Consider the following 40,483-nt stretch of genomic DNA (forward strand, 5'->3'; position numbering starts at 1 on the left):
GCCGCAGCTTCGACCGGGACGACCGCGCTCCGCGTCGCGACTCCGACGACCGTCCGCGCCGCAGCTTCGACCGCGACGACCGCGCCCCGCGCCGCTTCGACCGCGACGACCGCGCCCCCCGTCGCGACTCCGACGACCGCCCGCGCCGCACTTTCGATCGCGACGACCGCGCTCCGCGCCGCTTCGACCGCGACGACCGCGCCCCGCGGCGCGACTCCGACGACCGCCCGCGTCGCAGCTTCGACCGTGACGACCGCGCCCCGCGCCGCGACTCCTCCTTCTACCCGTCGCGCGACGAGAAGCAGTCGTTCGCCCCGCAGGACGACGTCGTGCTCGAGCGTCTGGAGGCCGAGGCCATCCAGGCTGCGGACGTCGAGGGCGTGACCTTCGCCGACCTGGGCTTCGGCGGCAACGTCGTCCGCGCCCTGGCCGAGCTCGGCGCCGAGACGCCGTTCCCCATCCAGGCCGCCACCGCCCCCGACGTGCTCGCGGGCAAGGACGTCCTCGGCCGTGGCCGCACCGGCTCCGGCAAGACGATCGCGTTCGGCGCCCCGATGGTCGAGCGGCTCATGCAGCTCTGGGCCGAGTCCGGCAAATCCGGCGGCAAGCGCCAGCTCGGCCGCGCCCCGCGCGCGCTGATCCTCGCGCCGACGCGTGAGCTCGCCCTCCAGATCGACCGCACCGTGCAGCCCATCGCGCGCAGCGTCGGCCTGTTCACCACGCAGATCTACGGCGGCGTGCCGCAGGGCCGCCAGGTCGGCGCCCTCCAGCGCGGCGTCGACATCGTGATCGGCACCCCCGGCCGCATCGAGGACCTCGTGGAGCAGGGCCGCCTCGACCTCAGCGAGGTCGTCATCAGCGTCCTGGACGAGGCCGACCACATGTGCGACCTCGGCTTCCTGGAGCCGGTGCAGCGCATCCTCCGCCGGACCGCGGAGGGCGGCCAGAAGCTGCTGTTCTCGGCGACCCTCGACACCGGTGTGGCCCAGCTCGTGGACGAGTTCCTCGTCGAGCCGGCCGTGCACGAGGTCGCGGGCGAGGACCAGGCGTCCTCGACGATCGACCACCGCGTGCTGGTCATCGAGCACCGCGACAAGGCCGCCATCATCGAGCAGCTCGCCGACCGCGAGGGCAAGACGCTGATCTTCTCGCGCACCCGCGCGTTCGCCGAGATGCTCGCCGACCAGCTGGACGACGCCGGCATCCCGGCCGTCAGCCTGCACGGCGACCTCAACCAGTCGCGCCGCACGCGCAACCTGCACCAGCTCACCAGCGGCCGGGTGAACGTGCTCGTCGCGACCGACGTCGCCGCCCGCGGCATCCACGTGGACGACATCGACCTGGTCATCCAGGCCGACGCGCCGGACGAGTACAAGACCTACCTGCACCGCTCCGGCCGCACCGGCCGCGCCGGCAAGCAGGGCACGGTCGTGACGCTCATCCCCCGCCACCGCCAGCGCCGGATGAACGAGCTCCTGGAGCGCGCCGAGATCGAGGCCGACTTCGTGCCGGCCATCCCGGGCGACCAGCTGATCACCGACCTCGCGGTCACCTCCACCGAGGCCTGACCCACCCCCGAAGCCCCCGACCCGCAGCTCACGCCGCGGGTCGGGGGCTTCGTCGTCCTGCGAGACGGCGGATAGTGCGCCGTCTCGCCGGATTCGGGCGCACTTTGCGCCGTCTCGCGCTCGTGAGCGGGGGGTTAGGCGCGGTGGGCGGCGATCAGGGACTCGGCGAGGGCGATGAGACGGGGCTGCTGGCTGGGCTGGATGCCGTCCGCGTAGCCCAACTGCATCCAGGCGCCGTCGGTGAGGACGTCGAGCCGGCAGCCGGGGGCCTCGGTCGAGCCGCAGGTCATGGCTGCGGCGTCGGCGCCGCTGACCGCGACGGGCGTCGCACTGGCGGTCGCCGCCGGGAACGCCCAGCCGGCGCCCGGGGCGAGGGTGACGTGCAGGTTCGTGATGATGGCCGGGTCCTGGGAGATGCCGTCAGCGGAGTACCAGTAGCAGTCGAAGGCGTGCGACTCCGCCGACCACATCGGGTCCGCGCCCTGGTATCGGTTCGGATACGGCCCAGTGAGCCACTTGGCGCCCAGGACGTCGGTGATCGGCCGGTCCGTCTTGAGTGCCGCACAGTCTCCGCCCGGCGCCCACGACGACGCAGGAGCCTGCCAGGGTGCGTGGGGCGTCGGATGCTGTGCCAGTAGACCGGCAACCGCGTCGGCCGCCGACCGGGCGAGCGTGGCGGACGCGTTCTCGGAATCCGTTGACGTCGTGATCGCCGCCCAATAGGAGCCGCTGAGGAACGAAAGGGTGCACTGGCCGGCGCAGCTCAGGGCTCCGCCGTCGCCGACCTCCACCGTGCTGCCGCCACTCCCGCGTCGGCCGTCGATGTCCTGCCGGCCCGCGGCGGGATCCGCCACGACGGAGATCGACAGGTAGGAGTTCGGCGTGGTCGAGTACCAGCGGCACGTCGTCAGCCCGGACTGGACGACGCCGGCCGCCGGGGGCGTCGCCACCGTGACATCGGAGTCCGCCTTCTGGTCGGCCGAGCCCGGCATGAGCGTGGTCACCGAGACGCCGTCGCCGATGGCGGGGCAGTCCAGTGGGAACGACGCGTGCGGGACGGAGGCGTCCACCGTCGGCACCGGCGCGGTGCTGCCGGTGGCTGAGGGTGTGGGCGACGGCGTGTTGCTCGGCGTCGGAGACCCGCTGGGGACAACGGGCGCGGGAATGGCCGTGAACGGTGCGAATCCGTTCACCGCCCAGGCTGTGCTGCCTCCCGCGAGCACGACGGCACCCGTGATGAGCGCCACCAGCAGCCAGGTGCGACGAGGCCGCGCCGCCGGAGCGTTCTGTTCGACCGCGGACCGGAGCATGCTCTTGATCTGGGTGCTGCGAGCGGGGTCGAGAATCGGTCGGTCGGTCATCGTGCACCTCCCAGGGCGCTCGCGGAGTCGGATGGCTCGGGAAAGGAGTCGGCGAGCCGGCGCTTGGCCCGAGAGAGCCGGGACTTGACGGTGCCGGCCGGTACGCCGAGCGCGACCGCCGCCTCCGCGACCGTGTACTCCTCGATGATGCAGAGGGTGACGACGGCCTGGTCCTTGAGGGAGAGGCGGGCGAAGCTCTCGCGTGCGCTTGTCGCCCGTGCGGAGCCGTCCAGACGCTCGTCGACGTCCGGAGCGAAGTCCGGAGATGGGGAGGGGGTGGGCAGCGAGGCCATCGCCACGCTATGACGCCGACGCGAGCGGGCGCTGTTCTTCGCGACGTAGTTCGTCGTCACCAGCAGCCACGGCAGGATGGTGCCGTCCACGACCCGGACGTCCTCCCGCCTCCGCCACGCCTCCAGGAAGACGAGGGCCGTCACGTCTTCGGCGTCGTGCGAAGACCGGGTGAGCCGGAGCGCCTGTCCGTAGACACGATCCTTGTGCCGCTCGAAGAGGTCCCCGAACGCGTCGGGGTCGCCACCGGTGGCTCGTCGCCAAACGGATGGTTCGTCATCCATCGGTTCTCCCATATCCTCTTCTGTCCGCAGGCCCCGAAACGGTTCCATCCACGATTACTGGGCGGAGGGTCAGTCCTGGCCCAGCTGGTCGAGGGCGTGGTAGGCCAGGGAGGCCATGCGCGGGTTGTCGTCGGACGACGTGGCCAGCGCGCTGGCCATCGTGACGGCCCAGCCGCGCGCTCGCAGCCAGGTCGCGCGATCGGGGGCGACCGGGAGCGCCGCGCGGAAGCGCTCGCGCGCCTCCCCGTCGAACGTGAGCCACGCCGTCGCGAGGTCGGTGGCCGGGTCGCCAGAGGTGACGTCGCCGAAGTCGATGACCGCGGCGAGGCCGCCTTCCGGGGTGAGCAGAAGATTCCCGGGGTGGAGGTCGCCGTGCAGCAGCAGCGGAGGCCCGGCCCACGCCGGCGCCGCGAGCGCCTCGCGCCACGCCTGCTCCAGCCCCGCGACCTCCATACGGCCGGACAGCGATCGCAGCCGGGTGGCCACGACCTCGCGCCGCGACGCGAGCGGGACTCCGCGCACCGGGTTGTGCGGAGCCTCCGGCGCGGGCACGGCGAGCTCGCCGACGAACTCGGCCAGCGCCTCCGCGACGCCCGAGCGCTCGCCGGCTGCGACCGACGCGCCGTCGACGCCGTCGATCCACGCGACGATGCTCCACGGCCAGGGGAAGGCGTCCGACGGGACGCCGACCCGGACGGGCGCGGGCACAGTCGTATGCACCCGCGCCGCGATCCCGGGGAGCATCTGCTGCTCGTGCTCGATCAGGTGCGCGGCCACCTCCCGCCGCGGGATGCGCACGGCGTAGGCGTCGCCCAGACGGTACAGCTGGTTGTCCCACCCGTCGGACACCAGCCAGAGCGGCGCGGCCAGGTCGGGATGCTGCGCCGCAACCAGAGCGGCGACGAGCTCGGCGTCGGTGGGGATGTCTACGGGCGGAGTCAGCGGCACCGGACGAACCTAGCAGGCTACCCGCCGGCCCGCGTTCCGCGCACGGCCCAGGCGCGCGCCACGAGTGCGATCGACCCGTCCGGCTCCCGCGGCAGCGTCGCGTCCAGCCTCGCGCGCAGGGCCTCCCGTGCAGCGGCGTCGAGCGACATCGCGTACGCGGGGGCGGGCCCCTGGCCGCCCAGGAACGGCTCCCAGTAGTCGTCGAAGCCGGTGAACACCGTCGGGATGTCGATCGCCGTCGTCGTCACCGCGGCGCAGCCGGCGCCGGTGAGCAGGGCCGCGAGAGCGTGGGGGTGGGCGAGCGGGAAGCGCGGGCCCTCGTCGAGCCGGGAGGCCTCCGGGTCGAGGGCGGCCGCCGCGTCCCAGAACCGGCGCATCAGGTCCATCCGCCCGGCGTAGTCCCAGACGTACGCGGCGATCGTCCCGCCGGGGCGCGCGACCCGGACGGCCTCGTCGGCGGCCGCGTGCGGGTCGGGGACGAAGTTCAGCACCAGCCCGGAGACGACCGCGTCGACGGAGCCGTCCGCAAGCGGCAGCGCTCCGGCGTCCGCCACGATGAAGGATGCGCGGTCGCCCAGGTGCTCGCGCGCGGACGCGACGAAGCCGGGAGCCGGGTCCACGCCGACGACCGAGGCGGGCGAGCGGCCGTCGAGGATCGCAGCCGTGAGCGCGCCGGTGCCGCAGCCGACGTCCAGCCAGGCGAGCCCGGGCGCGGCGCCCAGCCAGTCGAGGAACAGCGGCGCGACCCGACGGCTCCAACGGCCGACGTACTGCTCGTACGGGTCCCCGCGCCCCCACATCCCGGCCACACGCACACCCTAGCGCCGGGCCCGCCTCGCGGGGCAGGAGTTGCGTCGAGGCCTCCCGCGGTGCGGCATCTCGCCCGTCTCATCGTCCTGCGGCGTGGATTTGCTGCGCAACGACGACAATATACGCACCGATCCTGCGTACCGCCGCAAAATCGTGCTGAACTCGTGTGCCAGCATTGGTGCGGAGGCCTCATGACTACCGACCCCGCCCGCATGCACAGTGTCACCGGCGACACCACCGAACTCGTCGACCTCGTGCTCGACTACTCGCGCCGGCGCATCCTCGCGACCGACACCCCGCTCGACAAGCCGTTGCCGGAGTCGGAGTTGCGCCGGCTGGCCGGCCGCACCGTCTCCGAGAACGGGATCGGCGCCGAGCGCGCGCTCGCCGTCTTCGAGCACGTTCTCGCCCCCGCGTGCATCACCACCGACCATCCGCGCTACCTCTCCTTCATCCCGACCGCGCCGACCAAGGCGGCCACCGCGTTCGACCTCGTCGTCTCCGCGAGCGCCGTCTACGGCGGGTCCTGGCTGGAGGGGTCCGGCGCCGTCTACGCCGAGAACCAGGTGCTGGCCTGGCTCGCCGCCGAGTTCGGCCTCCCGGCGAGCGCGGGCGGAGTCTTCGTGCAGGGCGGCACGCTCGGCAACCTCTCGGCACTCGTCGCCGCGCGCGAGCACGCGCGGAGCGAGCGCGGGAACCCGCCCGGGAGCTGGATCATCGTCTGCAGCGCCGAGGCGCACTCCTCGGTCGCCTCGGCCGCCCGTGTGATGGACGTGGAGGTCGTGACCGTCTCACCCGGCGAGTCCGGCGTGCTCACGGGCGACGCTGTCCGCCCCGCCCTGGCCGAGCACGGCGACGCCGTGTTCGCGGTGATCGCGACCGCCGGCTCCACCAACTTCGGCATCGTGGACGACATCGCCTCCATCGCGGCGCTGAAGGACGAGTACGACTTCTGGCTGCACGTCGACGGCGCCTACGGCCTGGCCGGGATGCTGTCGCCGCTCGCCCGGCCGCGGTTCGCCGGCGTCGAGCGCGCCGACTCCCTCATCGTCGATCCGCACAAGTGGCTCTTCGCCCCGTTCGACGCCTGCGCGCTGCTCTACCGGGACCCGGAGATGGGCCGCCGCGCGCACACGCAGCACGCCGAGTACCTGGACACGCTCACCGAGGCCACCGAGTGGAGCCCGTCGGACTACGCCGCGCACCTGACCCGGCGCGCCCGGGGGCTGCCGTTCTGGTTCTCGCTCGCCTCCCACGGCGCGGCCGCCTACCGGGACGCCGTCACGGCCTCCCTGCAGCTCGCCCGCCGCATCGCCGACGAGATCGACCGGCGCGAGCGCCTGCACCTGGTGCGCCAGCCGCAGCTCTCGGTCGTCGTGTTCGAGCGCGAGGGCTGGACCAGGGAGGACTACGCGCTCTGGTCGGCGCGGCTCCTGGACGAGCAGCGCGCCTTCGTGACGCCGAGCTCGCACGCCGGGCGCACCAACACGCGCTTCGCGATCCTCAACCCGCTCACGACCTTCGAGGACCTCGTCGAGATCCTGGACTCCATGGAGGACTGAGCCTCCCGTCATCCGGACATGGCGAAGGCCCCCGCCGCTCGGCGGGGGCCTTCGTCGTTCCGGGGGTTCGACTCAGATCACGTCGTCGTCGACGCCCCGCCGGGTGACGCGGTCGCCGGTCACCGGGTCCACGGCGGTGCGCGTGGTCGCGACGGAACGGCGGCGGCGGGTCAGCAGTATGATCCCGATGATGATGCCGACGACGCCGGCGACCATCAGGATGTAGCCGACCAGTTGGAGGTTGATCCAGTCCACCTGGATGTTGAGGGCGAACGCGAGGATCGCTCCGATCACGAACAGGACGATTCCGGTGCCCAGACTCATTGAGACCTCCCTTATACGCGTCGGCTGCCGGTCAGCAGCCGCACAAGCCAGACGATCACCGCGAGCACGAGCAGGATGATGCCGACCCAGAGCAGGAAGTTCAACGACGACACGAAGCCGCCGGTCAGCAGCAGGATGATCGCGATGATTGCGACGATGATGAGCAGGATGTTCATGGAGGGGTTGTCCTTTCCTTGACGACCACCACGCAACAACTGTTTCGGTTGTCGAACAATCCCCTTGACGTCAGCGTCTTTCAGGCCTATTCGCGTGTCGTTCCGCGGCGATCCCGTCCACGGTGCGCCGCATCTTCGTGAGGAACCGGGTCACGGTCCGCGCCTCCTCCTCGCTCAGCTCGGCGGCTTCGGCGGCGATCTGCTCCTGAGCGACGACCAGGGGACCGGTGTCGCCGAGGGCGGCGCGCGTCGGCACGAGGTCCACCGACCGGCGGTCGGCGTCGTTCGTCCTGCGCTCGATGAACCCGCCGGCCACGAGCCGGTCGATCAGGGCGGTGGTGGAGGCGCTCGAGACGCCGACGTAGGCGCTGACGTCCTTCGCGGACGTCCTGCGGCCGTCGGCGGCGTTGTCGAGGATGAGCCGCAGTGCGAGGAAATCGTTCTCGCCGATCCCCATCGCCGCGCCGGTGCGCCGCCGCATCGCGGTCTCGGCGGCGCGATAGACCTGGAGCGCCTCGAGCACGCCGGTGTCCGGCGGTGGCTCCTCGGATCGTTCGGTCACCCTTGCCACTCACCCCCTCCCCTCGGCCGATTGCAACGGGATACCGCCGGATTTTGGGCGGATTCACGGCATGCCCGAGTGCGCGTATGCTCGTGCGGTGCATCCCGACACGCTCCTGCTCGACCGCTACGAACTCCGTGGCCGGCTCGGGCGCGGCGGCATGGGAACCGTGTACCGCGCGTACGACCGTCAGCTGGAGCGCCTGGTCGCGGTCAAGGTGTTCGCGGCAGGGGATGCCGGCGACGACGCCCGCCGCCGCGCGGAGGCGACAGCGCTCGCCAGGGTCTCGCACCCGAACCTCGTCACGCTACTGGACGCGCACCTGACGCTCGAAGGGGACCCGGGCCCGAGCTTCCTGGTCATGGAGCTGGTCGACGGCGAGGACCTGCGCTCACGACTCGACCACGGACCGCTGCCGGCCGACGAGGTCGCGGCGATAGCGGCAGGGATCGCCGAGGCCCTGGTCGCCGTGCACGGGGCCGGGATGGTGCACCGCGACCTCAAGCCGGCGAACATCCTGCTCGGCGACACCAGCGTGCCCGGCGGGATGCCGCACGCGAAGCTCGCCGACTTCGGGATCGCCCACCTGATCGGCGCTGAACGGCTGACCACGGCCGGGATGATCATCGGCACCGCCGGCTACCTCAGCCCGGAACAGGCGGACATCGACGAGCCCGGACCGTCGGCGGACATCTACGCCCTCGGTCTGGTCACGCTGGAGGCCCTCACCGGGCGGACCGAATACCCGGGCACGCCGTTGGAGGCCGTGACCGCGCGGCTCGCCCGCGACCCGCGCATCCCCGCCTCGCTGCCCGAGGACTGGCGCGGGCTGCTCGGCGCGATGACCGCCAGGGACCCGGGCATCCGGCCCACGGCGCTGGAGGCGGCGGTGATGGCGAGGGAGCTCGCGCCGCAGCTCTCGGGGTGGTCGGTGCCGAAATTCACCGTGCCGCGGGAGCTCGCGCCGACGACGGCGATGTCGGTGGCCGAGCTGGGCGGCGGGATGCCGGCGGGTGCCGCGAGGACGGGAGGTGCGAGTGCGGGTGGCGTGCCCGCCGGTGGCATGCCTTCGGATGGCGCAACCTCCGGGGCCGCAGACGCGCCTCGGCGCGCGACGAGGGCCGCCGAGCGCACGACCCGCCGCCGTCGCGTCGTAATGGGCGCGGTCGCTGTGGGGAGCGTGGCCGTCGTCGCCATCGCGTTGGGACTCGGCAGCGCCCTGGCGCCCGCATTCACCGAACCGACGCCGGCCGGGACAGGCGGCAGCACACCCCGGCCGAGCCCGACCGTCGTGGTGCCCGCGCAGAACGTCCCGACGGTCGCACCCGTCGCGACGAAGAACCCGGAGCCGCAGGCCCCCGCGCCGGCTCCCGCTCCCGCGCCCGTGCAGAAGGCGCCGACCGGTCCGGGTCAGGGCCCGGGGACAGGCAACGGAAACGGGCACGGCCCGGGACACGGCAAGGGCGGCGGCTGAGCCCTGCCGACAGCCGACCTGCGCCTAGCGTCGGCCGAGCCCGCGGTACTCCCAGCCGGCGCGGACCCACTCGTCCGGTTCGAGGACGTTCCGTGCGTCGACGATCCGGCGGCCGGAGGTGAGTGCGCCGATCTGAGCGGGGTCGAGCGACGCGTATTCCCGCCATTCGGTGAGCAGGATGACCAGCTCGGCGCCGGCCAGCGCCTCGCCCGCGGAGTCGACGGCGACGAGCTCCGGGTCCCGCGCGCGTGCGTTCGCCGCGGCGTGCGGGTCGGCCGCCACGACCACGGCGCCCGCCGAGCGGAGCGCGCTCGCGATCTCCAGTGCGGGGGAGTCGCGCACATCGTCCGAGTCCGGCTTGAACGCCAGGCCGAGCACCGCGATCCGGCGTCCGGCGGGGGCGCCGCCGAGCAGTTCCTCGGCCAGTTCGATCACGCGCGCGCGCCGGCGGAGGTTGATTGTGTCGACTTCGCCCAGGAAGGCAACGGTTCCGGCCAGTCCGAGCTCGGCGGCGCGGGCCTGGAACGCGCGGATGTCCTTCGGCAGGCAGCCGCCGCCGAAGCCGACGCCCGCGTTCAGGAAGCGCCGCCCGATCCGGGCGTCGTGACCGATCGCGTCCGCGAGCTGCGTCACATCCGCGCCCGTCACCTCCGCGATCTCCGCCATCGCGTTGATGAACGAGATCTTCGTGGCCAGGAACGCGTTCGCCGCGACCTTCACCAGCTCCGCAGTGGCCCAATCCGTGACGATGACCGGCGTCCCGTCGCGTAGCGGGCGCTCGTACACGCGATCGAGCGCCGCGGCCGCGGGGTCGGCCGCCGATCCGCCCGCCACCCCGAAGACCAGCCGGTCGGGTGTCAGCGAGTCGGCCACGGCGTGGCCCTCGCGCAGGAACTCCGGATTCCAGGCCAGCGTCATCCGCGGGCCGGCCGGGGACATGCTCGCGGCCAGCCGCTCGACGGTGCCGACCGGCACCGTCGACTTGCCCACCACGATGTCGCCGTCTTTGCCGTGCGCGAGCACCTGCGCGAATGCCGCCTCCACATACGAGAGGTCGGCGCCCGCGGCGCCCGCGACCTGCGGGGTGCCCACGGCGATGAAGTGCAGATCTGCGGCGCCGAGAGCGGCAGGGTCGGTGCTGAACCGCAGGCGTCCGCTCCGGAGGCCGGAGAGCAGGAGCTCCTGGAGCCCCGGCTCGAAGAACGGGGCCTCGCCGCGGGAGAGCCGCTCGACCTTGCGCGGGTCGACGTCGACGCCGACGACGTCGTGCCCGAGGTCGGCCATCGCGGCCGCGTGCACCGCTCCGAGGTAGCCGCAGCCGACGACAGAGAGCTTCATCGGGTCCTACTCCTGTCTGTGCTGGTGTGGCGTCGCCGCGCGCTGGGGCGTCGGGTGGGGCCGGTGCGGGTGCCGATCGATGTCAGGGGGATGGACGGCACCCGCACACCTCGTCACCGGAGGGGAGCGGCGACGGGCCAACCGCGGCGACTCCCGAAATGCTCGTCGCGATGTGTGAAATTGTGTGCTTTACCTCCGCCGATAGCAAGCGATTCGGCCGGATTTCATCCGGTTCTCGCTGGTAACTCACCCGAGCGCTGCGGCCCCGGGTCGGCAGTTCACCCGGTCCGTCAACCGGGTGAAAATCGCGCACGCGAGGTATGACCTCTGCAATTTTACCTGCTGAAATCGGGTGATTGATGGGATGAATGGCCTGATGACTCCGGTGCGATCCTCCGGGATTACGCCTTCCGCTCAGCGGTATTCGCCGTCTACGCGCTGCCAGCATCGCCTATGCGACCCGCGAGGGGCGCACCGAAGGGGAACGAGGGGATTGCATGACGTACACCGGGGGAACGGATGGGCGACGCGAGGGTGATTTCGAGCAGTTCGCGCGTCACGTTTCGACGGGCAACCAGGTCGCTCGCAATAACACCGAGCCGAAGGAGTCCCGCATGAGGTCGACGAACATGTCCGATGCTCCATCCGGAGCCAGCCGCGACGACACCGGGCGCAGCCGCCTGCCGAGGCTCTCGCGCTACACGATCGAGCGGCCGGCGCTGGCCGCCCGGCTCGATCATGCGCTGCGGGAGCAGGCCACCGTCGTGCGAGCGCCGGCCGGCTACGGCAAGACCTCGCTCGTCCGCAGATGGCTGGAGGACCTGCTCGACCGCCCCGACGCCGCGACGCGGACGGCGGGCTGGATCGACCTCGACCTCGTGACCGGCGAGCTCCGGGGCTTCTGGGACGCCGTGCGCGCCGAGCTCGACCCGGATCAGGTCGACGACCGCTGGGACACCGATCCGGTGACTGCGATGCAGGAGGGCGTCGCCGGCCGCCCCGCCACCGTCGTCCTGGTCCTCGACGGGTACACCCGCCGGTGGGACGGAGTCCTGTCCGCCGACCTCGTCCAGGTGATCCGCCGGACGCCGAACCTGCACGTGATGATCCTCACCCGCTCCCTGACCTCGTTCGAAGCCCCCGCGCTGGCCGCGGTGCTCGACCTGGTTGTGCTGCAGAACGACGACCTGGCGTTCGAACGTGCGGAGCTGGACGAGGTCGTCCGCGTCCTCGGGCTCGACGTCGAACCGCGCATCCTGGACCACGTGCTCCGCCAGAGTCGCGGCTGGCCGCTGGCTGCGCGGGCCATGGTCCGCATCTTCGACGACCCGCGCTCTGCGCTCGCCGAACCCGTCGCGGCGCGCGCGCTCGACGCGATCACGGAGACCGTCGTCGCCGAGCTGCTGGCGCCGGTCGCCGACGAGAGCCGGCCGGGCCTCCAGCGCGCCGCCGTCGCCCCGTACCTCTCGCCGCACATCGTCGAGCGGATCGGCGCGGGCGACGCGGAGGGCGACCTCCTCGGCACGGCCGAAGCGGCGGGTCTCGGCGTCTGGACGTACGCCCGCGGCCGCGGCCAGCTGGTCTACGAACTCCTCGACCCGGTGCGCGCGGTGCTGCGCGCGCAGCTCGACGCGGCGTCGCCCGGGGAGGGCGAGCGGCTGTCCGGCGACCTCTTGGACGTCCTGGAGGCGGCCGGCGACTCCGTCGCGGCGCTGCGCCAGGCGCTCCGGGCGAGCGATATCGGCGCGGCGGAGACGATCATCGCGCGCAACTGGACGTCGGCCTTCACCGACGACGCGGCGGACTACCTGGACGAGCTCGGCAGGGTCGAGCTCGGCGCGCTCCGCTCGTCGGCGATCCTGCTGACGGTGACCGGGCTGCTCCGTGAGAACGCGGGAGGCGACGCAGCGGCCGCGCTGGACTTCTACCACGCTGCGGCCGAGCCGCAGGCGCTGCGTGGCCGGCGGCTGGAGCCCCTCCGGCAGTACTGGACGGACCTCGCGAGCATGATCGCCCTCCGCAAAGTGGGCCGGCTCGCGAACGCGGACGACTTCCTCGGCCCGCTCGCGGCGCCGGACGCTTCGGTCCCGGTCCCGCCGATCGCCTGGCTGGAGATGGGCGTCACCCAGCTCCGTCTCGGACGGGACCTGGAGGCGATCGCCTCGTTCGAGCGTGCCGCGCTCAGCGCCTCGGACGATCCGGAGCTGTATGTGTTCGCGTCCGGTGCGGCCGCGCTCGCGCACGCCCTCCACGGCGAGGTCGACCGGGCGAGAGCCGTGGCCGATCGCGTCGGGGGGCGTCGTCACGACGACCGGCCGCTCGCCCCGCGCGCGTTCGCCCCGCTCGCGATCGCAGAGCGGCTCATCGCGACCGAACTGCGCGCCTGTTGCGCCGACGTGGGCGACGCGGCCGAGACGGCGGACGCTCGCGAGGCCTGCCCCGTCCGGGAGCCGTTCGAGGTCGGCGAGCTGCAGAGCTACGCCGCGTACGCGGCCGCCCTGCACGCGCTCGCGAGCGGGGAGCCGGACGACGCGCAGCACATCATCGACACCGAGCTGCTCAGCAAGGGACCGCACACCCCGAGCAACACCGAGAGCGCCCGCTTCGTGGCCCTGAGCGCGGATCTGCTGATGTCGCAGGGGAACCTGGTCGCCGCCCAGAAGCTCATCAAGGCCTTCCCCGACGGCACGAACGCGCTGCGACCGGTCTCCGCGCGCCTGCTGCTGATGTTCCGCGAGTACCGCAGCGCTCAGCTCCTCGCGGAGGCCGTGCTGGCGGAGAGCCCGGGGCCCCGGACCCGCGTGGAGATGCTGCTCGTGCAGGCGGAGGCGCTGCACCGGCTGAAGAGCGCGCGGGCGGCGACGATCCGCTTGAACGCGCGGCAGCTCGCCGAGGCCAACGAGCTCCTCACGCCGTTCGTCCTCACCATGGAAGGACAGGTTGCAGCGCAACCGCCGGCCTCCACCGGCGAGCACGGAGAGTTCGACGCGGCGCTGGCGCGGATCACGCCGCTGTTCTCGGAGGCGGCGATGGCGGCTCAGCTCACGCAGCGCGAGCGGATCGTGCTCGACCGGCTCCAGTCGACGGCGAGTCTGGAGTACATCGCGCGCTCGCTGGTCGTCTCGATCAACACGGTCAAGACGCAGACCCGCAGCATCTACCGCAAGCTGGGCGCCAACTCGCGGGAGGAGGCGGTCCGCATCGCCTACGACCTCGGGCTGCTGCGGCCGCGGCTCCCCATCGGCCGGAACCGCTACGAGGGGGACGACCGGATCGCCTGACCGGGCGAGGGAGGCGTCAGCGAGGCTGACGTGCGGGGGCCGCGCTGACGATCTGGATCAGCGCGGCCCTCAGCGCGTCCGGGTCGTCGACCGCCGGGAAGACCTCGTCTTCGAGGCCGCGCACGGCCTCGAAGGCGGCGTGCCCGCGCTCGGTGATGGACACGATGTGCCGCCGCCGGTCGGCGGGATCGGGGAGCCGGATGACGAGCCCTTCGCGCTCCAGCCGGTCGACCGTGCGGGACATGGTCTGCGCCTCCACCTGTGCGAAGCGGGCGAGGTCGGTTTGCGAGTCGAACCCGAGCTCCAGGAAGTGCAGCACGATGAGGCCCGCGTGGGTGAGTCCGCGGGCCTCCAGCGCCTCGTACCAGGCGCGTTCGACGGCCCGGGAGGCCGCGCCGAGCAGGCGGCCGAGCGGCCACTTGTCCGGCTCGTGCTCGCCCTGCTCGTAGTTCGGGTGCGCGCGCGGCCCAGCGGGCTCGGGCGTCACCTCGGGCGGCATGGCGGCCTCAGTCGGTCCCGGCGTCGAACGCGGCGCCCTCGGACGACGCGTCGATCTCGCGCGACAGCGCGTCGTCGGATCCGCTCACGTCGAGCTCCAGGATCGACCGGGCGCTGCCCTCCTCCAGCTCGCCGACGAGCTCGCCGGTCGGGCCGCCGATGAGGCCGGAGGCCGCGTACTGCTCGAGGCGCGAGCGCGAGTCGGCGATGTCGAGGTTGCGCATGGTGAGCTGGCCGATGCGGTCGGACGGCCCGAAGGCGGCGTTGCCGACGCGCTCCATCGACAGCTTGTCCGGGTGGTAGCTGAGCGACGGCCCGGTCGTGTCGAGGATCGTGTAGTCGTCGCCGCGGCGCAGGCGCAGGGTCACCTCGCCGGTGATCGCCGAGCCGACCCACCGCTGCAGGGACTCGCGCAGCATGAGCGACTGCGGGTCGAGCCAGCGGCCCTCGTACATGAGCCGGCCGAGGCGGCGGCCCTCGTTGTGGTAGTTGGCGACCGTGTCCTCGTTGTGGATCGCGTTGAGCAGGCGCTCGTAGGCGATGTAGAGGAGCGCCATGCCCGGGGCCTCGTAGATGCCGCGGCTCTTGGCCTCGATGATGCGGTTCTCGATCTGGTCGGACGCGCCGAGCCCGTGGCGGCCTCCGATCGCGTTGGCCTCCAGCACGAGCGCCACCGGGTCGTCGAACTCGACGCCGTTGAGCGCCACCGGGCGGCCCGCCTCGAAGCGGACCGTGACGGTCTCGGGGACGACGTCGACGTCCTCCCGCCAGGCCGCGACGCCCATGATCGGGTCGACGATGTCCAGCCCGGCGTTCAGCTCCTCCAGGCGCTTGGCCTCGTGGGTGGCGCCCCAGATGTTGGCGTCGGTCGAGTAGGCCTTCTCGCTCGGGTCGCGGTAGGGGAAGCCGCGTGCGATGAGCCACTCGCTCATCTCGGTGCGGCCGCCGAGCTCCTCCACGAACGCGGTGTCGAGCCACGGCTTGTAGATGCGCAGCCGCGGGTTGGCGATGAGGCCGTAGCGGTAGAACCGCTCGATGTCGTTACCCTTGTAGGTGGAGCCGTCGCCCCAGATCTCGACGCCGTCGTCCATCATCGCGCGCACGAGCATGACGCCGGTGACCGCGCGGCCGAGCGGCGTGGTGTTGAAGTAGGTCTTGCCGCCGGAGCGGATGTGGAACGCGCCGCACTGCAGGGCGATCAGGCCCTCCTCGACCAGCGCGCGCTTGGCGTCGACCAGTCGGGCGATCTCCGCGCCGTATTCGGCGGCGCGCCCGGGCACCTCGTCGATGTTCGGCTCGTCGTACTGGCCGATGTCCGCGGTGTAGGTGCAGGGGATGGCGCCCTTTTCGCGCATCCATGCCACCGCGCAGGAGGTGTCGAGACCTCCCGAGAACGCGATGCCGACTCGCTCACCGACCGGAAGACTGCTCAAGACTTTGGACACGGCCTCCAGCTTAGTGCGGGCGTGGGGTGAGGAATCCCTGCCCAGTGCGGTCGGTCAGTGCCGTCGGTCGGTGCCGTCGGTCGGTGCCGTCCTTCAGTGCCCCTCGCTCATGCCGGGGTGCACCCCCGCCCGGTAGCCCGCCGCCGCCACCAGTCGGGTGAGCGTTGCCACCAGGTCGGCCCGCTCCTGGGCGGTGAGAGGCTCGAGTGTGGTCTCCTCCAGGTTGTCGGCGATCCGGCCGCCCTCCGCGAGGACGTCACGGGCCGCGGGGGTGAGATGGATCGCGTACGCGCGGCGGTCGTCCGGGTGGCGGCGGCGCTCGACCAGGCCGCGGGACTCGAGGTCGTCGATCAGGCCGACCATCGAGTTGCGGTGCAGGCCGAGCGCGGTGGCCAGCTCCTGCTGGGTGCGGCCCTCCTGGCGGGCGAGCTGCGCGAGCACACCGAACCGGTTGGGGGTGATCCCGAGCGGTGCGAGCGCGGCCGTGAAACGCTGGGCGCTCTGGAGGCCGAGCTGGGAGAGGAGGAAGCTCGCGCGGTTCTCGAGCGGTGTGAACCCGCGCTGGTCTGCTGGTGCCGGCATCCCGATATCGTACCAATCGGTGATTGCACGCAACTGTGATTATCACTTACGATGGCGATATGAAGCTCACGATCTTCGGCGCCAGCGGGCGCACCGGCGCACACCTCGTCCAGCAGGCGCTCGAACGCGGGGACGAGGTGACGGCCGTGCTCCGGCGGCCGGCCGAGCTCGACCCCCGCGTCACCGTGCGCGTCGCGCCGGACCTCGCCGACACGGCGGCCCTCCGGGAGGCGATGGCCGGCTCGGACGCGGTGCTCTCCGCCATCGGGCCGCGGTCGAGCAAGGACGCGCCCGTCGCGGCTCCCGCCACGCGGGCCATCCTGGCCGCCCATCCGGCGCGCATCGTCGTCATCAGCGCGGCGCCGGTTGCGCCGCCGCCGCCCGACGACAGCTTCATCAGCAGGCGGATCGCGATCCCGCTCGTCGAGAGGGTGCTGCGGCCGGTCTACGACGACCTGCGTGAGATGGAGGCGGCGCTCGCCGCGTCCGACAGCGTGTGGACGGCGTTCCGGCCTCCGCGGCTCACCGAGGGCAAGGCGACGGGGCGCTACCGCACCCGGGTCGGCGCGAGCGTGCCCCGCGGGTTCGTGGTGTCGCGGGCCGACCTCGCGGCGGCGATGCTCGCCAGCCTCGGGCGGCCGGAGACGGAGCGTGCAGCGGTCGGGGTCGCGGGCTGAGCTATCCCCGGCCGTCCGCCAGCGGCGCCGGGCAGTCGCCTCCCGGCTGAGTCGACCGTTCGAAGTGCCAGGCCTCGTTCGCATAGGTCTGGCAGAGGCCCCACTCCGAGCCGAACCGGCTGAGGAAGTCCATGGCGTCGGCGGTGCGGATGTCGACCGCCTTGCCCGAGACGTGCTCGGAGTCGGCGCCGCGCTTGACCCAGCGGGAGGCCTCCTCCTCGCTGCCGTACTCGCGCACGGCCTGCGCGAACAGGTACTCCTGGTAGCGCTCGGAACGCCAGCCGTCCGCGATCGTGATCGCCGTGCCGCGGTCGGAGGCAGCGGCGGCGGCCTCGCGGAGAGCGTCCAGCAGCGCGGGGTCGAGCCGCCGCACGGCCGGGAGGTCGCTGTCGAGCGTGAGGGACGAGCCGTCGGGGATGTAGCCGTCGGCGTCGGTGAGCTGCGCGGCGTCGGTGACGGGCGCGGCCTTCTGGACGGGCGGCGCGAGCGCCGCGGCGCCCGAGCAGCCGGACAGGGCGGCGAGGGTGGCGAGTGCGGAGAGGGTGAGGGCGAGGTGGAGAAGCGGGCGACGGCGGGTGTGCATCCCTCCACCGTTTCAACGATGGCGCGCCCGGTCGTCCATCCCGGGAGGTATGCGGGTCGGTCGTGCGGTTGATCAAGTGCGAGGTCGCTTTTGCGGGACCCCCGATGCTTGCGGTCGGCGGGCGCGGACCGACAGAGTGTCCTCATGGGGAATCGGGGCCGTCGGGCGACGCTGCTCGCCGCCTGCCCGGCGACGCTGCTCGCGACGCTTCTGCTGGTGACGGGATGCGCCGCGACGCCGGCGCCGCACGCTGTGCCGCACGGCGCCAAGACGGTGGTCGCAGCGGGTCACCCGACCTCCGCCGCGGCCTCCCCCTCGGCCGCGTCGGAGCTGGCCGACGCGTTCCTCTATCTGCCGCCCGCGGGGACCGTCATGGGGACGGGGACGCTCGCGCCCGTCGACGGGCAGGCGTCGGGCGAGGTCGCCGTCAGCGTCGCGACCGACCTCCGCTTCCAGGTCTCGATCACGGGGTTCGCGACGAGCGCCGGGCCGGGCCTGACCGTGGCCCTGAGTGTCGACCGCTTCGGAGCGACGGCCGGAGAGCCCACCGTCCCCGCCGTCGACGACCCCGTGGGCACGCTGGAGACGACCTCCGGAGACGCGGTGCTGCCGTTCGACTCCAGCGGTCGGCGCGACCGCGGCAACCTGTCGTACTTCAACAGCATCGAGCTGGTGAGCGACGGGACGGTGATCGCAGCGGCGCCGATCGCGTGGAGCATACCGGACTTCTACCCGGGTCTCACCCTGACGGACTCCGGCCCGGCGCCGTACGCGCGCGGCACGGTCACCTCCTACGCCGGCCAGCCCGCAAGCTACGCGGTGTGGGGGAACGACAACTCGCAGGCCGTCGCCACCCGGTTCGGGATCACCCAGGATCAGCTCTTCTACCTCAACCCCCAGCTGCGGCGCGGCGACACGACCCTGCTCCGCGACACCCGCCTCAATCTGAGCGTCGCCTACCGCTGAGGACGCGCCGCGTCAGTCCAGCCGCGGCGTGCGCGGCGGCTCGGTGCGCCTCCGGCCGGTCGCCTCGAACGCCGCCGCCAGCCTCAGCAGCGCCGCGTCGTCGTAGGCGCGGCCGGCGAAGGTCAGGCCGACGGGCATCCCGGTGTCGGTCATCGTCCCCATCGGGACCGTGACGGTGGGGATGCCGAGGTGCCGGGGCACCAGGTTCCCGTTGGCGACCCAGACGCCGTTGCGCCAGCCGAGGTCGGCGGAGGCGGGGTTCACGTCCATGTCGGCCGGGGCCACGTCGGCGACCGCGGGGAAGACCACGGCGTCCACGCCGAGGCCGGACATCCACTCCTCCAGGTCGATGCGGCGGGTCTCCTCGAGTCCGCGGAGGCCGTCCGCCAGCCCGGGGATGCCCTCCAGCGTGGCGCCGGGGTGGGCGCGCACCCAGGCGGGGTACTCCGCGATGTCGTCGTCGAAGCCGGTGTAGCGGTCGGGCAGTGCGCCCTCGGGCTGCGGGAAGATCCGGGCGCCGTCCACGTCGGCGAGCGTGTTCAGCGCGGGGTCGCCGTTGGCGGCCAGGAAGTCATCCCAGCCCCAGGCCGAGAGGTCGACGATCTCGTGCCGCAGGTACGCGGCCGAGACGAGCCCGCGGGTCGCGATGGTGGGGGCGCCCGGCCGGTCGCCCTCGTAGTTGGAGACCACCGGGAAGTCGGTCTCGACCACCGCGGCGCCCGCGGCCTCCAGGTCGCGGCGGGCGGCCTCCCACAGCGCGATCACCGAGTCGCGGGTGCGGATGCGCTGCCCGGTCGGGCCGCCGATGCCGACGTGCTCGCCGGTGCCGGCCTCCTCGTCGCGGTTGATGTACATGCGCGGCACGGCGACGCGGCGGCCGGCGAGGCTCGCGCCGTCGGCCAGCGCGGGATACGACGCGGGCCGCAGCTCGGACGCGGGCGGGATCGGCACCCACGGCTGGGCGCGCCAGAAGTCGCCGCGGGTCTCGGCGTCGTCCGCCACGATGACGTCCAGCACCTCCAGGAGGTCGGCCATCGTGCGCGTGTGCGGGACGACCACGTCCATGGTCGGCACGAGCGGCCAGTTGCCGCGCACCGAGATGACGCCGCGCGACGGCGTGTAGGCGCACAGCGCGTTGTTGGAGGCCGGGGCCCGGCCGGACGACCAGGTCTCCTCCCCGAGGCCGAAGGCGGCGAAGCTCGCGGCCGTCGCGGTGCCGGAGCCGTTGGACGACCCGGAGCCGAACGCCGCCGTGAGGTAGTCGGCGCTGTACGGGCTCTCGGCGCGGCCGTAGACGCCGCGCTGCATCCCGCCGTTGGCCATCGGCGGCATGTTGGTGAGGCCGAGCAGGATGGCGCCGCCGGCGCGCAGTCGCTCGATAGTGAAGGCGTCGCGCTGGGCGACGAGGTGCTCGAACGCGGGCGAGCCGGCGGCGGCGGTCAGGCCGCGGGCGAGGTAACTGTCCTTGGCGGTGTACGGGATGCCGTCGAGCGGGCCGAGCGTCTCGCCGCGGGCGCGGCGCTCGTCGGCGGCGCGGGCCTCGGCGCGGGCGTCGGGGTTGCGGACGATCACGGCGTTCAGGCGCGGGCCGGCGGTGTCGTAGGCGTCGATCCGGGCGAGGTAGGCGTCGACCAGGTCGGCACTGGTGGTCTGGCCGGACTCCAGGGCGTGGCGGAGGTCGGCGATGCCGGCCTCGACGACGTCGAAGGGGGTCATCGGCGGGATCCTCGGGTGGTGGGGGTGTGTCGGGTCATCCGGAGAGTGCGGGCGGCACGCCGGGCGGGTGTCCGTTCGAACGGTGATGCGGGGCCGGTGGGGGCGGGAGTTCCGGAGTTGCGAGCGGTCATGGCTGCACCGCGGGCTGCTGCTGGGTGATGCAGTGGATGCCCCCGCCGCGGGCGAAGATCGGGCGCGAGTCCACCATGCTCACCCGGCGGCCGGGGTAGGCGGCCTCCAGGATCGCCGTCGCCTCGGCGTCGGCGGCCTCCTCTCGGAAGCCGCACGCGATGACACCGTCGTTGACGACGAGGTGGTTGACGTAGCTCCAGTCGACGAAGCCCTCCTCGTCGCGGAGGGTCGCGGGAGCGGGGAGGTCCACGATGTCCCAGGCGCGTCCGGCGGCGTCGGTCGTGCCGGACAGGAAGGCGCGCAGCTCACGCGACACCTCGAAGTCGGGGTGCTCCGGGTTGCGCTGCGTGTGCAGCAGCAGGCGGCCGGGCGAGGGGATGGTCGCGACGATGTCGACGTGGCCGTTCGTGCCGAAGTCGTCGTAGTCGCGGGTCAGGCCGCGGGGGAGCCAGACGGCGTGCGTCGCGCCGATCGTGCGGGCGAGCTCGGCCTCCACTCTGGCCCGGTCGGCGTACGGGTTGCGGCGCGGGTCGAGCTGCACGGTCTCCGTGAGCAGCACGGTGCCGTCGCCGTCGACGTGGATGCCGCCGCCTTCGTTGACGAGGACCGAGCTGACCAGCTCGGCGCCGGTGCGCTCGGCGACGAAGCGGGCGATCTCGGCCGACTTGCGCCACTCCGACCAGGCGGGGTCGCCCCAGCCGTTGAAGGTCCAGTCCACGGCGCCGAGCACACCGGGGCGCTCGTCGTCGACCACGAAGGTGGGGCCGAAGTCGCGCATCCAGAACTCGTCCAGCGGCGCCTCGACCTGCTCGACGTGCGAGCCGAGCATGCGGGCGGCCCGCTCGCGCTCGGACGGGTCGACCACCATCGTGACGGGCTCGAACTCGGCGACGGCGTGGGCGACGGCGGTCCAGGCGGCGTAGGCCTCCTCGGCGGACGCGGTGTCGTCGCCGAGGGTGATGCCGGCGCGCGGGAAGGCCATCCAGGTGCGCTCGTGCGGGGCGGTCTCGGCGGGCATGCGCCAGGTCATCAGGAACCTCCGGGCTTTATTGATCGGCTGATCAATATCTACCTATACTGGACCCACGATGTCAAGAGCAGCCCGCAGACCGCCCGCCGAGCGCCGCGCCGAACTGGCCGCCTCCGCCCGCGCCATCGCCCTCGACGAGGGCCTCGCCGCGGTGACGCTGCGCGCCGTCGCCGCCCGCGCGGGCGTGACGCCTGCGCTTGTCGCGCACTACCACGAGTCGATGGACGCGCTGGTCGCGGAGACGTTCACGAGCATCGTCTCCGCCGAGATCGCGGAGCTGCGCGGCCTGCTCGCGTCGGCGCCCTCCCCCGCCGCGGGCCTGGCCACGCTGCTGCGCACCCTCCTCGACGGCACGCGCGACGACGTCACGGTGGTGTGGGTCGAGGCGTGGGCGCTCGGGCGGCGCAACCCCGCACTGGGCGCGGCGGTGCGCGACCAGATGGACGCGTGGAGCGGCGTGATCGAGGGCGTGATCGCCGACGGCGTCGCGACAGAGGACTTCCGGGTCGAAGACCCGCGCGCGGTCGCGTGGCAGCTCCTCGGGATGCTCGACGGGCTCAACGCGCAGGCGCTCGTCCGCTGGGGAGGCGCGGCCGACCGAGGGTCGCTGCTGGCGCACGCGGTGGAGGGGATGCTGGGGGTGCGACGCGGGGTGCTGGTGGGATGACGGTCTAGCCGACCCAGGCCATCAGCTCCGCCAGGAACTCCTCCGGCTTCTCGATGTGGGGCGAGTGGCCGCAGTCCTCGAACACCACCTCGCGGGTCACCCCGCCCTCCGCCTGGTAGCTCTCGAGCACGGCCCGGATCTGCTGGAGCATCGGCTGCGGCGGCGCCACGTCGGCGCCGGGCCAGCCGGGGATGATTCCCGCGGCGCCGAGCTGGTTGAGGTCGAAGAACGAGGCGTCGTTGACGATGGCGTCCAGCGCGCCGTGGATCCACAGGATCGGCGGCTTGTCGGCGAGGTCGATGATGTCGGAGGTGTCGAAGTAGGTCGGCGCCATCGTGTTGAGGACGCCGTGCGGGCCCGGCGCGAAGCCCGGCCAGTCCTCGGTCGCCGTCGCGTCGCCGGGATAGTTGTCCACACCGGTCGCCGTGGAGAGCATGGACTCCACCCAGAGGTCTTCGTACTCGGTCGTGAAGCCCGGCGCGACGTACGCCCCGCGGTAGACCGCGCGGGGGGACGTGGGCGACTCCTCGCCGGTGTCGCCCGCGGCCAGGCGCGCCACGAAGTCCGGGTTCGCGCCGCCGCCGCCGCTGCCCGACGCCGTGGCGTTGAGGAGGCTGCCGTCGGCCGCCGTGCCGCCGAAACCGTACGGGGAGACGGTCGACACCAGCGTGAGGCTGCGCACCAGGTCGGGACGGTCGAGCAGGAGCTGCATCACCACGCCGCCGCCCATGCTCCAGCCGACGAAGTGCGCGGCTCCGGCGCCGAGCTCGTCGAGCACCGCGGCGACATCCTCGGAGAAATCGCCCACCCCGCGGGTGGCGTCGACCGGGAGGGTCTCGCTGTCGCCGAACCCGCGGAGGTCGATCGCGAGCGCGCGCACGCCCTCCGGGAGCGCCAGCATCAGCGGCTGCCAGAACAGCGACGACGACACGTTGCCGTGCACGAACACGATCGTCGTCGACGCGTCGCCGGCGGCATCGGCTGCGCGCTCCAGGACGTTCGCGGTGTAGCGGGAGGTCGGGATGCTGCGGGCGGTGATGCCCGGGAGCAGGGTTCCGGTCACTTACGTCTCCTTCGGGTGAGGGGTAGTGCCAGGTCGGGAGTGGTAGTGCGGGTGAGCGGGGTAGGCGCCGGGCAGGTGCGGGGTGAGCTGCCGGACGCCGGCCTCCGTCATCACGATGGTGTAGTGGTTCACGTCGTCGGCCTCGAACGCCTCGAACCACGGCAGCCGTTCCCGCCACACGGCAGGCTCCTCCGGCGGGTAGAGCGGGTCGGCGTCCAGCAGCCCGCGCGGGGCGCGCACGAACGCGATGGGCAGGGTCAGCCCGGCGAGCGCCGCCTCGTAGCCGCCGCTGCCGTCCAGCTCGCCCGCGTTGACCGACATGGCCGCCTCGGACACGCTCGACCGCAGCTCGGGAGCCGTGCCGACGAGGTCGTAGAGCGCGTACGCCTGCACCGCGTCGTTCCACCACGGCCCGAGCGCGGGATGGGGGCGCCAGAACGCGAGGTAGTCCTCCTCGCTCGCGAAGGTCATCCGCAGCCGGTCGCGCGCGGGACCGAGGTCGGCCGCGGCGCGCACGGGCAGACCGCCGTCGATCAGCACCAGCCGCGCCACCCGGTCGGGATGCCGCTCGGCCAGCCGGACCGCGACGAAGCCGCCCATCGAGTGCCCGGCGACGGTCGCACGCTCGACACCGAGGGCGTCCAGCATCCGGGCGACGTCGTCGGCGTGGTCGACCAGGCCGTACGGCCCGGGGAGGTCGCCGCTGCGCCCGCGCCCGCGGAGGTCGGGGGCGATCAGCCGCACGCCGGGGACCGCCGCGGCGATGGTGGCCCAGGCGAGGTGGTTGGCGGTGATGCCGTGGATGCCGACCAGTGGCATCCCCTCGGCGTCGGCGTGCCACTGGCCGCCCGCGAGCTCGCCCCCGGCGACCGGCACGCGGAACGGCGCCGCCGGCGCGAAGGACGTCACTTCGCGCTCCAGCCGCCGTCGATCGTGTAGCTCGCGCCGGTGACCATGCGCGACCCCTCGCCCGCCAGCCAGAGCGCCAGCCCGGCGACCTCCTCGGGCTCGACCAAGCTCTTGATCGCCGGTTCGGTGAGCATGATCTTCTCGACCACCTCGTCCTCCGGGATGCCGTGCAGCCGCGCCTGGTCGGCGATCTGCTTCTCGACGAGCGGGGTGCGCACGTAGCTGGGCTCGATGCAGTTGGAGGTGACGCCGTGCGCGGCGCCCTCCAGCGCGGTCACCTTGGACAGGCCCTCCAGGCCGTGCTTGGCGGCGACGTAGGCCGACTTGAACTCGGACGCGCGCAGGCCGTGGACGCTGGAGATGTTGATGACGCGCCCGAAGCCGCGCTCGTACATCCCGGGCAGCGCCGCGCGGATGAGGAGGAACGGAGCCTCGAGCATGATCCGGAGCAGGAGCGCGAAGCTCTCCGGCTCGAACTCCGGGATCGCGCGCACGTGCTGGAGGCCGGCGTTGTTGACGAGGATGTCGGTGTCGAGCCGGAGGTCGCCGAGCGCGCCGGTGTCCGAGAGGTCGACCTCCCAGGCCTCACCGCCGAGCCGGGCGGCGGCGGCACGGGCCGCGTCCCCGTTCAGGTCGGCGATGGTGACGTGCGCCCCCGCCGCGGCGAACGCCTCCGCGCAGGCCAGGCCGATGCCGCTCGCGCCGCCGGTGATGAGCGCCCTGCGCCCCGAGAGGTCCGCCATCGCTGCTCCCTTCCCGGGCTCGCGCCGCCCACACCCGCACCCTACCCGCGGGCCGCGGCCCAGCGGAAGGAGCTCTCGCCGAGGGGCACGTCGTTGTCACTTTTCGGCGCGAGAAGTGACAACGACGTGCCCTTCGGGACGGGGTATGACGGGGTGGGTCAGGTCGGCATGGCGGCGATGACGTTGGTGCCGTCGGAGAGGATCGGCGAGATGAGGCCGAAGATGTTCCCCTCGGGGTCGCGCAGGTACGCGATCCGGCCGATCGAGGGCATGTCGTCGGGAGGCAGCGCCTCCGTGCCGCCGAGCTCCAGACCGCGCCGGTAGAGCTCGTCGATGCTGCCGTCGATCCCGACCACGATGTCAGCACCGGAGACCGGGGCGTCCAGAGCGGGAGCGGGGCCCAGGCGCTGGGTGAGGCCGCCGTTGATGCCGTTGCCGGGGCCGGTCATCCCGATCGCTCCCTCGCCGGTGTCGATCGCCCAGTAGGGCATCTCGCCGAACCGGGTGAAGGTCCAGCCGAACAGGCCGGTGTAGTAGTCGATCAGCCGCGGCGGATCGGCGGCGTGGATTTCGAAATGGACGACGAGATTGGACATGACGGGGCCTCCCGGGCGCGAGCTTAGCCCCGGGGGCGGGCGTTGGGAACGGAGGAGATCGGCCGGGAAAGGCGGCCGGAATGCAGCGAACGGAGGAGATCGCGGCCGGGTGGGGCCGGATCTCCTCCGTTCGGGGAGGTGGGATGGGGTGGAGCGGGTTAGCGGAGGGGGGCCGGGGCCGGGGTGGTGAGGGTGGTGCGGACGAGGCGGCCGTCGGCGGGGGTGACGGCGTGCTTCGGGCCGGTCAGCTCGATGCGGGTCTCCGTCTCGCGCTCGGCGCACGACGGGCCCACCCAGAGCTCGACGTCGCCGGGCTCCACGGCGCGGACGCCGTCGAGGCCGGTGAACGCCAGACGCGCGGTCGGCACCTGGAAGGACACCACGGCCTCCTCGCCCGGCTCCAGCGCCACCCGGGCGTAGCCGAGGAGCTGCGCGACCGGGCGCGTGACGCTCGCGAACACGTCGCGGGCGTAGAGCTGCACCAGGTCGGTGCCCGCGCGCTCGCCGCTGTTGCGGACCGTCACGCTCACCTCGAACTCGCCGCCGGCGGCGACGGAGGCGTTGGCCTGCAGCCCGGTGCGCTCGAAGGTGGTGTAGCTCAAGCCGTGACCGAACGGGAGGATCGGCGTGCTGTCGGCGCTCGTCACGTCCGACGGGCCGCCGAGCAGCGGGTGCAGGTACGAGTACGGCTGGGCGCCTGCCGAGCGCGGCAGCGACACCGGCAGGTGGCCGCTGGGCGACACGCGGCCGGAGAGCGTGGCGGCGATGGCGCGGCCGCCCTCCTCGCCCGGGAAGAACGCCTGCAGCACGGCGGCGGGCGCGTCCGGGCCGCTGATCGCCCAGTCGATCGCGTACGGGCGGCCCGACAGCACGATCACGACGGTGGGGGTGCCGGTGCGGACGACGGCCTCCACCAGCTCGCGCTGCACTCCGGGCAGCTCCAGGCTCTCGGTGTCGTTGCCCTCGCCGACGGTGCCGCGGCCGAACAGCCCGGCGCGGTCGCCGACCACGACCAGGGCGACGTCGGCGTCCGCCGCGGCGCTGACCGCGGTGACGATGCCGGAGCGGTCGTCGCCCTCCACGTCGCAGCCGCGGGCGTGCACGAGCTCGGCCGCCGGGAACTCCTCGCGCAGCGCCTCCAGCACCGAGGGGAGCTCGAAGCCGAGCGGCACCTCGGGGTGGTGGGCGAGCACGTGGTTGGCGAACGAGTAGCAGCCCATCAGCGCCTCGGCGGCGTCGGAGTTGGGGCCGACGACCGCGATCCGGGCGGCGGCGCGGTCGCCCTCGAGCGGGAGGACGCCCTCGTTGGTGAGCAGCACCAGTGACTCCTCCGCGAGTCGCAGCGCGAGCGCGCGGTGCTCGGGCGAGTCGAGGTCCACGTCGGCCGGCGGCTCGTCGAACGTCTCGTCGAGCAGGCCGAGTTCTTCCTTCTGGGCGAGCAGGCGCAGCACGGCGCGGTCGACCAGCGCCTCGTCGGCGAGCCCGGCGCGGATGCGCTCGGCCAGCGGAGCGAGGAAGGCGTCCCCGGTCGGCAGCTCGACGTCGATGCCGGCAGCCAGGGCCAACGCGGCCGCCTCGCCGCGGTCGGCGGCGACGCGGTGCATCGTGTGCAGGAACGCGACCGCGAAGTAGTCGGCGACGACGGTGCCGTCGAAGCCCCACTCGTCCCGGAGGACGCCGGTGAGGTAGGCCGGGTTGGCCGCGACGGGGACGCCGTCGATCTCCGCGTAGGAGTTCATCACCGAGCGCACCCCGCCGTCGCGGATCGCCATCTCGAACGGAGGCAGCAGCGTGTCGCGCACCTCGCGCGTCCCGGCGTGCACGGGCGCATGGTTGCGCCCGGCCTGCGAGGCCGAGTAGCCGACGAAGTGCTTGAGCGTCGCGTGCACCCCCGACGACTGCAGCCCGCGCACGTACGCGGTGCCGATCGTGCCGACCACATACGGGTCCTCCGCGATGCACTCGTCCACCCGGCCCCAGCGCGGGTCCCGGATGACGTCGAGCACAGGCGCGAGGCCCTGGTGGATGCCGAGCTCGCGCATCGAGGCGCCGATCGCGGCTCCCATCTCCTCCACCAGCTCGGGGTCGAAGGCCGCACCCCAGGCGAGCGGGGTCGGGAAGGTCGCCGCCTTCCAGGCCGCCAGCCCGGTCAGGCACTCCTCGTGCACGAGCGCGGGGATGCCGAGCCGGGTCTGCTCGCGCAGCCGGCGCTGCTCCGACCAGAGCCACGAGGCGCGCTCGACCGGGTCGACCGGGCGCGTGCCGTAGACGCGGGTGAGGTGGCCGATGCCGAACTCGGTGGCCTCGGCGTAGGACCGGCCGGTGGTCATCTCCCCGTCGAGCGGGGCGACGTTGTCGTCCCCCTTGTCGACCCAGTAGCCGACGATCTGCGCGAGCTTCTCGTCGAGCGTCATCCGGGCGTGCAGGTCGCGCACGCGCTCGGACACGGTGGGGAGGTTGTCAGTCGTAGTCATGCTTCTTTCCTACGTACGGGTACGGGTACGGGATCGTGTCGGGACGCGAGCGGACGGCTCAGCCCTTGACCGCGCCGGTGAGACCGCCGACGATGCGGCGCTCGAACAGGCTGAAGAAGATCAGCGCGGGGATCATCGACAGCGACGTGAACGCCAGCACCTTGGAGGTGTCGGTGGCGTACTGCGACGAGAACGCCTGCACGCCCAGCGGCAGGGTGAACGACGCCTGATCGTTGAGGATGAACAGCGGCAGCAGGTAGCTGTTCCAGCTCGCGATGAACGCCAGGATGCCGACCGTGATCACACCGGGGAGCGACAGCCGGAGCACCATCCGGAAGAAGAACCCGATGCGGCTGCAGCCGTCGATGAAGGCGGCCTCCTGGATCTCGTCCGGGATCGCGCGCAGGAACGGCACCAGGATGATGATCGTCGTCGGCAGCGCGAACGCGATCTGCGGGATGATGACGCCCGCGAGCGAGTTCATCAGGCCGAGGTTGCGCACCACGATGTAGAGCGGCGTGATCGCGACGGTGATCGGGAACATCAGCCCGGCGGCGAACAGCGCGTAGAGGAAGCCGCTGGCGCGGAAGGTGTACCGGGCGAGCACGTAGCTGGCCATCAGGCCCAGCCCGACGGCGCCGATGGTGGTGACCAGGGCGGTGACCGTCGAGTTGAGCACCTGGCCCCAGAACACGCCGCCGGTGAGCACATCCAGGTAGTTCGCCGGGTTCCACGGGTTCGGGAAGCCCGACGGGTCGACGGTGATCTGCGAGTTGGTGCGGAAGCCGCCGATGATGATGTACGCGATCGGCACGATCATCAGCGCGATCACGATCAGCGAGATGAAGTAGACGGCCGGCGAGCCCCAGGGGAGGCTCTTCCGCTCGGCGCGCCGGGCGGCGCGGGTGGAGACGGTGAGGGTGGTCATCACGCCGTCCTTTCTTTCGCGGCCGCGTTACGGCGGCGGTTCTTGCGCTCGGCATTCTTGGCGGTGGTCACGGCGCCCGCGGTGTCGCGGCGGAGGACGAAGCGCTGGTAGATGAGGGCGACGATCAGGGAGATGAGGAAGATCACCACGGCGACTGCGTTGCCGTAGCCGTAGTTGCCGGCGTTGCGGCCGTTGGCGACCATGTAGGTCGCCATCGTCGAGGTGCCGGCGGTGGAGGCGACGTACTGACCCCAGATGATGTAGACGAGGTCGAACAGCTGCAGCGCGCCGATGATCGAGAGGAACGCCCAGATCCGGAGCGTCGGGCCGAGCAGCGGGAGGGTGATCCTGCGCTGGATCTGCCAGTACGACGCGCCGTCGAGCGCGGCGGCCTCGTACAGCTCCTCCGGGATGCCCTGCAGACCGGCCAGGAAGAGGATGACGGCGAAGCCGACGTACTTCCAGGTCAGGATGCCCATCAGCGTCCAGATGGCGATGCTCGGGTCGGACAGCCAGTCGTGCACCAGCCAGTCCATGCCGACGTTCTTCAGGAAGCCGTTCAGCGCGCCGTTCGTGGCGAGCATGAGGCTCCAGCCGGTGCCGACCACGACCTCCGAGATCACGTAGGGCACGAAGATCAGCACGCGGATGAGCGACTGGCCCTTCATGCGCCGGTTGAGGAGGAGGGCCAGCAGGATGGCGACGGGGCCCTGGATGACGATGGACATCACCACGATGAAGGCGTTGTGTCCGAGCGCCGCGAGGAACGCGGGGTCGGTGAGGATGACGGCGTAGTTCTGCAGGCCGACGAAGTCGGTGGGCGTGCCGTAGCCCGCCCAGCGGAAGAAGCCGTAGTAGGCGGCCATCACGACCGGGAAGATCACGAAGGCCAGGAAGACGATGACGGCGGGGCCGGCCAGGAGGGCGATCTCGGCGCGGAGGCCCCAGCCTGCGCCACGGCGGCGGCGCGGCTGCGACGGGAGCGACGCGGCTGCGCCGCTCCCGTCGTGCTGCGCGAGATCCGCCTTCGACACGCGGTCGGTCGAGGTTTTCTCGCGGGTGTTGCTCACTGTGAGGCCTCTCAGCCCTTCTTAGCGGCGTCGTTCGCGGCCTGGATCATGCCCTTGGCGTCGGTCTTGCCCGCCAGCATGTCCACCACGGCGACGTTCAGCGCGTTGCCGATGTTCTGACCGAGGACGGTGTCGAGCCACTGCGAGACGTACGGCGCCTTGTTGTAGGCGGCGAGGACGTCCTTCAGGTAGGGCTCGGTGACCTCCTTCTGCGCGTCGGTGTTGACCGGCGGCGAGTTGAAGGCCTTGTAGTAGTTGATCTGCTGCGGAGTGGTCGCGATGAAGTTCAGGAAGTCCGCGCACTCCTTCGGGGCCTTGACCGAGCAGGAGTAGCCGTCCACGCCGCCCATGATCGAGCCGGGCTCACCCTTGCCGGCTTTGGAGAGCTCCGGGAACGGGTAGAAGCCGAGGTCCGGCAGGGGCTTCTGGTCGGGGGTGAGGGAGGCGATCACGCCCGGGTCCCACGCGCCCATCAGCTCCATGGCTGCCTTGTGGTTGGCCACCAGACCGGCGGAAGAGCCGGCGCCCTGCTGGGCGGAGGTGGTCAGGAAGCCGTCGTTGAACGGCTTCTCGGCGGCGAAGTTCTGCAGGTCCTCTGCGGCCTTCAGCCAGCAGCCGTCGCTGAAGCTCTTCGAGTCGGCGGTCTTCTCCATGGTGGCGCCGGAGCACTCGCGGAGCGCGAACCAGTAGAACCAGTGCGCGGCGGGCCAGGCGTCCTTGGCGCCGAGGGCGATCGGGGAGACCCCGGTGGCCTTCAGCTTCTGCACGTCGGCGCTGAGGTCGTCGATGGTCTTGGGAGCCTCGGTGATCCCAGCCGCCTTGAAGAGGTCCTGGCTGTAGAACAGGCCACCGGGGAGCACCGCGAGCGGCATGGCCCAGACCTTGTCCTGGTAGGTCTCCGCCTTGAACGAACCGGAGGAGATGACCTTCTTGGTGTCGGCCGAGACCTTGTCGGTGATGTCCATGAGCTGACCGGCCTGAACCATCGCGGCCATCTTGCCGCCGCCGCGCTGCAGGAAGATGTCGGGCGCGTCACCGGAGTTGAGCGCCGTCTGCAGCTTGCCGTCGAGGTCCTCGTTCTGGATCGACTGCATCTTGATGGTGACGTTCGGGTTGGCCTTCTCGAAGGCCGCGATCGCGTCCTTCCAGTACTGCTGGCCGGGGCCGGTCGTCGAGTTCTGCCAGAGCGTCATGTTGACTTTGCTGTTGCTCGAGCTGTCGGAGGTGCCGCTGCACGCGGTGAGCGCGAGCGAGCCGGCTGCCAGGACAGCTGCTCCGATGAGGAGCTTCTTGGCTTTCATGTGATTCCAACCTGTTCTCTTCGTTGAGCGGCATCTGCGTTTTCGCGGTGCCAGGTGACGATGTCCGCGCCGAGGCAGCCGACCGGGCGAAGCCTCTCGCCTGGGTCGGATCTCGGACACACGTCGGGTCCGGGAGGCTGACCGGACAGGGCCAGTGTCGCAATCCCGCCTGGGAGTGTCAAACGTTTTCGAAATCCTTTTCGAAATCCTTTTCGACGTTGATATCATGCTCATTCATGGGACGACGTCCAACCATCAACGATGTGGCCGAGGCGGCCGGAGTGTCCGCCGCGACCGTCTCCAAAGCGGTCAACGGCCGCTACGGCGTCGCCTCGCACACGGCCGAGCGCGTCCTCCAGATCGTGGAGGAGCTGGGCTACGAGTCGAGCCTCGTCGCCTCGAGCATGCGGAACCGCCAGACCGGGGTGATCGGCGTCCTCGTGGCCGACTTCGAGCCGTTCAGCGCCGAGGTTCTCAAGGGCGTCGGCGCCGCGCTCTCGGACTCCCGGTACGACCTCCTCGCGTACAGCGGCTCGCGGCAGCTCTCGCCGGAGGGCTGGGAGCGCCGCTCGCTCAGCCGGCTCAGCGGCACGCTCATCGACGGCGTCATCATGGTGACGCCGACCGTGGTAAACGTGAACGCGGACGTCCCCATCGTCGCGGTCGACCCGCACACCGGCCGCGCCGACCTCCCCACGGTGGAGTCGGACAGTTTCGGCGGCGCGCGCAGCGCCGTGGACTTCCTGATCGGGCTGGGGCATCGCCGGATCGGCTTCGTCGCCGGCCGCCCGGATCTGCGCTCGTCGGCCGCGCGCGACGCGGGCTACCGGCGGGCGCTGGCCGAGGCCGGCATCCCGTTCGACCCGGCGATCGTGGGCGTGGGCAACTACGAGCAGGACAGCGCGCGGGAGGCCGCCAGGCGCCTGCTCGCCGCGCCGGAGCGGCCCAGTGCGATCTTCGCCGCCAACGACCTGTCCGCCATCGTGGTCATCGAGGTGGCGCTCGAGCTCGGGCTCGAGGTGCCGCGCGACCTCTCGGTGATCGGCTTCGACGACATCCCGGAGGCCTCCCGGTTCTCCACACCGCTGACGACCATCCGGCAGCCGATGGGCCGCCTCGGCGCGGCCGCGGCCGAGCTCGTGGTCGCCCTGATGTCGGGCGAGGAGCCGGACCCGACCCACGTCCGGCTGCCGACGCGGCTCATCCGGCGCGCGAGCACGGCGCCGCCGGCGTAGCGCGCGGCCCTGGCGTCAGTAGCGCAGGCCGATGCGGTCGCGGATCGCGTCGAGCGTGCCCATGATGGCGACGGACTGCGTGAGCGGCATCCGGGGGTCCTCGCCGCCGCCCGCCGCGATGAGCCGCTCCATCGCCTCGGCCTGGTACTGCATCCCGCGCCCGGTGATGCTCGCCTCGAAGCGCTCGAGCTCGCGGTCCTCGTGGTCGAGGACGCGGAGCACGGTCGGCGTGAAGAAGAACGAGCCCAGCTCGATGCGCGCCTCGGTGCCGACCACCACGGCGTCGTTGCTGCCGCGGGCGTCGAGCCCGCAGGTCAGCACGGACTGCGCTCCTCCCGCGTGGCCCAGCAGGATCGACGTCTGCCGGTCGACCCCCGTCGCCGTCGGAGTGGAGAGCGCTTCGACCGCGGTCGGCTCGCCGAGCACGTCCCAGGCGAACGAGACCGGGTAGATGCCCATGTCGAGCAGCGCGCCGCCGCCGAGAGCCGGATCCAGGAGCCTCCAGGCCGGGTCGGGGTTCGCCCGCTGCGCGTGGTGCGCGACCACGGTGCGGACCTCGCCGATGGTGCCGTCCGCGATGATCTCGTGCAGGCGGCGCATGTGCGGCAGCCAGCGTGTCCACATCGCCTCCAGGGCGACCAGCCCGGTGGCGTGCACGGCGGCCGCGATCCTCTCGGCCTCCGCGCGGTCCATGGTGAAGGGCTTCTCGACCAGGACGTGCTTGCCCGCGGCCAGCGCCAGCAGTGCGTTCGGGGCGTGCTGCGGGTGCGGGGTGGCGACGTAGACGACATCCACCTCGGGATCCGCGACGAGCGCCTCGTAGCTGCCGTGCGACCGCGGGATGCCGTGCGCGGCGGCGAACCGCGCGGCCGAGTCGTCCGTGCGCGAGCCGACCGCCGTCACCGCGTGTCCGTGCAGCTGGAGGTCGGCGGTCATCGCCCCCGCGATCCAGCCGGTGCCCAGGATGCCCCATCGAGTCATGCGGTCAGCCTAGGGGAGCGGCGTGGCCGGAGCCGCCGCCGCCGGCGCGGGAGCGCCGCGATGAGGAGCCCGGCGACCGCCAGGCCGGCGCTCAGGTAGAGCCCGGGCCGGTAGTGCGCGAGCTGCTCGGCGAGGCCGGCCGCGCCGTGCCCCGCTCCCCCGGCTGCCGGGCCTCCCGCGATCAACGCCGTCGTGACCGCCAGCGCGAGCGCGCCGCCGACCTGGGCGCTGGTCTGCACGAGCCCGGCCGCCAGGCCCTGCTCGTCGTCGTGGACGCCCGTCGTCGCCAGCACCTGGATGGACGGGAAGCCGATGCCGAAGCCGATGCCGAGCAGCACCACGGGCGGGAGGACGTCCAGCCAGTAGACCGGAGCCGTGCCGAGCCGGAGGAACAGCAGGTAGCCCGCGGAGAGCGAGCCGAGCCCGATAACGATCAGGATGGTCGCGCCGAAGCGGTCGATCAGCCGGTCGGTGAACGGCGCGCTCGCCACGACGACCAGGCCGGTGGGCAGCAGCGCGAGCGCCATCCCGAGCGGCGACCAGCCGAGGACATCCTGCAGGTAGAGCGTGAGGACGAACTGGAAGGACACGTACGAGCCGAACAGCGTGATCGCGGTGAGGTTGGCCCGCAGCACCGAGGCGACCCGGAAGATCCCGAACCGGATGAGCGGATGCCGCACCCGCAGCTCCAGGATCACGAAAGCGGTGAGCAGCACGGCGGCGACGACGAAGCCGAGGATGGTCGGCAGAGCGCCCCAGCCGACGCCCGGAGCGGAGACCACGGTGTAGACGAGCAGCAGCATCCCGGCCGCCAGCAGCACGGCGCCGGGGATGTCGTGCCCCGCGCCGCGCTCGCGGGCGTCCTTCGGCACGAAGAGGAAGCCGAGCACGAGGGCCAGGACCGCCAGGGGCACTGAGAAGAGGAAGGTCCAGCGCCAGCTCAGCGAGGTCATCAGCCCGCTCATGATCAGGCCGAGCGAGAAGCCGCTCGCCGCGAACGTGGTGAAGATCGAGATCGCCTTGTTGCGCTGCGGGCCCTCCTCGAAGTTCGTCGTGATCAGCGAGAACGCCGCGGGCGCGGTGAAGGCGGCCGCCACGCCCTTGACGAACCGGCTCGCGATGAGGAGGCCGGCGTCCATCGAGAGGCCGCCGGCGAGGGAGGCGATGGTGAAGACGCTCAGCGCCACGAGGAGCACCGTGCGGCGGCCGAGGAGGTCGGCCAGCCGGCCGCCGAGCAGCAGCAGGCTGCCGTAGCCGAGGACGTAGCCGGACACGATCCACTGCAGCGCGCCGGTCTGGAGGCCGAGCTCCTTGCCGATCGACGGGAGGGCGACGCCCACCATCGAGACGTCGAGTCCGTCCAGGGCGATCACGATGCAGGTGGCGAAGAGCAGCAGCCAGCGGGCCCGGCTCCAGCGGCCGGCCGGGGCGGACCCGGCGGGCGGAGCGGTGGGCCGGACGGCGGGACGGGAGGCGGTGTCGGAGTTCAGCACCGTCGAAGTCTATGACACGGAATAGATTGTGTCAGCAAACTATGCACATTCATGTAGATCGCAAGAAAGCGAGCGTATCATTGCAGCCGTGAACGAACCGGTCGACGTGTCGGCCCGCTGGCGGGAGCTGCAGGTCCTCTACCTGAGCACCGCAGCGGAGCTCGAGCGCTCCCTGCAGCAGAGCCACCAGCTGGGCCTGAGCGAGTACGAAGTGCTCGACCTGGTCGCCGGCTACGCGAACGAGTCGTGCACCATGCGCAACCTCGTCGATCTGACCCCGATGACCCAGAGCGCGCTCTCGCGCATCGTCGACCGCCTGGTGAAGGCCGGCCTGGTGGAGCGCAGCACCTGCGACTACGACCGCCGCGCCCTGTTCGTCGGCATCACCGCCGACGGCGCCCGCCTGCACGACGACGCCAAGCGCGAGTACGACGGACTGCTCGAGAAGGCCTTCGCAGGGGTGCCCGCGGCGACCTAGCATGGAACCCATGCGCGCGATCGTCCAGGACGAGTTCGGCGACCCGGGTCGGGTCCTCAAGATCGGGGAGCGTCCCCTTCCCGAACCGGGGCCGGGACAGGTGCGCGTGCGCACCGTGCTCTCGCCCATCCACAACCACGACCTGTGGACGATCCGGGGCACGTACGGCTTCAAGCCGACGCTGCCGGCCGGCGCCGGAACCGAGGCCGTCGGCGTCGTGGACGCGCTCGGCGAGGGCGTCACGGCGCTCGCCCTCGGACAGCGCGTTGTCACGGGCGGCACCTTCGGGGTGCGGGCGGAGGCCTTCGTAGCGTCCGCCGGAGCCCTCGTCCCCGTGCCGGACGGGATCGGCGACGAGGTCGCCTCCCAGCTCGTCGCCATGCCGTTCAGCGCGCTCAGCCTGCTCGACTACCTCGACGTGAAGCCGGGGGAGGTCATCCTGCAGAACGCCGCGAACGGCGCGGTCGGCCGGCTGCTCGCCCAGTTCGCCCTCGCCAGGGGCGAGAAGGTCATCGGGCTGGTGCGGCGCCAGCGCGACGCCGACGCTCTCGCGGCCCAGGGCATCCCGAACCTGGTCGCGACCGGCGCCGGCGACTGGCGCGGCCGGGTGCACGCGCTCTCGGACGGCGCGCCGATCGCCGTCGCGGTCGACTCGATCGGCGGCGAGTCGAGCGGCGACCTGCTCGAGCTCGTCGCCGAGGGCGGCACCCTGGTGTCGTTCGGCTCCACCGGCGGCGAGGACATGCGGCTGTCGTCCGGCGACCTCATCTTCAAGCAGGCCGTGGTCAAGGGCTTCTGGGGCAGCAAGGTGAGCGCCGCGATGGAGCCCGGCAAGCGGGCCGAACTCTTCGGCGAACTGATCCGCGCCGCCTCGACCGGAGCGATCACGCTGCCGGTGGAGGCCGTGTTCGCGTTCGACCAGGTGCACGAGGCCGTCGACGTCGCCACCCGCCAGGGCCGTGCGGGCAAGGTGCTGCTGCGGCCGTAGCCCTTCGACACGCCGTCGTCGTGTCGCCCGATTTGGGGGACTTTTTTCTGTCCTCCAAATGACCCACAGAACGTTCATTCTGGCTATGCTCGGCCTGACGCACCGAAGCGTTGCAGTTCCACCGCCTTTTGCCCCGACCCGAACCAAGCGGAAGGACGTCATTGTGAACCCCTCATACGGAAACCCCGTCGATCCCGAGAAGGCCGCCGAGCGCGCACACGTGCTCCTCGAGTCCGAGATCACCGCCCGTCTCGACACGGTGCGCGACCTCGCGAAGCGACTCAACGACCTGGACACCGCCATCGCCGACTACCTCTCCGCCTGGCAGGTCGCCAAGCTCGCAGGCTGGACGGACGGCACCCTCGCCGACATCGGCCTGCGCGCCCCGGAGTCCCTCCCGGCGCCGAGCGGGCGTCGCGCCGCGGACACCGTCGACGTCGCCACCGCACCCGCGGCGCCGGCCTCGCCCTCCACGCCGTCCACGCCCGCTCTCGCACCGGTCGTCGCGCTGACGCCGCCGCCCGCTCCCGTGTCGGCTCCCGTGGTCTCCGCGCCCGCGTTCGGCCCGGCTCCGACGCTCGGCTCAGCTCCGACGCTCGGCTCGGTGTCGTCGTTCCCTTCGACCGCGGGCTCCCCGACGGTCGTCACGACCCCGACGCACTGACGCCGACCCACTGACCGTCGAGCGCGCACGCGCTCACCGCATCGCGGCCGCAGCTCGCGGCGGCCGTCGCACCCACCTGAAACAGTCACGTCTACCCGAAGGACACGTCTGTGAACCACCACACCTCCTACGACCGCGCCCACGACGACGCCCAGCGGCTCGCCCGCCGGCACGAGCTCGACCTGCACTGGGCCAAGGAGCGCCGCCGCCAGCAGGAGCGCGAGCTCACGGCGGCGACCGCGCTCCTGGCCTCGACCCCCTGGGCGCTCGCCCGCCGCACGGTCCTGGTCTCGGGCTCGCTGCTGGCGGCGGTCGCCGTGGGCACGGGCTTCGCGGCCGCCGCGCACCTGCCGGCCGGCTGGCTGCTGCTGGCGGACGCGGTGGCGGTCGCGGTCGCGGTGACCGTGCTGATCTGCGCCGCGGTGTCGCTGGCCGGCCTCCGCTCCCGCCGGTCGGCCGCCCGCGCCCTGCTGCTCTCGCACGAGGAGCGGCTGTCGCACACGCAGTACCACATCCAGGAGAGCGTGCACTCGTTCATCGACTCGCACGCGGAGGCGGTCAACGCGCGCCCCGCCAACGCCGCCTGAGCCGACCCCGCCTGAGCCGAGGCCGCCTGAGAAAGGCGCAAGGTTCGACCGTGGCCTCTTAGAGGTTGCTGAGCCGCACGATGCTTGACTGAGACGTCCCCCGGAAGGAGACCGTCTCGTGAAGTCCGCCCAGCTCCGCATCCCCCGCCACTGGATCGTCTGGACAGTGATCCTGTTCGCGCTGACGTTCGCGCTCGGCTTCGCCGCCAAGTGGATCACGGCGATCCGCTTCGACGGGCTCGACGCCGCGGTCAACCGGGTGAACTCCCCGCTGCTCGACCGGGCGGCCCTCCTGCTCGACCAGCTGGACCGGCCGACGGTCGTCGCCGGGATCCTCGTGGTCGTCTTCGTGATCCTGCTGTTCGTGAAGGGCTGGCGGCTCGCGCTCGGCGCCGTCGTCGTCACCGGCCTCGGCTGGCTCACCACGCTCGTCGTCAAGACCGTCGTCGCCCAGCCACGCCCGACGACCGCCGGGCTGACCCACCTGCTGCACGTGAACCCGGCGACGCTCAGCTACCCGAGCGGGCACGTGGTGTTCGCGGCCGCGCTCGTCACGGCGCTGGCCATGGTCTGCCGGGGGACGCTCGCCCGCACGCTCGTCATCGTGGTCGGCGCGGTGTTCGTGGCCATCGTCATGTGGTCCCGGCTGTACGTCGGCGTCCACTACGGGACCGATGTGGTCGGCGGTGTGCTCAACGGCGTCGCCGGCGTGCTGCTGTTCGCCGGGCTGTGGAACCTGGTCTTCCGCCGCGCGCAATAGAAATGTCCAGATGATGCGTGGGAACGCATATTCTCCGGCAGGTCGGGGCCGCATAGGGTCCTGATCATGTCCGATCTTCCCGCCTCGTTCCCCCTCCCGCCCGTCCCGGAGAGTCAGCGCGACGAAGCCGTCGCCGCCTGGAGCGAGCCCGTCGCCCTCCGCACCTACGAGCCCGGCGAGCCGGGTCGCCTGCCGGCCTTCCTGGAGTCCCGCGTGTACCAGGGCTCGTCCGGCCGGGTGTACCCGCTGCCGTTCATCGAATCGGTGAGCCACGACGCGACGACGCGCACCTGGCAGGCGCTGCACCTGGAGAACGAGTACCTGCGGCTGGTCATCCTGCCCGAGCTCGGCGGCCGCGTCCACATCGCGGTGGACAAGACGACAGGCCAGGACTTCTTCTACCGCAACGACGTCATCAAGCCCGCCCTGGTCGGGCTCGCCGGACCGTGGATCTCCGGCGGCATCGAGTTCAACTGGCCGCAGCACCACCGCCCGGCGACGTTCCTGCCGATGGACTGGACGATCGAACGGGAGGCCGACGGCTCGGCGACGGTGTGGTGCTCCGACCACGACCCGTTCTCGCGCATGAAGGGCATGCACGGCATCCGGGTCCGCCCCGGGAGCGCGGTGCTGGAGGCCCGGGTGCGGCTGTTCAACCGAACGGACACCACCCAGACGTTCCTCTGGTGGGCGAACGTGGCGGTGCGCGTGCACGACGAGTACCAGTCCTTCTTCCCGTCGGACGTGCACATCGTCGCCGATCACGCCAAGCGCGCCGCGACCGCGTTCCCCGCGGCCGACCGGCCGTACTACGGCATCGACTACGCGGCACGCGCCGACCCGGACGATCCGGCCTACGTCGCGGACGACGCCGACCGCATCGACTGGTACCGCAACATCCCGGTGCCCACCTCCTACATGTGCGTGGCGAGCGAGGACGACTTCTTCGGCGGCTATGATCACTCCACGGCGCTCGGCTTCGCCCACGTCGCCGACCACCACATCGCCCCGGGCAAGAAGCAGTGGACGTGGGGCAACTCGCCGTTCGGCTGGGCGTGGGACGCGAACCTCAGCGACGACGGCAGCGCTTACGTCGAGCTGATGGCCGGCGTCTACACCGACAACCAGCCCGACTTCTCCTACCTCGCTCCGGGCGAGACGAAGACCTTCAGCCAGTTCTGGTTCCCTTATCACGGCATCGGCCCGCTCAGCCAGGCGTCGACGGACCTGGCGCTGAGCCTGGTGCTGGAGGACGCCGCGGCGGGACGGGTGGCGCGCATCGGGCTCGCCGCGACGCGGGTGTTCGACGCGGTCGACCTGCGCCTGGTCGACGCGGAGGGCGCGGAGGTCTGGGCGGATCGCGTCTCGGTCGCTCCCGGCCGGCCCGCTATCGCGACCGTGCCGGTCGGCGCCGGCGACCTCGACCTGCTCGCCGAGCTGGCCGGCGTCGAGCGGCTGCGCGCCACGACCCGGTACCGGGACGCGGCGGCGGACGGCTTCGAGACGGCCACCGAGCCGCCCGCGCCCGCCGAGATCGACTCCGTCGACGAGCTCTACCTCACCGGCGTGCACCTCGCCCAGTACCGGCATGCGACGCGCTCGCCGGAGCCGTACTGGCAGGAGGCGCTGCGGCGCGACCCCGACGACTCGCGCTCGAACATCGCCGTCGCGTCGGCCCGGCTCACCGCCGGACGGCTCGCCGAGGCCGAGGCGCACCTCCGCTCGGCCCTGCGTCGCCAGACCCGGAGGAACCCGAACCCCGCCGACGGCGAGGCGTCGTACCTCCTCGGCGTCGTCCTGGCCGAGACCGGCCGCGACCGGGAGGCCGACGACGCGTTCGCGAAGGCGGCGTGGACATACGCCTGGCGCGCGGCCTCCGCCGTCGCGCGGGCGCGCATCGCGGCGCGCGCGGGACGCTGGGAGGACGCGCTCGGCCAC

38 protein-coding genes are annotated in these 40,483 nt (G+C 72.2%); 14 read left to right on the plus strand and 24 right to left on the minus strand.

All coding sequences use genetic code 11. From position 1 onward, the window contains the following. A partial coding sequence (locus tag AC3A3H_RS01805) for a DEAD/DEAH box helicase (RefSeq protein ID WP_487612827.1) occupies positions 1-1,568 on the plus strand: 1,568 nt, incomplete at its 5' end. A 134-nt stretch (positions 1,569-1,702) separates the two neighbouring features. On the opposite strand, the gene AC3A3H_RS01810 is transcribed toward AC3A3H_RS01805, so the two are convergent. The 4 genes from AC3A3H_RS01810 to AC3A3H_RS01825 all read right to left on the minus strand — a co-directional run bounded on the left by AC3A3H_RS01810 (position 1,703) and on the right by AC3A3H_RS01825 (position 5,252). Next, positions 1,703-2,929: a hypothetical protein gene (locus AC3A3H_RS01810; protein ID WP_487612828.1), complete on the minus strand. Its 1,227-nt coding sequence runs from the start codon at positions 2,927-2,929 to the stop codon at positions 1,703-1,705. After that, complete coding sequence (locus tag AC3A3H_RS01815; protein WP_487612829.1) at positions 2,926-3,504, minus strand: RNA polymerase sigma factor; 579 nt, start codon at positions 3,502-3,504, stop codon at positions 2,926-2,928. Before AC3A3H_RS01815 ends, AC3A3H_RS01810 begins: the two co-directional genes overlap by 4 nt. A 69-nt stretch (positions 3,505-3,573) precedes the next feature. Next, complete coding sequence (locus AC3A3H_RS01820) at positions 3,574-4,452, minus strand: aminoglycoside phosphotransferase family protein (protein ID WP_487612830.1); 879 nt, start codon at positions 4,450-4,452, stop codon at positions 3,574-3,576. Between the two features lie 17 nt (positions 4,453-4,469). Continuing rightward, complete coding sequence (locus tag AC3A3H_RS01825; protein ID WP_487612863.1) at positions 4,470-5,252, minus strand: class I SAM-dependent methyltransferase; 783 nt, start codon at positions 5,250-5,252, stop codon at positions 4,470-4,472. Between the two features lie 201 nt (positions 5,253-5,453). Between AC3A3H_RS01825 and AC3A3H_RS01830 the strand changes: the two genes are divergently transcribed. Then, the gene (locus AC3A3H_RS01830; protein ID WP_487612831.1) at positions 5,454-6,824 is read left to right on the plus strand and encodes a pyridoxal phosphate-dependent decarboxylase family protein; all 1,371 of its coding nucleotides are present in this window, start codon (positions 5,454-5,456) and stop codon (positions 6,822-6,824) included. A 72-nt stretch (positions 6,825-6,896) separates the two neighbouring features. Here the strand turns inward: AC3A3H_RS01830 and AC3A3H_RS01835 are convergent, their stop codons facing one another. The 3 genes from AC3A3H_RS01835 to AC3A3H_RS01845 all read right to left on the minus strand — a co-directional run bounded on the left by AC3A3H_RS01835 (position 6,897) and on the right by AC3A3H_RS01845 (position 7,886). Then, on the minus strand, positions 6,897-7,148 hold the full coding sequence (locus AC3A3H_RS01835) for a DUF6458 family protein (RefSeq protein ID WP_487612832.1): 252 nt from the start codon (positions 7,146-7,148) through the stop codon (positions 6,897-6,899). Positions 7,149-7,159: 11 nt separating this feature from the next. Beyond that, positions 7,160-7,324 (minus strand): hypothetical protein, encoded by a 165-nt coding sequence (locus AC3A3H_RS01840; RefSeq protein ID WP_285115337.1) that lies wholly within the window; start codon positions 7,322-7,324, stop codon positions 7,160-7,162. Between the two features lie 70 nt (positions 7,325-7,394). Then, complete coding sequence (locus tag AC3A3H_RS01845; protein ID WP_487612833.1) at positions 7,395-7,886, minus strand: MarR family winged helix-turn-helix transcriptional regulator; 492 nt, start codon at positions 7,884-7,886, stop codon at positions 7,395-7,397. 97 nt (positions 7,887-7,983) lie between these two features. Between AC3A3H_RS01845 and AC3A3H_RS01850 the strand changes: the two genes are divergently transcribed. Further along, on the plus strand, positions 7,984-9,360 hold the full coding sequence (locus AC3A3H_RS01850) for a serine/threonine-protein kinase (RefSeq protein ID WP_487612834.1): 1,377 nt from the start codon (positions 7,984-7,986) through the stop codon (positions 9,358-9,360). Between the two features lie 24 nt (positions 9,361-9,384). Here the strand turns inward: AC3A3H_RS01850 and AC3A3H_RS01855 are convergent, their stop codons facing one another. Beyond that, on the minus strand, positions 9,385-10,698 hold the full coding sequence (locus AC3A3H_RS01855) for a UDP-glucose dehydrogenase family protein (protein ID WP_487612835.1): 1,314 nt from the start codon (positions 10,696-10,698) through the stop codon (positions 9,385-9,387). Between the two features lie 614 nt (positions 10,699-11,312). Between AC3A3H_RS01855 and AC3A3H_RS01860 the strand changes: the two genes are divergently transcribed. Beyond that, entirely contained in the window at positions 11,313-13,979 is a 2,667-nt protein-coding gene (locus tag AC3A3H_RS01860; protein WP_487612836.1) for a LuxR C-terminal-related transcriptional regulator, read from the plus strand. 16 nt (positions 13,980-13,995) lie between these two features. Here the strand turns inward: AC3A3H_RS01860 and AC3A3H_RS01865 are convergent, their stop codons facing one another. The 3 genes from AC3A3H_RS01865 to AC3A3H_RS01875 form a co-directional block, all read right to left on the minus strand. Further along, entirely contained in the window at positions 13,996-14,478 is a 483-nt protein-coding gene (locus AC3A3H_RS01865; protein WP_487612837.1) for a MarR family winged helix-turn-helix transcriptional regulator, read from the minus strand. A gap of 7 nt (positions 14,479-14,485) precedes the next feature. After that, positions 14,486-15,922: an argininosuccinate synthase gene (argG, locus tag AC3A3H_RS01870; protein ID WP_487612838.1), complete on the minus strand. Its 1,437-nt coding sequence runs from the start codon at positions 15,920-15,922 to the stop codon at positions 14,486-14,488. A gap of 93 nt (positions 15,923-16,015) precedes the next feature. Then, the gene (locus AC3A3H_RS01875) at positions 16,016-16,504 is read right to left on the minus strand and encodes a MarR family winged helix-turn-helix transcriptional regulator (protein ID WP_487612839.1); all 489 of its coding nucleotides are present in this window, start codon (positions 16,502-16,504) and stop codon (positions 16,016-16,018) included. Positions 16,505-16,563: 59 nt separating this feature from the next. On the opposite strand from AC3A3H_RS01875, the gene AC3A3H_RS01880 reads away from it, so the two are divergent. Beyond that, positions 16,564-17,181, plus strand: coding sequence for an NAD(P)-dependent oxidoreductase (locus AC3A3H_RS01880; RefSeq protein WP_487612840.1), 618 nt, complete (start codon positions 16,564-16,566; stop codon positions 17,179-17,181). 1 nt (position 17,182) lies between these two features. Here the strand turns inward: AC3A3H_RS01880 and AC3A3H_RS01885 are convergent, their stop codons facing one another. Beyond that, complete coding sequence (locus tag AC3A3H_RS01885; RefSeq protein WP_487612841.1) at positions 17,183-17,764, minus strand: D-alanyl-D-alanine carboxypeptidase family protein; 582 nt, start codon at positions 17,762-17,764, stop codon at positions 17,183-17,185. A gap of 144 nt (positions 17,765-17,908) precedes the next feature. Here AC3A3H_RS01885 and AC3A3H_RS01890 point away from each other — a divergent pair, with 144 nt between their 5' ends. Beyond that, positions 17,909-18,730 carry a hypothetical protein gene (locus tag AC3A3H_RS01890; RefSeq protein WP_487612842.1) on the plus strand — a complete coding sequence of 274 codons (822 nt, stop codon included), beginning with the start codon at positions 17,909-17,911 and terminating at the stop codon, positions 18,728-18,730. A gap of 12 nt (positions 18,731-18,742) precedes the next feature. Here the strand turns inward: AC3A3H_RS01890 and AC3A3H_RS01895 are convergent, their stop codons facing one another. Beyond that, the gene (locus tag AC3A3H_RS01895; RefSeq protein ID WP_487612843.1) at positions 18,743-20,446 is read right to left on the minus strand and encodes an amidase; all 1,704 of its coding nucleotides are present in this window, start codon (positions 20,444-20,446) and stop codon (positions 18,743-18,745) included. Positions 20,447-20,573: 127 nt separating this feature from the next. Further along, positions 20,574-21,608: an agmatine deiminase family protein gene (locus AC3A3H_RS01900; protein WP_487612844.1), complete on the minus strand. Its 1,035-nt coding sequence runs from the start codon at positions 21,606-21,608 to the stop codon at positions 20,574-20,576. Positions 21,609-21,666: 58 nt separating this feature from the next. Here AC3A3H_RS01900 and AC3A3H_RS01905 point away from each other — a divergent pair, with 58 nt between their 5' ends. Next, positions 21,667-22,275: a TetR/AcrR family transcriptional regulator gene (locus AC3A3H_RS01905; RefSeq protein ID WP_487612845.1), complete on the plus strand. Its 609-nt coding sequence runs from the start codon at positions 21,667-21,669 to the stop codon at positions 22,273-22,275. Positions 22,276-22,279: 4 nt separating this feature from the next. On the opposite strand, the gene AC3A3H_RS01910 is transcribed toward AC3A3H_RS01905, so the two are convergent. From AC3A3H_RS01910 to AC3A3H_RS01945, 8 genes are all read right to left on the minus strand, one after another. Further along, the gene (locus AC3A3H_RS01910; protein WP_487612846.1) at positions 22,280-23,338 is read right to left on the minus strand and encodes an alpha/beta hydrolase; all 1,059 of its coding nucleotides are present in this window, start codon (positions 23,336-23,338) and stop codon (positions 22,280-22,282) included. Then, on the minus strand, positions 23,339-24,247 hold the full coding sequence (locus AC3A3H_RS01915) for an alpha/beta fold hydrolase (protein ID WP_487612847.1): 909 nt from the start codon (positions 24,245-24,247) through the stop codon (positions 23,339-23,341). After that, a complete protein-coding gene (locus AC3A3H_RS01920; RefSeq protein WP_487612848.1) occupies positions 24,244-24,990 on the minus strand; it encodes a 3-hydroxybutyrate dehydrogenase in 747 nt (248 codons plus the stop codon). Before AC3A3H_RS01920 ends, AC3A3H_RS01915 begins: the two co-directional genes overlap by 4 nt. Before the next feature lie 158 nt (positions 24,991-25,148). Further along, positions 25,149-25,586 carry a VOC family protein gene (locus AC3A3H_RS01925; RefSeq protein WP_487612849.1) on the minus strand — a complete coding sequence of 146 codons (438 nt, stop codon included), beginning with the start codon at positions 25,584-25,586 and terminating at the stop codon, positions 25,149-25,151. 158 nt (positions 25,587-25,744) lie between these two features. Next, positions 25,745-28,060, minus strand: a complete 2,316-nt coding sequence (locus AC3A3H_RS01930) for a beta-xylosidase/alpha-l-arabinosidase (protein ID WP_487612850.1) — start codon at positions 28,058-28,060, stop codon at positions 25,745-25,747. Positions 28,061-28,118: 58 nt separating this feature from the next. Continuing rightward, positions 28,119-28,988 carry a carbohydrate ABC transporter permease gene (locus AC3A3H_RS01935; protein ID WP_487612851.1) on the minus strand — a complete coding sequence of 290 codons (870 nt, stop codon included), beginning with the start codon at positions 28,986-28,988 and terminating at the stop codon, positions 28,119-28,121. Next, complete coding sequence (locus tag AC3A3H_RS01940) at positions 28,988-30,022, minus strand: carbohydrate ABC transporter permease (RefSeq protein WP_487612852.1); 1,035 nt, start codon at positions 30,020-30,022, stop codon at positions 28,988-28,990. The genes AC3A3H_RS01935 and AC3A3H_RS01940 overlap by 1 nt, the downstream gene beginning before the upstream one ends. A gap of 47 nt (positions 30,023-30,069) precedes the next feature. Continuing rightward, entirely contained in the window at positions 30,070-31,359 is a 1,290-nt protein-coding gene (locus tag AC3A3H_RS01945) for an ABC transporter substrate-binding protein (RefSeq protein ID WP_487612853.1), read from the minus strand. Positions 31,360-31,595: 236 nt separating this feature from the next. Here AC3A3H_RS01945 and AC3A3H_RS01950 point away from each other — a divergent pair, with 236 nt between their 5' ends. After that, positions 31,596-32,594 carry a LacI family DNA-binding transcriptional regulator gene (locus AC3A3H_RS01950; RefSeq protein ID WP_487612854.1) on the plus strand — a complete coding sequence of 333 codons (999 nt, stop codon included), beginning with the start codon at positions 31,596-31,598 and terminating at the stop codon, positions 32,592-32,594. Positions 32,595-32,609: 15 nt separating this feature from the next. On the opposite strand, the gene AC3A3H_RS01955 is transcribed toward AC3A3H_RS01950, so the two are convergent. Continuing rightward, positions 32,610-33,575: a Gfo/Idh/MocA family protein gene (locus AC3A3H_RS01955; protein ID WP_487612855.1), complete on the minus strand. Its 966-nt coding sequence runs from the start codon at positions 33,573-33,575 to the stop codon at positions 32,610-32,612. Continuing rightward, on the minus strand, positions 33,572-35,068 hold the full coding sequence (locus tag AC3A3H_RS01960; protein WP_487612856.1) for an MFS transporter: 1,497 nt from the start codon (positions 35,066-35,068) through the stop codon (positions 33,572-33,574). The genes AC3A3H_RS01955 and AC3A3H_RS01960 overlap by 4 nt, the downstream gene beginning before the upstream one ends. A gap of 88 nt (positions 35,069-35,156) precedes the next feature. On the opposite strand from AC3A3H_RS01960, the gene AC3A3H_RS01965 reads away from it, so the two are divergent. From AC3A3H_RS01965 to AC3A3H_RS01990, 6 genes are all read left to right on the plus strand, one after another. Then, positions 35,157-35,546: a MarR family winged helix-turn-helix transcriptional regulator gene (locus AC3A3H_RS01965; RefSeq protein ID WP_487612857.1), complete on the plus strand. Its 390-nt coding sequence runs from the start codon at positions 35,157-35,159 to the stop codon at positions 35,544-35,546. A gap of 10 nt (positions 35,547-35,556) precedes the next feature. Next, positions 35,557-36,534, plus strand: a complete 978-nt coding sequence (locus AC3A3H_RS01970; protein ID WP_487612858.1) for a zinc-binding dehydrogenase — start codon at positions 35,557-35,559, stop codon at positions 36,532-36,534. A gap of 163 nt (positions 36,535-36,697) precedes the next feature. Beyond that, on the plus strand, positions 36,698-37,198 hold the full coding sequence (locus AC3A3H_RS01975; protein ID WP_487612859.1) for a hypothetical protein: 501 nt from the start codon (positions 36,698-36,700) through the stop codon (positions 37,196-37,198). 110 nt (positions 37,199-37,308) lie between these two features. Then, positions 37,309-37,785, plus strand: coding sequence for a hypothetical protein (locus AC3A3H_RS01980; protein WP_487612860.1), 477 nt, complete (start codon positions 37,309-37,311; stop codon positions 37,783-37,785). A gap of 118 nt (positions 37,786-37,903) precedes the next feature. Then, positions 37,904-38,545: a phosphatase PAP2 family protein gene (locus AC3A3H_RS01985; RefSeq protein ID WP_487612861.1), complete on the plus strand. Its 642-nt coding sequence runs from the start codon at positions 37,904-37,906 to the stop codon at positions 38,543-38,545. Positions 38,546-38,611: 66 nt separating this feature from the next. Then, the coding region (locus tag AC3A3H_RS01990) for a DUF5107 domain-containing protein (RefSeq protein ID WP_487612862.1) at positions 38,612-40,483 on the plus strand (1,872 nt) is incomplete at its 3' end.

The sequence above is a fragment of the Leifsonia sp. Soil_N53 genome (assembly GCF_057655165.1).

Excerpts from the sequence above, each read along its gene's own strand:
- AC3A3H_RS01885 (WP_487612841.1), bottom strand. The coding sequence starts at position 17,764 with ATGCACACCCGCCGTCGCCCGCTTCTCCACCTCGCCCTCACCCTCTCC.
- AC3A3H_RS01930 (WP_487612850.1), bottom strand. The coding sequence starts at position 28,060 with ATGACTACGACTGACAACCTCCCCACCGTGTCCGAGCGCGTGCGCGAC.
- AC3A3H_RS01970 (WP_487612858.1), top strand. The coding sequence starts at position 35,557 with ATGCGCGCGATCGTCCAGGACGAGTTCGGCGACCCGGGTCGGGTCCTC.
- AC3A3H_RS01855 (WP_487612835.1), bottom strand. The coding sequence starts at position 10,698 with ATGAAGCTCTCTGTCGTCGGCTGCGGCTACCTCGGAGCGGTGCACGCG.
- AC3A3H_RS01825 (WP_487612863.1), bottom strand. The coding sequence starts at position 5,252 with ATGTGGGGGCGCGGGGACCCGTACGAGCAGTACGTCGGCCGTTGGAGC.
- AC3A3H_RS01815 (WP_487612829.1), bottom strand. The coding sequence starts at position 3,504 with ATGGATGACGAACCATCCGTTTGGCGACGAGCCACCGGTGGCGACCCC.
- AC3A3H_RS01830 (WP_487612831.1), top strand. The coding sequence starts at position 5,454 with ATGACTACCGACCCCGCCCGCATGCACAGTGTCACCGGCGACACCACC.
- AC3A3H_RS01900 (WP_487612844.1), bottom strand. The coding sequence starts at position 21,608 with ATGACCTGGCGCATGCCCGCCGAGACCGCCCCGCACGAGCGCACCTGG.
- AC3A3H_RS01835 (WP_487612832.1), bottom strand. The coding sequence starts at position 7,148 with ATGAGTCTGGGCACCGGAATCGTCCTGTTCGTGATCGGAGCGATCCTC.
- AC3A3H_RS01840 (WP_285115337.1), bottom strand. The coding sequence starts at position 7,324 with ATGAACATCCTGCTCATCATCGTCGCAATCATCGCGATCATCCTGCTG.
- AC3A3H_RS01955 (WP_487612855.1), bottom strand. The coding sequence starts at position 33,575 with ATGACTCGATGGGGCATCCTGGGCACCGGCTGGATCGCGGGGGCGATG.
- AC3A3H_RS01945 (WP_487612853.1), bottom strand. The coding sequence starts at position 31,359 with ATGAAAGCCAAGAAGCTCCTCATCGGAGCAGCTGTCCTGGCAGCCGGC.
- AC3A3H_RS01880 (WP_487612840.1), top strand. The coding sequence starts at position 16,564 with ATGAAGCTCACGATCTTCGGCGCCAGCGGGCGCACCGGCGCACACCTC.
- AC3A3H_RS01895 (WP_487612843.1), bottom strand. The coding sequence starts at position 20,446 with ATGACCCCCTTCGACGTCGTCGAGGCCGGCATCGCCGACCTCCGCCAC.
- AC3A3H_RS01875 (WP_487612839.1), bottom strand. The coding sequence starts at position 16,504 with ATGCCGGCACCAGCAGACCAGCGCGGGTTCACACCGCTCGAGAACCGC.
- AC3A3H_RS01865 (WP_487612837.1), bottom strand. The coding sequence starts at position 14,478 with ATGCCGCCCGAGGTGACGCCCGAGCCCGCTGGGCCGCGCGCGCACCCG.
- AC3A3H_RS01860 (WP_487612836.1), top strand. The coding sequence starts at position 11,313 with ATGAGGTCGACGAACATGTCCGATGCTCCATCCGGAGCCAGCCGCGAC.
- AC3A3H_RS01810 (WP_487612828.1), bottom strand. The coding sequence starts at position 2,929 with ATGACCGACCGACCGATTCTCGACCCCGCTCGCAGCACCCAGATCAAG.
- AC3A3H_RS01905 (WP_487612845.1), top strand. The coding sequence starts at position 21,667 with ATGTCAAGAGCAGCCCGCAGACCGCCCGCCGAGCGCCGCGCCGAACTG.
- AC3A3H_RS01950 (WP_487612854.1), top strand. The coding sequence starts at position 31,596 with ATGGGACGACGTCCAACCATCAACGATGTGGCCGAGGCGGCCGGAGTG.
- AC3A3H_RS01925 (WP_487612849.1), bottom strand. The coding sequence starts at position 25,586 with ATGTCCAATCTCGTCGTCCATTTCGAAATCCACGCCGCCGATCCGCCG.
- AC3A3H_RS01890 (WP_487612842.1), top strand. The coding sequence starts at position 17,909 with ATGGGGAATCGGGGCCGTCGGGCGACGCTGCTCGCCGCCTGCCCGGCG.
- AC3A3H_RS01920 (WP_487612848.1), bottom strand. The coding sequence starts at position 24,990 with ATGGCGGACCTCTCGGGGCGCAGGGCGCTCATCACCGGCGGCGCGAGC.
- AC3A3H_RS01935 (WP_487612851.1), bottom strand. The coding sequence starts at position 28,988 with ATGACCACCCTCACCGTCTCCACCCGCGCCGCCCGGCGCGCCGAGCGG.